Here is a 57,671-nt window from a genome sequence, read left to right as displayed (position 1 = left end):
CGTCAGCCGCCCGTCATCCAGTATCTGCAAAAAGACATTGAACACATCGGGATGCGCTTTTTCGATTTCGTCAAAGAGCACCACGCTGTACGGACGGCGGCGCACTGCTTCAGTCAGCTGCCCGCCTTCGTCATAGCCCACGTAGCCGGGCGGCGCTCCGATTAAGCGGCTCACCGAATGCTTTTCCATATATTCGCTCATGTCGATACGGGTAAGCGCCCGGTCATCGTTAAAGAGGAAGTCCGCAAGGGTGCGCGCCAGTTCGGTTTTCCCCACACCGGTAGGTCCGATGCAGAGGAAGCTGCCGAGCGGGCGGTTCGGGTCGGAAAGTCCTGCACGATTCCGTCTGATGGCATCGGCAACTGCCTGCACCGCCTGATCCTGTCCGACAACCCGCTTTTGCAGCACCGATTCAAGGTCGAGGTACTTCTGCTGTTCGCTTGCAAGCATCTTTGCAACCGGAATACCCGTCCACATCGAAACAATCTTCGCAATATCCTCTTCTGACACCTCTTCGCGGAGAAGCTGCCCGCTGCTGCCGGCCTTTTTTGCAAGCTCTGCGGTAACCGCGGAAATCTTTTTTTCCAGCTCCGGTATGCGTCCGTATTTGAGCTCGGCAGCTTTGTTCAAATTGCCGTCGCGTGTAAACTGCGTTTCTTCGCGGCGCAACTGCTCAAGCTCTTCCTTATATTTCCGCGACTCGTTGATGCGGGTCTTTTCGTTTTGCCACTGCGCCTGCATCACGTTCCGCTTTTCGGTTAAGTCGGACAGCTCCTGCTCCAGCTTTTCCAACCGCTCTTTTGAAGCGGCATCAGTTTCTTTGGAAAGCGACACCTTTTCGATATTCATCTGGAGGATTTTGCGCTCCACCTGATCAAGCTCAACCGGCTGGCTTTCAATTTCCATTTTGAGCCTGCTCGCCGCCTCGTCTACGAGGTCGATTGCCTTATCGGGCAAAAAGCGGTTGGTGATATAGCGGTTGGAAAGCACCGCCGCCGCGATGAGCGCCTCATCCTTAATGCGCACGCCGTGGTGTATCTCGTACTTTTCTTGCAAGCCGCGCAGAATGGCAATTGTGTCCTCTACGTTCGGTTCGGGGCAGTACACTTGCTGGAAGCGGCGCTCAAGGGCGCTGTCTTTTTCAATATACTTGCGGTACTCATCCAAGGTGGTAGCGCCGATCGCCCGCAGCTCACCGCGCGCCAATGCAGGCTTTAACAAGTTGGAAGCATCCATCGCCCCTTCGCTTGCACCGGCGCCGACAAGAGTATGCAGCTCATCGATAAAGAGGATGATACTGCCCTCGGCTTTTTGCACCTCGGAGATAACCGCTTTAAGGCGCTCCTCAAATTCGCCGCGGAACTTAGCACCGGCAACCAAAGCGCCGAGGTCAAGCGATAAGAGCTTTTTTCCGCGCAGGCTATCCGGCACGTCCCCGGACACAATCCGGCGGGCAAGTCCTTCTACGATAGCGGTTTTACCGACACCCGGCTCACCGATCAATACGGGGTTGTTTTTGGTGCGGCGCGACAGTACCTGCATCACCCGCCGGATTTCTTCATCGCGTCCGATAACGGGATCGATTTTTTCTTCCCGGGCAAGTTCGGTTAAATCGCGGCAGTATTTTTCGAGGCTGTTGAACGTCGCTTCGGGGTCTTCGCTCGTAACCCGCTGATTTCCCCGCACATCCTTTAAGGCTCTCAACGCCGCATCGTAGGTAATGCCATGCGAGCGGAGCAGTTCGCCTACCTCGTCATCGCTTTTTGTAAGCGCAAGGAGGAGATGCTCCGTGGAAACATACTCGTCCTTGAGCGAAGCGGCGAGCTTTTCCGCCTGAGCGCAGAGTTTTGTTAAAACCGGCGACATATAGACTTGTGCAGAGTCTCCGGTTACCCGCGGTTTTTTATCCAAAATAACATCGAGCGCATCAAGGATCTGATCCGTTGATGCACCGATCTTCTCAATGAGCGGCGGTACAATCCCCTCCTCTTGATCCAAGAGTTTATATAAGAGATGAACCGGCTCAACCTGACTGTGATTGTCCTGTTCTGCAAGCGAGGCTGCATCCTGCAATGCCTCACGTGCTTTAACGGTGTATTTGTCTATGTTCATACAATAAATGTACGCACAAAATGAAAAAACGGCAATAAAATTTTTTTAGAGAAAAATCCTGACACAAAGCGTCGAAATATTAAATTAAACCTGTTCGGAAAGTTCCGTTTCTGAATAGGTTACCTTGAAATGCGATGTTCTAAATCGTGCGAAGAAATAGCGCCTAAATCTGTACAGGTATTATTTGCTGATTTACTTCAAGATTTAAAACAAACAGGAGTAATGCAGCCGTCTTGGCCGAATTTTAGTAAACTTTCAGATAATACTTATCATTGTCATTTAACGTATTCATACATTGCATGCTGGACATGTGAAAATAACTCTATAAATATTGAGGTATATTATGCAGGTAGTAGAGAAAGTACACCCTATTAATGTGAGTATAAAAGGAATCGGCTCCCGTCTCGTTAAGGATTTGGTTATGCAGCACTATCCGCAAGCGCAGGTGGTTGATATCGAAGAAAGTGATAATGGGCTTGAAAAATGGGAAGATACGGAATTATATAAAAAACTAAAATCAGAAATAACCCCGGGCGATAAACTTACAGCTTATAGAACCCGTGCGGGGCTTTCTATCACCGAACTAGCACGGCTTACGGGTGTGAGTTATACGGATATTTCGGCGATGGAAGCCAATCGGCGTGTTATCGGTTTAAAGATAGCTAAAAAATTAGCCGAGGTTCTGAATTGTCGCTATACAGCCTTATTAGACATGTAAGCTTACAATATGCTGTTAGCGGTCAACATTACTTCCGTAATGATAACATGCAACAGTTAAATCAACATATCCTGACACAGAATATCGGGATATATTTGTCCTTATAAGATGGTTGAAGTCGGCTTATCCTACGGTGTAAAACGGATCCGCTGCCAAAAGCTGTTATACAGCTCTAAGTTTGCACCGAGGTCTTTTTTGAGAATGCAGTCTTTAAGGTCGTCGAGTGCGTAGTGCGGCCGCTTTTTTTGGTAGTATCCTGCCTCTGTGTGGATGGAAGGCGGAAAGCCGAAGGTATCTAAAAATTCTGCATAAACGGTAGGCTCAAGCATAAAATTGATAAAGGCATGTGCAAGTTCAGGATGAGGCGCCCCTTTTGGAATACAAAAGCTGTCGATGTACAAGCCTGAATGAACGCCTTGCGGAATAAAGAAATCGACATACTGCGTTTGATCTTCTTGTAACTCCGCAAAAATCGATTCCGCATATCCTTGTACCGCTAAAAAGTCCCCCGACGCAAAAGATTTTGCAAAACCGTCCGCATCAAACTTTACGAGATTCGGCTTCCAGTTATTTTGGACTAACTGATATGCCTGTTCCAACTCATCGGGATTGGTGCTGTTCGGCTCGTAACCTAAAGAACCTAATGCAGCGCCGAGCACTTCCCTCATATCATCCATCATCGTCATTCTGTTTTTTAAATCTGCCTGTTCAAAGATATTCCAGCCGCGCTCATAGTCGGGCACCTCTTTGGTGTTTACCGCAATACCGGCAGCGCCCATGTAATACGGTACTGAAAATTCCATTTTAGGGTCATAGTCAATTCGATGGAGTACATCCGAACGTAAATAGCGGATGTTCGGGATTTTTGAAACATCGATAGGATCAAGCATATTAAGTTTTATCATGATAGAAACATAGTCTGCTGATGGGATAACAAGGTCGTAGCCTTTTGAACCTGCCATGAGTTTGGCAAACATATCTTCGTTTGACGCAAAATCATCGTAGACAACTTTGGCATTGTATTTTTTTTCGAAGGTTTTGATAACGGAATCGGGCGTGTAGTATGTCCAATTATAGAGATAGAGAACCGCTTCTCGTGTATCGCGGCAAGCAGTAAAAACAATAAGCCAAGAGAGTGTTACTACGATGGATAAAAAAATAGAGCCTATTCTTTTAAAACGATGATCCATAGTTTACCTCGCAATGATATTGCATATATAAAACCACATCTATCCAAGATAAAATAAAAAATATTAAAAGTCTGCAATTCGCGGTATAGTTAGGGAAGCGCTGATTAAAGCGAGGAGCGCATTTAAGCAGTGCTTTCCTAAGTTAGTGTAACACAAAGTTGGGATAATTACTATCCTTGATTGACAACATCCTTGATTGACATATCTCAATTTTATGCTCCGGTTAAATCAACCCAATCGGACAAATACTGCAGGGCAAACTCGCTTCTGCGTGGAACCACCGCCGTCCGTGGCAAGTTCAAAAATTGACTTCCTTGTCAATTTTTGAACGCGAGTTTTTGCTGCACAAAAACGTCGCTACTGCTGGGAACCACGGACATCCTCGCTCAAAAATGTACGTCCTTGTACATTTTTGAGCTGCCGGTTTGCTTGCAAACTGGTTACTGTTTGGAACCACGGACATCCCTGTCCGTGATGATACGTTGAGGATTTATTGCAGTAGCGGCACGGATGCCGCTGGTTATATCAGAAGCGATGTTTCGCGGTTACGCGAAACTCGTAGCCAAAACTATACACGGATGTATAGTTTTGGCGTAGATGCGTCGTATATTTTCAAAAGGCACATAATTGACAGGCTTATCTTTATATGATATACCTTTTGCGCACATCTTGTTTTTTAACCTTTTTAAGACGGAAGGAGTATATAATGTCTGGACACAGTAAATGGGCTACAATTAAACACGCAAAAGGAGCAGCTGACGCAAAACGCGGTCAGATGTTTACAAAGTTTATTAAAGAAATTTCTATAGCTGCACGTATGGGCGGCGGGGATCCGAACGGTAACCCCCGGTTAAGAACTGCAATATTAAAAGCACGCGCGGCTAACATGCCGAAAGATAATATTGAAAGAGCTATTAAGAAAGGCACCGGCGAATTGGGCGGTGCAAGTTACGAAGAACTGTTGTATGAAGGCTATGCGCCGGGCGGAGTTGCGGTATTGGTAGAAGTGCTGACCGACAATAAAAACCGGGCGGCAGCCAATGTGCGAAACCTCTTTTCTAAAAACGGCGGTAACCTCGGTGCAACCGGTTCGGTAGCTTATATGTTTAACCGCAAAGGAGTTATAGAGTATGATGCCGAAGTCGTCAGCGAAGAAAAGCTGATGGAAGAGGCATTAGAAGCCGGTGCGGAAGATATTCAGGCCGAAGGCGGCATTATCACCGTAACAACCGACCCCAACGACTTTGCTTCCGTGCTTGAAGCATTACAGGAAAAAGGCTTTGAATCCGTTTCTGCAGAAGTTTCCATGGTTCCCGCAACGTATATGAGTTTGGAAGCGGAAACAATCCGTAAAGTGTTAAAAATGGTCGACCGTCTCGAAGAAGATGACGACGTCCAGAACGTATACACAAACCTCGACATTCCTGATGATTTTGAACCAGAGGAATAACGGTATATTTTGTCATTTTTAATATCATAAACGCCATACTATCGTTGTTTCCAGCGGTTGTTATGGCGTTTTTGTTTTATAGGGATTACAGGATAAACGCGGCACTCTTCGTAATATATCAGAGACGTAATTCAAAATTATGGGTTACATACCGCCGAATCTTTAACCGTCCTGGTTTCCATATCAAAGCAGTTGCCGTAGGGGATGTGATATATCCTGTCAATTCCACACAAATAATGCGATCAGGTCTATATTTTTTCTGCGAAACGGTGTATACTACGTTCAGGAAAATAGGTAAAGTGAGATTACCTAAAAAGATAACGAATGAATCGGGACTTTTATTTTTATAGAGGACTTTTTTATAGGAGGCTGAATATGAAAAGATTATGTGTAAGCTTTGTAAGCATTCTTTTTGCCGCGCTGTGCCTTGTGTTTACGGCATGTAACGGTATGACCGCCGGAAATGAGACCGGTACTGTGAGAATTGTTATCGGGAGTGGGGATGCCCGTGCTGTTGATCCTGCCAATGGGCTACCCCGTTTTGACAATACTAATACGAAAATAACCGTTACCGATGCGCATAGTGGTACACGACTGGCACAAGGGACAACATCTGTTACGCTTCATGTTGCCATCGGAAAGATAATTAAAGTAGAGGCTGCCGTCAAAACGGCAGCAGGGGAATGGAGCGGTTCGGTAGTACATACCGTTACAGCCGGAAACAATGATGTTGCCGTAAGGCTTTCAAAAACGCCAAAGAGCGTGGGGAAGATCCTTTTCAGTGTTGTAGCCGATAATCCTGCAAATCCCGAAATTACTTTGAAGCTTGGAGCTAAAGAACTTCTTACAAATGTTAACATCGGTGGCAATTATATATTACCGGTAACGGCACGGGACGGTATTGGACGGATATATGTGCTGTATGATAAGGGCGGTTCAAGGTATCTTAGCCGCTTTGATGCCGAAGGTAAGAAAGATAACGGCTTTGAGACTGCTATCACAGCTCTGTTGCCGCTTGCCGGTACTCCTACTTCTCCGGCTATGATAACTATGGCAGTTGATCCTAAAACAAATACTATTTTTTTAATCAATAGAGCTAAACAAGCCTATGCGCTAAAAGAAACCGGGCATAATACTTTTACCCGTTCTAATGCGTATAATCTCACCGGTTCGTCTATCAGCACCGTTGACGACATAACCGTAGCTGCTGCATATAACAATATTCTGTTTTTAACGGCGGCAAGTCCATCTCACGGAAATAAGCTCATCGCCTATGAGGCGGCGTTGTCCGGTTCTGCCTTAACGCTTACAGAAAAGGTTGTAAAGACGCTTCCTAGCCTTCGTCCATCCAGCGCCGCCTTCAATAATAACACTGCGTGTACCGGCCTCTTTGCCGACCAAAACCGCGTGTACTGCCTGCTTAAAGAACAAAGATTGGATCATGGGAAGTATGCACTTGGGCAGCTCGTCCGTTATACCTATTCCGGCGGTGCGCTTAACGATGAAACCAAGGTGGGGCTTAATCCCAAAGCCGACAATCTGAATTTAGGCCTTGCTTTCGACGGCAATTATTTTTCCAATCCGATTGGTTTTATCGGCTATGACGAAGAAAAGATCTACATTGCAGACGATGGACTGGATATTCAGTATGTAAACGAAAACTGGCATATCAAGAGCAACAAAAACCGCATCGCTGCATTTAAACGGAACACAAATGCGATAACCTTCGAAGACACGGCGGCAACGTGGTATGAGCAAAAACCTGAGTACAAATACCCCGATACGAAGATACTGCTGTGGAAGAATGATGGGGGTAATATAACCTATTGGACAAGTACATCCGGAACAGATCCTTTTTCCCCGGATAACACGCTGTTTGCAGCTTCTGCGTTCGCAAACCCTACTGATATCTTCTGCTATGACCAAGAGGGGAATCTCTACATATTGTGGAAAGATACTTCGAATGATTACAAGGTTAGACGCTTTGAGCTGAAAAACGGCGTTTCTTATGACGGCACTGCAGGAGTAGATTCTCCCGTGATAGGCATTGTACCGCGGATACCTAAATATATTGCGGTAGATGTTTCCGATGGGCAGAATTGTTTGTATTACGCAAGTGACGATGGCGGTTGGCAGGTATCTAAGTTAATATGGAATGACAATTTTTCTGGGTTGGGAACTGAGACAAACGTGATCACAAGTATAACCGGAAAGATGACCGCGCTTGCTGCAAACAAGGACGGGGTGTTTGTTGCTACGAAACAAACAGGACTGACCAATCGCTATACGCTTAAGGTAACAAAGTACAAGAAGGATAGCCCTGACACTTCGGATGTAACGATTGTTTCTTCCGCCATTGCCGAAGATTCGCATAGTTATCCTGACTCTTACAACGAGTATAATGAAGCTATTTATGACTTACGGATAGTCGACGGTGTGCTGTATGCTGTTACGTCAAAGATAGAAAAAGGGATGAAAGATAATAGCGGGTATCGACTTGATAGCTTTAAAAAACGGCAGTGTGCTGTATAAAGTTGGCCAAACGGCAAATACATTTACAGGCAGCTATGATAAAGAATTTAAAAAGGAGTTCATAGATCCCCCGACTGGTGCTCCGCCCGGAACTAAGGGTACCGGCTATGGATTCTACCGCTTTATCGCCGTTAAGCCGAAAAAGCTCGTTATTGCTTCGGACAGTGCTTGGGGTAAAGACGGAATTACTGCATTCCATGTTAAAGCTAACAATAACAAAGTTTTTGAATATGACTTAGACAAAAACTTGCTGGAAGAAAAGGATGCTGGCGGGATATTCTCTAAACAATTGCAAAGAGAGCCTTCATCCTCCGGTTTTAACTGGGAATAACCCGTACGATGAGTTTTATTCAACGCTGCGCAGTGCGCTTCGGGCGTGCAGCGCAGCACAAGCCGCTCGTCAGCCTCTGCGTTCCGGTGTACGGGACGGAGGGGCTGGTCGGGCGGTTTTTAGACACAGTGTTACAGCAGGCGGATGCGCCGTTTTTTGAAACTATTATTGTCAATGACGGCAGCCCCGGCACAAAAGAGCTTGAGCGTATCATTAAAGCGTACGCCAAGCGGTTTAAGGAGCAGGGGCTGCCGTTCGTGTTTTTGGAACACGGGAAGAACCTTGGGCTGGCGGAAGCGCGCCGGACGGCAGTGAATGCTGCATCGGGGGAATACATCGCCTTTGCCGATTCAGACGATGAGCTGCCTTCCGATGCGCTTCACATCCTGTACGATGCCGCCTGTGCGTCCGGCGCGGATATTGTGCACGGAAAGGCAGCGGTATTCGGTACGGAAGGGGAACCGGAAGCGCGTGTTGCCGTCTTTGCACGAAGATCTCAAAACGTATACGAGGGTGTTTTACATGGCGATGCAATTATGCACGGATTTCTGATAGAACACCTCTATTCGGACTTTTTGTGGGGCAAACTTTTTAAAACGAAGCTTGTTCAAAAGGCCTACGCAGAAATCCCCTTTACCTATTGTACCATGGCGGAGGACGTCCTTACCTACTTTTTTATTGCCTTATATGCCGGTACGTACGTAGGCATACCCGATACTGTCTATAACTATCGCATCAATACCGGCGTTACTTCCCGCAAAGCAATCACCGATCTTGCCGAATGGGAAAAAGTGTGTTCCGCCGCCTCGGTCTTTACTATTATTCTTTCGTATTTGGATGAACACCCTGCGCTCGGCACTAAGATACGCGAATCGCTCAAAGCCCTTGGGCGCACCTACCGCACCGATAACCTCAAGCAGCTGGAAGTTTGCGTGGTTCCTTCATTACAAGAAGAGGCACGGGCAATGCTGAATGAGTGGTGGGGAATTATTGATTAAGAATTGTGAATTATAAATGTCAAACTTTTTAGATGCGTTAGCATTTCCCGCCTCTTATCATATACCGACTTTTTTGCTATAGTTTTACCTATGCCTCAAGATTTTGTTCATTTACACGTGCACTCCGACTATTCGCTGTTGGACGGCGCTTCTTCCATAAAACAACTGGTAACAACCGCTAAGAATCTCGGACAAACAGCCCTCGCGCTGACCGACCACGGCAATATGTTTGCCGCCTTGCGTTTTTTCCGTGAATGTAAGGCGCAGGGGATAAAGCCGGTTATCGGCTGCGAAGTATATGTTGCGAACGGCAGCCGGTTCGCAAAGCCGGAGAATACCAATACCGGTGTCCGCAAATACTTTCACCTTATCCTGCTTGCCGAAACCGAAACCGGCTACCGGAATTTGATGGTGCTGTGTTCCAAAGGCTACACCGAGGGTATGTACTATAAACCGCGCATTGATGAGGAGCTGCTGACACAGTATTCGGAGGGGCTTATCTGCCTTTCAGCCTGTCTTGCGGGGGAATTACCGTCGCTGCTGTTGCAGGGTAAAAAGGCCGAGGCCGAAGCGCATGTCAGGCGGTATCGCAGCATATTCGGCATCGACAATTACTTTATCGAGCTGCAAAAGCATGGTATCGCCGACGAGGAGAAGGTTGCGCCGATGCTGATTGAGATGGCACGCAAGATAGGTGTGCCGATGGTGGTAACGAACGATGCTCACTATGCGGAGCAAAAAGATGCGGTTGCGCAGGATATCCTCCTCTGTATCGGCACAAAAAAGAACCGCTCCGACACCAACCGCATGAAGTTTGAAACCGATCAATTCTATCTTAAATCGGCAGAGGAGATGGAAAAGCTCTTTCCCGGTTATCCCGAAATGTTGTCCAATACCTGCCGCATCGCGGATCGCTGTAACTTTGAAATTCCGCAGCCGGGGCCGCTCCTTCCCGTGTATCAGATACCGGAAGATTTTGCAACAAAAGAAGAGTACATCACTCACCTCGTACACGAGGGATTAAAGAAACGCTACAATCCCGTTACCGAAGAGATGACCCAACGCGCCGACTATGAACTGAGCGTTATTATGAAGATGGACTTTGTCGGGTATTTCCTCATTGTATGGGATTTTATCAACTGGGCGAAGGAACACGGCATTCCGGTCGGGCCGGGGCGCGGCTCCGGGGCGGGTTCCATTGTTGCCTACGCGATGCGGATCACCGACATCGACCCGCTCAAATACAAGCTGCTGTTTGAACGCTTCCTTAATCCCGAACGTATTTCCATGCCGGACTTTGACGTTGACTTTTGCTTCGAACGGCGGCAGGAGGTTATCGACTATGTCCGCAGAAAATACGGTGATGAGAGCGTCGGTCAGATTATCACGTTCGGAACATTGAAGCCGAAAGCCGCAATCAAGGATGTCGGGCGGGTGTTGGAAATTCCGCTCGGCGAGGTAAATGCCATCACCAAAATGATGCCCTCCGATCCCAAGCTCACGTTTGAAAAGGCCTTTGCGGATGTTCCTGAACTCGCCGAAATGCGCTCCGACTCGCGGTACACGGAGCTTTTTTCCATTGCGGAAAAGCTTGAAGACCTCAACCGGAACACGAGCCTCCATGCGGCGGGTATCGTTATCGGTAAAACGAAGCTGACCGATTATGTACCGCTGTACAAGGATTCCAAGACAGGCAAGACCGCCTCTCAGTTTACGATGGATTTAATAGAGGACTGCGGTTTGGTAAAGATGGACTTTCTCGGGCTCAAGACGCTGACGCTGATTAAGCACACGGAAGACCTTATCAAAAAACGGGGAGGGAAGTACGCGAATTTCTCCATTGCTCAGATCGACGAGCAGGATGCGGCGACGTTTAAAATGCTCGGCGAAGGAAAGTCCGCCGCGGTCTTTCAGTTTGAAAGTCAGGGTATGCAGAATATTCTGAAACGTGCAAAGCCCGATAAAATAGAAGACCTCATCGCGTTAAACGCCCTCTACCGTCCCGGGCCGATGGCCTACATCGATCAGTTTATCGAATCGAAATTCGATGCGTCGAAAATTCAATATCCCGACCCTTGCCTCGAAGACATATTGTCGGAAACCTATGGCGTTATCGTCTATCAGGAACAGGTTATGCAGGTTGCGCAGCGTATCGGCGGCTACAGCCTCGGTCAAGCGGACTTGCTGCGGCGCGCAATGGGAAAGAAGAAAAAAGAGGTTATGGAAAAGGAGAAAACGCGGTTTATCGAAGGCGCCGTAAAGAACAATTTTAAGGAAAAAGACGCCGACCGTATTTTTGAAATTCTGATTCCCTTTGCCGGTTACGGATTTAACAAGAGCCACGCCGCCGCTTATTCGGTACTGGCGTATCAAACCGCCTATCTCAAGGCAAATTTCCCTGCGGAATTTATGGCAGCCAACCTCACCAACGAGATTACCTCGACGGATAAGCTGCCGGAGTATATCAGTGAAGCGAACAAGATGGGGCTTGCGCTCCATGCGCCCGATATCAATACCTCGGAAGAATATTTTTCGGTCTATGAAGGAGATATCGTATTCGGGCTGCTCGGTATTAAGGGGGTAGGGGAGCAGGCTGCCCGCGATATTGTCGCTGAACGTACTGCGCACGGCCCCTACAAATCGTTTATCGATTTTCTCGACCGGCTGGATTTACACACCGTGAATAAAAAGAACTTGGAAGTGCTCATCAAGACGGGATGCTTCGATAAGCTCGGCCAAAACCGTTCCGAGCTGTTGGATAATCTTGAAGCGGCAATGGCGTTCAGCGCGCAGAAAAAAGCGGGCTCGGCAGTCGGTCAAACCAGCCTCTTTGAGGACACCGGCATTAAAGAGTTTTCCGATTTTACCTTTAGACCGGTCAACGATTTGCCTCAAAAGGAAAAGCTCCGTATCGAAAAAGAGCTGATGGGCTTTTATATTTCCGGCCATCCCCTCGATGAGTACAAAAAGGCGATTGACCGCAGCGCTACCTTGGAGCTGATTAATTTCCGGCGTGCGCAGAAAGAAAAGCTGTATACCATCGTCGGGATGATTACCGGCATTCGCCCCTATCAGACTAAAAACGGCAAATGGATGGGCTTCGGCACCTTTGAAGACCGTACCGGTACCATCGATTTAACCTTCTTTTCCAAGGCGTGGGAAGAAAACCGCGCCAATGCGCTGCCTGAAACCGTGTGCGGCCTTATCGGGAAAGTGGACTGCTCGCGTGATACGCCGTCGTTCCTCGTTGAATCGATGGTCAGCATTGACGAGCTGAAAGAGCGTTCGATTAAAGAGGTTCATCTTGAGCTTGATCCGCTCATCGAAACCGATTTACAGTTTCAGCCGCTCAAGGATTTCCTCTTCGGCGCGCAAGGCACTTGCGATATTTTTATCCATATTACCGATAACGATACCGTCTATCAGGTGAAGGGCTCTTCGCAGCTGAAAGTATCCTCTTCCGATGAATTTATCGAACAGCTGGGGAAGCAGCCGGGGGTTCTTCAGGTCTGGAAAGAATGAGTCCTTTTGAAAATATACGACGCATCTACTGCGTCATACGGTAAAAAAGTGTCCTCAACGTATCAAAGATACGCCTGCGGTACTTTTTTACCGTATTCCTTGTATCTGCATCGTCTATTTCAAAAGGCTAACGGCAAATGGTATTTCAGAACGGACAAGGATGTCCGTGGTTCCATGCAGAAGCAAGTTTTTTGCCAAAAAAACTTGTCGTTGAAAAGCGTACACGGAAGTACGCTTTTCAACAGCCTGCGGGTGTTATTCGCTCTGCGCCTTGTATCCGGTACCACTATTTTCAAAAGCGCTGGAAAGGCAACGCAGATGCCCGCATATTTGCAAAAGAGGAGGTAATCAATATTGTTAATAGCCGAATATAATTATGAAGAGGATATTGCAGTACAACGTGCAGAAGAACGTGAAATAGACTTTGCTGAAGGTATAGAACAAGGCATAGAACAGGGGGGGGCATAAAAAAGTTGTTGGAAGTGCAAAAATTTTAAAGCAGATCCATTCTGATATCGCAATGATTATGCAAGTAACCGGTTTAAGCGCTGAAGAGATAGCAACGCTATAGAGGTACCTTGCTCTATTTTTCGGATAAAGTTGTTTTATCAATTTGTGATGTTTAAGGCAACCGTTTGACTTCCGGTGCGGTTGCCTTTTATCTGTTAGAATTCTTCGATGGTTCCGTTGGCGTTGCTTAAAAAGACGCGCGGAGGTTTTTGGGTAAAAAATCCGTTTTCAATAATGCCCGGTATGGCATTCAGCTCGCTTTCCAATTTTGCCGGATTGATTTTTGTATTGGGCGGCCATTTGATATCCATGATGAAGTTTCCGTTATCGGTGATAACCGGCCCCTTTTTCCGGATGCCATCACGGATAATCATCGAAACATCGTAGCCTTCAAGTTTTTTCATAATGCTGAGCCGTGCTTCCGGTACAATTTCGATGGGGAGCGGAAAATGGACTCCTAACGTTTTGACGCTTTTTGTTTCATCCCCGATAACGACAAACAGTTCGCTGTTATAGGCGATAATTTTCTCACGCAACAAAGCCGCCCCTCCGCCTTTAATCAGATTTTTTTTGGAATCAATCTCATCCGCTCCATCAATCGTAAGATCCAACGAGCCGTTGATGCGTCCCGAACTGAGGGAAAAAATAGGAATGTTGAATTCCTCGCACGCTATTGATGTCTGAAAACTGGTAGGAACGGCAGCGATGTTTTTTAGCTTCCCTTTTGCAATATACTCAGCCAAGTGTTTTACGGCAGGCATCGCGGTAGAGCCGGTTCCAAGGCCGATTTTCATCCCCGAATGGATGAGCCCCTCGGAAATCAGTTTGTCAATAGCAGCGTGTGCAACCAATACTTTTTGATCTTCAATACTTATCGTATTACTCATAGGAACCTCCTGTAAATAATTCAAATTGTTTATATGCTTGGTACCGAAGCATATTGTATCCGTTACAAATATCGCAGCCGGCAGCTTCGGCACGTTTTAAGAGCGCTGTTTTTTCGGGAGTATAGATAACGTCGAATACCTTTTCGGCGCCCGAAAAACTGTAAAATTCAAGCGGATCTTCATCCTCATGCATACCGACAGAGGTCGCCTGTATAATCACATCGGAATATTTTTTGAGTATACGGATAGAGGCCAAGTCCAAGACCGCCCATCGGAAGTTATATTGTTCTGCCAGCTGTTTTGCCTTTTCCGCAGAACGACCGAAAACGCAGGCTTTCCCATGCAGCAGATGTACGGCATTGGCAATTGCATGCGCCGCTCCGCCGGTACCGATAATAGCGACATGTTTAAACCTTAGGCTCTGAACGTTCAAAAATTCTTGCAAAGCTCGCGAAAAACCGTCGATATCGGTATTGAAGCCTCGCCGTTTGCCTCCGTCAAATAGTACCGTATTCACAGCCCCGCACGCAGTTGACGCGGGGCCGATCGAATCCAAAAAAGGAATAATATCGAATTTAAACGGATGAGTAACCGAAAGACCTGCTATTCCGGTACAATCGGCAAATGCAATAACTTCTTTGCTGTCCGCAGCCGAAATCGGGATATAGACGGCGTTGATATTCTTTCGTTCAAAACCTTTATTGTGAATAGCAGGACTGAGGCTTCTTGTCGTATCCATACCGGCAACCCCGTATATGCTCGTTTTATCATTTATTGTGCGAAAGCGATATAGCTCGTTGAGCGTAATAGGATCGATGAATTCTTGTTCTAAATGGTGTGGTATAATATATTCCCGCGGCATGGTATATACAATTGAAGAATGCAGTTTCGCCGCTAAAATACGAGAAGGAATACCGTACTTGCCCATCGCAATTAATATATTTTGTCCGTTAAGTTGCTGTGCTTGTTTGAAAAGCGCCGTTACATCCGCAAGGCTATCGGCCTTATATGCAATTTTTACAATTTCTTCGTCCGTCCGCCGGATTTCCTGTATTTTAGCAGCGATGTCTTTAATCGGCGCTTTGATACTGTGAACACTGCGGATAATGCCGATGTTAAAGGCTTGCGCCGCCTCTTCCAAACTCGGCGCCTGCACATCGGATTCGAGGTCGAGATATGCAAAATTATTAAGCGGCTCGGTATCCGCAAAGGCAAGCCCGCGGGCAAACAGTGTGATACGGGAGCCTTCCCCGCCTTTGAATGCTCCGCCGTCCAGAAATCTGCGTATGGTTAAGATAGCCGGTATATGCGCAATTTTCGGAAACATACGGATGTGCAGCAACTCTTGCGGGTCAAGAAAGTCTGCCCGCAGCTCAACAATATCGATCCACGGACGGTACCGTTCAATGAGTTGAATATTTTTATCAATTGTATTTTCCGTCAATACAAGGCATATTTTAGGCGCCATATCGATAGTATAGCATAGAATATTGAAAAAGTATAAGGCGTCGCATGCTCTCTTTATCTTACGACGACACGAATGCGTATGGAGCGGAAAAAATCCATTCGAGATAGCAACTTGACAGATATATTTTAATAACAGATAATCAACGGAGCTTACGAATCCCTTTTTATGCAACTTTCGCGCCAATTTTGCCTTATGCTTTGCGTCGGCAAAGCCTCAAACGCGGGTTAAGCAAATGTCAGGGAAACACCGATTAATTCGAATGCGAATTAATCAGCACTTCTTGAGATTGACCTGTCTGAAGGCAGACCGGAACGGAACCGCTCTCCGTGGAGGTTCTGATGCGATTGTCCCTGTTGAAGGAGAATACGTTGAAAAAGTTTGAAGAACGCTTAGCCCGTCTTGAAGAAATCAGCGAAAAAATCAAGAGCGCCGATCTTCCGTTGGAAGAGGCTCTTGCCGCTTTTGAAGAAGGAATAAAACTCGCTAAAACTTTGGAAAAAAGATATTGATAAAATAGAAAGCAAGGTGCAGATATTGATGAATCAGCCGGTACCGCCACAGGATAAGCCTGAGTTGGAACTGTTTTCAACTGATGACATATAGCAATGGATACCCTATCTCAATCACCTGAATTATCCCAAGCTTCCTCGCACACCGATACTGCGGCGGTTCAGTCAGCCAATTCTACCGTGGCCGTGTACAGACCGGTAAAGGCGCTTGATCCGGAAACCGCACGGAAGATTGCCGCCGGAGAAGTTATCGACCGCCCTGCAGCCGTTATCCGTGAGCTTTTAGACAATGCAATCGATGCCGGCGCTTCAAAGGTGCAGGTGGAAATTTCAGGCGGCGGTATCGAGCGCATCCGGGTTATGGATAACGGATGCGGAATGAGCCGCGAAGACCTCGCTATCTGCACGGATACCCACACGACAAGCAAGATTTCCACAGCGGAAGACTTGCTCTCCCTGCGCAGCCTCGGTTTCCGCGGTGAAGCGCTTTCTTCTATTAAAGCAGTCAGCAATTTGGAGATCACCTCAACGCGGAGCGGCCCTGCCGCATGGAAGCTGCAACTGGGAAAAATCCTTCCGGCGCGTTTAAACGCCGGTACGGTGGTGCAAGTAGAAAACCTCTTTGAAAATTTCCCCGCCCGCAAGCAGTTTCTAAAGCGGGCGGCTGCCGAAACGGCACTGTGCAGGACGGTTTTTCTCGACAAAGCCCTGCCGCATTACCACACCGAAATGCGCTTTATCACAGACGGAATGCTCCGTTTTCTCCTTGCTCCTGCGAAGTCGTTGCGGGAACGATGCCTTGCGGCGTTTTCGTTTAAAGAACCCGAAGCGCTCTTTTTTGAAATCGAAGGAGGCGGTGAGCATTTTTCGTTCCGTATTGTGCTCGGCAGTCCGGATGTCGTTCGCAGCGACAAACGCGCCATCATGGTGTTTGTCAACGGTAGAAGGATTACCGAGTTCGGGCTTACGCAGGCAATCGAGTATGGCAGCGAAGGCTATTTTCCCAATGGGGGACATCCCGTTGCGTTTTTATTTTTAACGGTAGCCCCATCGCGTGTAGACTTTAACATTCACCCCGCAAAAAAAGAAGCACGCTTTCAAGATTACGGCGCCATCCACCACGCCGTCAGCAGCGCCGTCGGCTCCTTCTATCGACAGCATACCGTTGCAAGTCTCTTAAAAGAGAAGTATGATCCAAGCCTTACCCGCCCGCTAAATTTTCAGCACGGTTCTCCGACAGAAGCATATCCACAGCCGCCGCACTCCGACACGACAACTGGCCTGTATGGATACGGTAAAAGCGGTAACCCAGCCGCCGACACCGCAGCCGATGACTATGCTCGATATGAAAAGGCGTACGGAAACGATACCGGTGCACTGTCTGCCGGATACGGCCGCACGTTATCCGGCACCCAAGTGGGCTACGATGACGCACAGGGCGGATACGGTAGCGCATTCCGCCAAATAGCGGCGACAGCGGCGGTTAGCTATTCGGCAAGCGGGCATATTATTCCGCCGCCTGCGGCTACAGGTACGGCAGCGTATTTACAGCCGCCGCCGGATCTTCCTCCGGCAGATTTTAAGCTGCTCGGACAGGTTGCCGGTACCTTTATCGCGGTAGAAAAAAACGATGCGCTGTATTTAATCGACCAACATGCCGCCCACGAGCGGATTATCTTTGAGCAGCTGCGGCACAATACCGGCGGTGTACAGGAGCTGTTAATCCCCTACCGGATTATTACTTCATCGGAAGAAGACGATGCGTTTATCAAAAAACATCAGGAGCTGCTGTGTAAGGCAGGGTTTGCCCTCTCCGATGAAGGTGCAGGCGTATGGCAGGTAACCGCCGTACCGGCACGGTGGACAGGTACGGAGCGTGATCTTATCCGCGACATCACCGGTGTCCGTAAAAATGCCGGTGATATCCTCTATCAGGTTTTAGCCTCAGCAGCTTGCCGCGCTGCCTGTAAGGATCACGCCATCCTCGATCCCGTAACACAGCAGCGCATTGCGGCGCAAGCCTTTGAACTTCCCGAACCGATCTGCCCGCACGGCCGCCCAATCTGGATTGTGCTTACCCGCGAGGAACTCTTTAAACGGGTTAAGCGGACCTAGAGACGAAATTCCATGGCAACTGCATCAAAAATATTTTTAGTGGTTGCCTTCTTTATTACCATTATAAGGAAAGCATTATGAGCGAAGCAATTTTTTTAGGCCGCGGCGAAGCTGCCGTTGAACTTTTACCGATGAGGGCGAATAGACACGGACTTATTACGGGGGCTACCGGTACGGGAAAGACCGTTACGCTCAAAGTAATTGCGGAAGCATTCAGCGATTTAGGTGTGCCGGTGTTTTTACCGGATGTGAAAGGCGACCTGTGCGGTTTTGCCGAAAAAGGCGAATCGAGCGTTAAACTGCAAGAACGGCTCAGTCTCTTGCATATTTCAAACTTTGAATTTAAAAGTTATCCCGTGCGGATGTGGAGTATCTTACAAGAAACGGGACACCCCATACGCACTACGATTTCCGAAATGGGGCCGTTGTTACTCTCTCGCCTGTTAGACCTTAACGAAGTGCAAACCGGCGTACTGAATATCGCGTTCAGGGTCGCCGATGAGGACGGGCTATTGCTTTTGGATTTAAAGGATCTTAAAGCGATGCTCCATTATATCAGTGAAAATAAGCAGGATTTAAAATTAAAATACGGTAATATCTCCGACACATCGATAGGAGCAATTCAGCGGAATCTTTTAACGCTCGAAAATGAAGGAGCGGATAATTTTTTCGGCGAACCGGCTTTAGACCTCACTGATTTTTTTAAGCAAACATTCGAGGGACGCGGATATATCAATATATTAAATGCCGTCAAACTGTACCAAAAGCCCATGCTGTATTCAACCTTTTTGTTATGGTTCTTATCCGAGCTTTACGAGAATCTCCCGGAAATCGGCGATGCTGAAAAACCGAAAATCGTTTTTTTCTTTGATGAGGCTCACTTATTGTTTGATAACGGATCAAAGATATTGCTTCAAAAGATTGAACAAATTATGCGTTTAATCCGGTCGAAGGGCGTTGCAGTCTTTTTCGTTACCCAAAATCCCGCCGATATTCCCGAAGCTATCCTTGGCCAGCTGGGAAATAAGATTCAGCATGCGTTGAGGGCGTTTACCCCTAAGGACGCAAAAGCCATACGCCTTGCAGCCGAGACCTTCCGCGTCAATCCTGCGTTCGACACCGCTCAAGTCATCACACAGCTTAAAACCGGAGAAGCCCTTGTTTCCGTTTTGCAGCAGGACGGCAGCCCTTCTATAACGCAGCGGACAATGATTGCTCCTCCTCACAGTAAAATAGGTGTAATTGATAGCGCTAAAATCACAGCGTTGGTGGAAGAATCTCCCTTGTTATACAAATACAAGGATCCTGTAGACCGTGAATCCGCCTACGAGATTCTTACCAAGCAATTTACCGAACAGGCTGAAGCTGTAGCACGACAAGCCGAAGAAAAACAGCTCGCAAAAGAAACCGCAGCAAAGGCAAAAGAAGAAGCGGCGCTTATACGAGCCGAAAACGCCAAAGCAAGGGCGGAAGCGGCAAAGTTAAGGCTGGAAGAAGCTGCGAAACGGAAAAATCAAAGCACCACAGACCGGTTGGGGAGAATTTTGGTTGACAGCATCACCCGCTCAGTCGGACGGGAAATTACCCGCGGTGTCTTCGGCTCTATTAAAAAAATGCTCCGTTAACACCACCGCCGTCCATGGTTGTTTTGAACAAAAACTCGAAGCTAACAAATGTACACGGAAGTACATTTGTTAGCGATGGCATCCATGGCGAGAAACGTGAATATTGTACGTCCTTGTACACGAGGTTTAGAAATGAACATGGATGTTTATTTCTAAACAATGCTTTAGACGGTATGCATATTTTCAAAAAAGTATCTGATGCTTTTCATACCTTGAACAGTTGGTGGTAAAGTGATAATATCTTAACATAAAGTTATTAGAGAAAGTTGATATACATAAAAATATTAGCATTTCTCTATGAGCAGGCGTTTGCCGGCTACGCATCCTACAAGTGAAGTACCCCATAATAACAGCGGATTTTTTACCAACTATTCACTGCTAACACGGACGGCCTCCACGGCATTCAATGTAATGCAGTAGTTTGATGCAATCTTAAATTTGTCTAAAGGAGATACTTGACAAAATGAATGAAAAAAGTATAATCCCCGATACGTACGTACGGAAATCATCATTGCAAGACGGGAAGTATCTTATGAATACCGGAAAACGAATCTTCCCGCTTAGATATAAGCTTGTTTTATTTTTTGGGTTATTGATTTTAGCGGCGGGCGTTACGCTGGGAACTTTGGCAATAAGGACAGCACGTAAAGCCGTTATAGAAAAAATTGAAGTCCATCTTACCGACAAGGCGACAGACGTTGCAGAGATTGTCGACGGAAGAGCCTCTTCCTTTGTACAATTTGTAGAGGGACTTGCCCGTATGCCGTTTTTACGTGATAACAGTCTTTCATTGCAGGAAAAGGCGCGAATGATAACAATAGAAGCGGAACGGAATACAAAAATAGATTACTTCGGCGTGTGCGATCTCGAAGGTAATCGGTATGACGCGCATAGAGCCCTCACGTTTGTAAGTGACAGAGAATGGTTTCGGGCCGCTGCTAAGGGGAAAAACTATATTACGGAACCATTCCTTTCGCAAATAACGAATAATATGCAAATACTCTTTGCTGTTCCGGTCTATGACGACATGGATACCATCATCGGTGTTCTGAGTGCGGCGGCGCCGGCAAAATTGCTTTCCCAAGAAATAGAGGATATTATCGTTGGAAAAACAGGCGAGTGTTACATACTCGGATTAACCGGTACTACCATAGCGAATAAGAATTATGAGCGAGTAACCGGCAAACAAAATGCGATAGAAATGGCAAGAACAGACTCATCGCTTACTTCGTTAGCAACTTTTACCCGGCATGCACTTGACACCCAAAAAAGCGAAGTGGGCTATTATGAGTATAACGGCGTCACTAATATAGCCTCTTATGCAACCATACCGTCGACCGGTTGGACTGTTATTATAAAAGCTCCGGTGGATGAATTTATGAGAACCGTAAATGCGCTTCGCAGAGGCATTATGCTTACCGGTATTATTATTTTAGTATTATCGCTTGTCATTGTGTATATTATCGCCTATAAAATGATGCAGCCTGTTCAGGCTGTTGTCGCTGCATTGCGGGATATTGCTCACGGTGGAGGAGATTTAACGGTTCGCCTGCCGGTTATTGGAAATGATGAAATAACGAATTTGTCCGCATACTTCAATGAAACAATCGAGAAGATTGGATTATCGATACGTGCCGTCGGCGTAAATAGCCAATCGATGGAAGAAGTCGGAAATGAGCTTGCTTCCAACATGGTAGAAACCGCGAGCGCCATCAACGAAATAAGCGCCAATATCGAAGGTGTAAAACAACAGGCAATGACACAGGCTGCAAGCGTAACCGAAACGGCAGCCACTATCGAAGAGATCGTTCGAACGATTAAGCAGCTTAATGGCAGTATCGAAATGCAGGCGGAAAGTGTTGCACAATCATCTTCTTCTATAGAACAGATGGTTGCAAATATCGCTTCAATTACCAAGACGCTTGAAAGTACCGACGGCGTTATTAAAAAGTTGGCTTCCGCAACCGGAGACGGCAAAGAGACCGTTGTGACTGCCAATACCGTAACGCAGAAAATTGCAGAGGAATCAGGTGGTTTGCTGGAAGCGTCGAGCGTTATTCAGCATATCGCTTCGCAGACAAACTTACTTGCAATGAACGCTGCAATAGAAGCCGCACACGCAGGGGAAGCCGGTAAGGGGTTTGCAGTTGTTGCCGACGAAATCCGAAAGCTGGCGGAAGATTCCGCAACGCAAGGCAAGGCAATAACTGCAACACTGAAAATATTAAGTGGGGAAATCGAAACGCTTTCGGATTCTTCCAGAACCGCTGAAGAAAAATTCAGTACCATCTTTAACTTATCGGAACAGGTAAAATCGATGAGCGACCGTTTAACCGAAGCCATGCGTGAACAAGAAAACGGTAGCAAGGAAGTGCTTACTGCAATTAAAAATATCAATATGGTAACGGTTGAAGTAAGCGAGGGGTCTACCGAAATGCTCAAAGGGGGCGAAGGCGTTGCGGAAGAAATGCAGAAGCTCAACGATCTTACCCGTGTCATTACCGACAGTATGAATGAAATGGCAGCGGGAGCGGTTCAAATCAATAATGCCGTGCAGGAAGTAAATGAAATTACACAAAAAAATAAACACAATATTGAAAGCTTAGTATCCGAAGTTAATAAATTTAAGGTTTAACCGGTTTCTTTGCAAGATTGCGAAAAATAAGTCGTCATTATTCTTTGACCCCTTATTTTTTTCTAACAGATAGGCAAACGCATCAGGCACCATCTTCAACTGTTATACGTCCATAGCAGTTCTGGGTGAACAGCCTCATTTTTCTGCGGGGATATTCAAGGAAGTGTCTGATGCGGTTACCCGGAAGAATTTTCAGGCAATACCTTGACGAGAGATAGAAATTCGCATAAGCTATTGAAGTGGAGGTTTGTCCGTGTTGAAGCTAAAAGCTCCCTTAATCATTGCCGGTGCAACATGCGTGTTATCTATGCTTATCGGACTGATAAGTGGGGTACGGTTCTTACATATTTTAGGAAGGGGGCTTATTGCCGGTGTAGGAGCCGGAGGCTTTGTGTTTTGCGCACGGATTCTCTTGGAGCGATTCATCCCCGATCTTTTTACCTCGCCGGCGTCATCGGATATCGCTGAAACGGCGAATAGTTCTTCCGGGGCAAATATTAATATTACCCTTGATGACGAGTTAGGCGCCGCAGCGCCGGTAACGGCAGGCGATAACGCGGAGACTTCTGTACCGCCGAATGCTGCAGAAATGCAGACAGAGCCGCAAAGTACGGAATCAGTTCCTGCGGACTCTACTTCGGATATCTCCGATAGCGGTGATGCTCGGAAAAACACCGAATCTTTGGATGCTTCTCCCTTTTCTTTTGACGACAGTCCTCAAGACGATAGCGACTTATCGGATTTACCCGATGCGGGTTCATTTATGGATGATGATAGTTTTGCTGAAACTGAAAATATTGATGACAGTATGCAAATGGATACCAGCGGTTTTTCGATGACCGGCATTCAAACTGACGGCAACGATAGTAAGGTAATGGCTCAGGCAATTAGAACCGTTTTAGCAACTGAGGATTAGAGGGTGGGTGTTGATAGAGTATGGGAAATGTCAGTTTAGATACGAGACCGGAAGACGAGCTTTGGCTTGAATATAAACATACGCAAGACCCGCATCTTCGTGAGTTTTTTATTATAAAATATGCACCTCTTGTAAAATACGTTGCCGGTAAAGTTGCCGTCGGTATGCCGAATAATGTTGAGTTTGATGATTTAGTCGGCTACGGTGTATTCGGTCTTCTGGATGCTATCGATAAATATGATCCCGAAAAAAATGTAAAATTCAATACTTATGCAGTAACACGCATCCGCGGCGCTATCTTCGATGAATTACGTTCAATTGATTGGGTTCCCCGTTCGGTACGCCAGCAATCCCGTGAAATTGAAGAAGTTATAGCGGATTTGGAAGCCCGGTTAGGGCACGCTGCAACCGACTCGGAGATTGCCGAAGCGCTCAGTATGAGTGTGGAAGAATTTCATCAGATTTTATTAAAGATTTCAGGCACCAGTATTATTTCCCTTACGGATTTACGGTTTGGATCGGACGATTCCGAGCAGACGCCGGTTGTCGATAGTATTGAAGCGCCTGCTTCGCTTAATCCTGATGTCATTGTAGAGCGGGAAGAAATGAAACGAATTATCGTGGACGCAATTAATGAACTTCCCGATAGAGAAAAAAAAGTATTAATTATGTATTACTATGAGGATATGACATTACGGGAAATTGGAAAAGTATTAGAGGTAACCGAATCGCGAGTATCTCAGATTCATACCAGTGCAAATCTAAAACTTAAAGCAAAATTGAGCAATATTCGTAAGGGTATCCGTTAGGAGCGTTGCTATGATACATTTTGAACAAATTCGGGAGCAGATGAAGGAACAGCATGAAAAGGATTCCTCCCGTTTTTTTGTCGAAGTTACAGGGCAAACCCTCGAAGAAGCGATCGACAATGCTGCTGTTGAGCTTGGTTTACGCCGCTCCCTTATCGACTATGAAATTTTACAAAAAGGGGCTTCAGGTTTTTTTGTCTTAAATCCCAAAGAATGGAAAATCCGCGCTTACGAAGCACACAAAGTACATAAGCCTACTGTCCACGCAGAAACCGTAGCAGGTCTCAGTGCGGAAGAAGTGCCGGAAGAAAATATGAATAGAGACGGAGCAGCGTATGTATTCTGTGCTCCCGACGGTGTATTCTTGAAAGTTACACCGCCCAGCGGTAACGGCAGAAAAGTCGCGCTTGCCGATGTCGTAGAACGAATACGCGATAGAAATGTGGCTATTCCGCCGGATGAAATTTTAAAACCGATCGTTCAGGCGTGCGCTGATGAATATGTTAGAATAGGACATTATGAATACCAGCCCGGCAACGACGCGCTGATGTCTGTCGAAATCAGTGAAGATGAGATGAAGGCATATCTTTTCGTGTCCCCTCCGATGCCCGGCGGCGCCGATGTGTCGGCAGATATGATTATCACCTTCTTATCAAATAATCGAGTTGTTTCAGGTGTTAATGAAAAAAGAGTTAAGCAATTCCAAGACAGCCCCGTATATCGTGAAAATTATCTGATCGCAGAAGGAACCCCGCCGCAAAAAGGCGCCGATGCTAAGATACTTTTCAATTTTGAAACCGATAATTCACAGCTGCGCCTCAAAGAAAACAAGAGCGGGCAGATTGACTTTAAAGAACTCAACCTTATTCAAAATGTCATTGAAGGGCAGCCGCTCGCACAAAAGGTTCCTGCCGAGGAAGGCAAAAGCGGAAGAACCGTTACCGGAAAATACCTTCCTGCTGCATCCGGTAAAGATATCGCTATTCCATTGGGAAAAAATACCCGATTGGCTGAGGATAATCTGACGATTGTTGCCGAAACGAAAGGACAAGTCCTGCTGATAAAGAACAAGATCAATGTCGAGCCGATTATGACGATCGAAGGCAATGTGTCAATTAAGACCGGCAATATTATGTTCCTCGGCACCGTATATGTTAAGGGCAATGTTGACGACGGCTTCTCTATTAAGGCTGCGGGTAATATCGAAGTAAAAGGCACTGTCGGGAAGGCATCGTTGGATGCGGAAGGCGATATCGTCGTCAGTCAAGGTATTGCCGGAAAAGAAGGCGGGCATATCCGTGCAGGTAAATCGATATGGTCAAAATTTATTCAAAATATCGAATTGGTAGAAGCAGGCGATATGGTTATCGTATCTGACGGTATTTTAAATTCAAAAATTGTCGCTAACCATAAAGTTATCTGCCGCGGAAAACGTGCAGACATTATTGGTAGTCAAGTAATCGCATGCGAAGGGGTATATGCCCGAAATCTCGGTAGTCCTGCAGGCGGTTCCGATACGGTTATCAGCGTCGGGTTTGATCCGCGCAGTAAAGAGCGATTGATTATATTAGAGAAGAACTTGCTTGCCTCCGAAAAAGCGCTCACTGCGTTGAAACTGGATTTAAAATCGCTTGAAGGTCAAAAAAAGATTCTTAAAGAACTTTCCGAAGAAAAAGAAGCATTACTTAAAAAGAAAAAAGAGCTGCGCTATATTAACGAAACGGAAATTAAAGAACTGCGGAACGAGATAGAACGGATACGGGATTATCTTGCTGCGCTTAAAACGGAAGGACGTGTTTCTGTTTCCGGAAATATTTATACGGGTGTACGAATCGTTATTAAAGATATTATCGAAGATGTGCGGGTTGATTGCAAAGCAACAACATTCTTTTTGCAAAACGGTCTCGTGCGGTATGGCCCTTATGAAGACTATACCAATGATGACGACGTAAAGAGGACACCCAGTGGGTATTCAACCGATTGATCTGCAGATACTTTATACTCAGCTTGATAAGGTCGGAAAGATCCAAGGAGACGCACGGCAGACATTTGCTGCAGAATTCGAAAACAGTCAGCAAGCCAATAAGGAAGATGCTGCACGGCGTCAACAAACGGTACAGAAGACCGAAGCCACAGGGGCCGAAAAAACAGCGATAAATAAAGACGGTTCAAACGGTTCTTCCGGAGGAACATTCAACGATACCCCTCAAAAGCAAAAACACGACTCGCCCCTTACAAACGAAAAATCATATTATATTCAAGACCCATCGCTTGGAAAAAAAATCGATATTTCAGGATAATTCCTATGCTTATTGCTGCCCTCATACTGCTCTGTATTAATATTATTTTAATGATTGTTTTTTATCGGAAGACATCGCATAACTTTTCGCAAAATGCATACCGTGATCGCATTCGGGAAGAAGTAAACCGGCTTATTATCGACATTGAACACGAATCGGATCATGCGGTAACGGTACTTGAAAATAAGATTCAACAGATAGAAAAGCTGCTTTCCGACACGGATAAACATATCGCGCTCGTCGAGCAGGAGCATGAAAAATGGAGGATGCAAAAAGAATTTCTCGGGGCATATCGAACTTCACCGCAAGAAGATGAGGCATCGGCAGCCGATACAAAAAAAAATACCGTGATGATCTATAAAAAACCTATCGGCATTCCCGAAACTACGGCAAAAGTCTCTCCTCTTTTGAATCCCCGGGAACAAGTTGTCGAACTGGCACGACAAGGATTTTCGATCGACTTTATCGCCGAAAAAGTCGATCTCCCCCTTGGTGAAATTGCACTTATTCTCTCCATAGGAGGGTAAGTGAGGTATTGAAATAGAGCTCAAGGCTATGGGGCAAAACAATTATGGGAGTAATGATGATTACCAATGCGCTTTTTTCGGATCTTTATGAGCTGACAATGGCTCAAGGTTATTTTAAACGCCAAAACAATCGGCCGTGTGTCTTTGATATGTTTTTTAGGCGCAATCCCTTTAAAGGAGGATACGCAGTTCTTGCGGGACTTGAGCCGCTGCTCGAAGCAATTCAAGCCTTTCATTTTGATGAATCCGATATAGCCTACCTTGCGACCTTGCACCTTTTTGACGATGACTTTCTCAGCTATCTCAAGGATTTCCGCTTTTCAGGTTCGGTATGGGCGATGGATGAAGGAAGTCTTATATTTCCCAGCGAGCCGGTACTCCGCATTGAAGCGCCGATTATCGAAGCATTGCTTCTCGAAGGGCTTATCCTTAATACTATCAACTTTCAAAGTTTGATTGCGACAAAGACCGCCCGCATCTGGCTTGCGTCGGGAAAATCCTCCATTATGGAATTCGGCTTGCGGCGCGCACAGGGGGCGGACGGCGCAATGAGCGCTACCCGTGCGGCTATTATCGGTGGGGCGGCGGGTACCAGCAATACGCTCGGCGGAAAGCTTTACGGTGTGCCGGTGATGGGTACCATGGCTCACGCATGGGTGATGTCTTTCCCAACCGAAGAAGAGGCGTTTGAACAATACGCTTCCATCTATCCCGATAAATCGGTATTTCTCATCGACACCTACAATACGCTCGGTTCCGGTATCGAGGCGGCGATAAAAGTTGGGAAAAAACTGCAAACGCAAGGGAAAAACTTCGGCGTCAGACTCGATTCGGGTGATATGCAGTATTTGAGTACCGAAGTACGGAAACGGCTTGATGCCGCCGGATTACCCGAAGCTAAAATCTCCATTTCCAACGAACTAACCGAAGAAATTATCGAATCGCTCATTTTGAACAAAGCGCCGATTGACTCTTGGGGGGTCGGCACTCACATGGTAACCGGCGGGCAAGAGTCTTCGTTTACCGGTGTCTACAAACTTGCCGCGCGTCAATCCGGCGACGGAACATGGCTGCCGGTGATGAAGGTGTCTGATAATCCTGCAAAGATTACCAATCCGGGCATTAAACAAGTGTGGCGGCTCTACGACAACGACGGATTTTTTAAGGCTGATATTATCGGTTTATATGATGAAACGCTCGACGCCGAAGCAATGAACACTTACTATCACCCGTTGAACGACTACCAAAGCTTTTCGTTTAAGGCGGCAAAGGCAGAACAATTACTCCACTTAAAAATTACCGATGGCGTATACACCGGTAAAAAGGAAACACTGCAAGAGATGCACCAGCGGGCAAACCGGCAACTGGAATGTTTACACCCGACTTCCCGCCGTCTGCTCAACCCGCACATCTACAAGGTGTCGCTTACAAAGACGCTCTTTGCGATGAAGCAGAAACTGCTGCATTCCCTGCGCTAGTGTGTCAAAAACACGGAAATCAATTTTTGAAAAAAAAGGACAATCAACCGACACTTAAGAGTGATATAGAGGACTATAGAAATCTCAGTGCAAAGGAAATGCTTCATTATGCCCGTCAGGAATGGTCGTAGGTAAAAATTGATTTCCGTGAGAAACACTTGACATACGCATTAAAAGTACGTATTGTCATAGTTATGACTGCAAAAGAAGTATTAAAGCTCTTAAATCAAAACGGCTGGTATGTTTACGAAACAAAAGGGTCTCATTTCCAGCTTAAACATTCGGAAAGGCAAGGAAAAGTAACCATTCCTATGTACAGCGGAGATTTAAAGCCATGTACTTTGAATAGTATTTTAAAGCAAGCAGGATTAAAATAGGAGACCATATATGCGTAAAATGACTTATTTAGCGGTTTTTGAACCGGCTGGAAACGGCGCTTATAGCGTCTATTTTCCGAATGTTTTAGGTTGTGTAAGTTACGGAAAAAACTTTCAAGAGGCGCAAGCAATGGCGCAAGAAGCGCTCGAATTGCATATATACGGTATGGAAAAAAGACGGTGATACGTTGCCTATTGAAAATTTTTCTGATATACAAACAAATGCCGGTGATATAGTGTATGCCATTACCATTTATCCTGATTTTGTGAAAAATCAAATGGATAACCGGCGCGTTAAAACAAATTGTACTATTCCGTATACGCTAAAACGGAAAGCAGAAATGCAAGGTATAAATTTTTCTCAAGTATTGGAAACTTCGCTAAAAACAATGCTGCAATGAAATATTGATTATTTACAGCAGGAAATGTTGTCAATAAAGGGTTGACATATTCGTGTTTTGCCCTTACTATATAAAAAGCAGTGTATAAGGGAGTTGGCTGTCAGCCGATCTTATACAACTAAAAAATTAAATATTCCACAACTGGAAGGAGATTTAATCTATGAAAAAAACACTTTTTGTACTGTTTACCGCAGCGATGTTGTTTGTAACGTTTGCGTGTAAACACGCTAATCCCGCACAGTATACGGGCGGGGGAGCCAAGCAGGATATGGCTGCACCGGATACGGTTACCATCCCGATTAACGTTATCAAGGCTTCTGACTTTTTGACCCGTTCGGTTCGTGAAAAGATCGTGTATAAGGTAAAGCAGAATGCATCAGCGAGCGGTAAGGTTATCGAAGGTACTGAGGAAGCAAAGACTAACTATGTCGACTGGGATTTCAGCGTTGGAAGAACGGAAAAAGAAGCATTAAGCGAAACGTTGATTGTAGGTCATGCGACTAAAAATGGACTTACGCCCGACACATTAGATGATGTAAAAATTAACTACACCAAAATAAAGCAGTGGTTCGGCAGAGATATTCAGGTCGGCGACCAATTCTGGCTCGGCTTCCGCTGCAGCAATCAAGACGGTGTGGAACTTGCCCGCATGGCTCACCATGTTAAAGTAGGAAACCCCACAACGCTCGATAAGGTAGCGCTCAAGTACGGTTTTAAAGGCTGGTATTTGGAAGCGCAATTGAATGGTAACTATCCGACGGCAACAGCCGATTTCTATCTTGGCGCCGATGCACAAGCGAAAAAAATTAACGGCGACAAGCCGATAAACGGTCATGTTGTTACTAGTGGCGGTAGCTCGATTACCTATTTCCTCTGCAAGGTGGATGATAAAGACATTGTCGTCGACCAGCCTTATCACGTTAAAGCGCACTATAAAGATGTGGAATTTGGCGGCGATGAAGGAATAACATCTTTTGTGGGTGAAGACGTTGTCTATGCAAAAGATGCAGTCGATGCATGGAACTTTGTGTTGAAAGGCGCATCTAACAAGGAATATGCGCTTTCTTCGGTAGCTGGACGCGATAAAATTGCCATTAACACCGCAGATCCGACTTTGACGTGGGCTCCGATGAAAGACGCAGCCATGTTGTATCTGGATAAAGGGGCTGGCTCCGTTCTTGAGCGTGAAAACTATGCCATACTTGTATCGGAGAAGGAGAATCTTGAGGACGCAAACGAACTGACTTACAAAGTAGAACATGTGGCCGCTGTTCCGCCTGCTCCGGAGTATTATAAAGCGGAATTGAAGGGATTGCAGTTTGGCAAGGTGTACTATGCAAAGGTTATCTATTCCTATGACACCAAGAAAGCCAACTCCAAGGTGCGCGAGAAGCACGAGTCGCCGGTAGTCAGCTTTACTACCGATGACGGTCTTAAGAGCGTTAAGTATACTTTCGATTCAGGATTAAAAATAAACGGCACTATGGTTTCCGGTACTCCTGCTTCCGGATTCCCCACCGACAACCCTGCAAGCCTTTCAACAACCGGTGCGCTCGATGTTACAAACGGTAACAGCGCCCCCGCCTTACAGCTGGATGACACTAAAACGCTTAGTTCCAAGGTAGGAAAGCCGTATGCAGAGGGCGAGCTTGTTTTCGATATGCAGCTGCCTGCCGATATTAACACTGTTATCAGTGGTATGGCCACGAAATTTGTCGATAAAGATGATAACCCCTTAGGTGTGGCTGTTAATGATAAGGTACTGATGTCTGTTACGGCGGAAGGTACGGAAATTGCTCTCGTAATTGTGCCGACGGTTGTAAAGTCTAATCAATCTGGTGTTGTTGCTGGTAACTGGACAATTACGCCCGCTTCGATAAGACTGCGCGCTACTGCAGGCGATAAGGCTGCCTATTCGGGTACGCCTGTTGTTGACACGGACGTAAAAACTGCTGGCTCACTGACCGGTCAGCCGTACGCTACTGTATCTGGTTATGTCTATAACACAACTATGAAGAGTGCGTGGTTGGATTATCGGGCAGCTAAATTTAGCTTTACAAAGGCGAAAGTTAGAGGTGATTTCGGTTCCGTGAACGCCGAAACGGATGTAAAAGATGCGCTTCCCATGCCTAAATTTAACGGCTATCGCAGCTTTACCGTACTGTCAAACCAAGACGGTTTCCATATCGATAATGTAATGTACACCGTTAAGGATGCTGCCTTTAAACGGCATGTACGCTAAGCGTTTCCGTTCAATCCGGCGGCTGCGGAATAAACCTTCATCGGTTTTAACGCATCCCGGATTGTAGAACTCTTGCAAGACCTTAGGAAGCAGTTGCTTCCTAAGGTCTTTTTTTTGTCTTTTCTTTATGTGTGCTTAGTGTTTAGTGTTTAGTGTTTAACACGGCGTTGAATAAGCGGCTTTTTTTGTCAATTGAAAAAATATGCGCTATAAGTCATATAATTAAATATGTGGAACGTTAATGTAAAGCAGAATGCTATTCCCGATTGGATTACAACTTTTCGATTTCAAGCTTGGAAATGCCCGTCAGCTTTGCAATCATGCTCATGTCAAAAGCTTCATTCTTCATCAGTCTTGCTGTTTCGAGCGCTTTTTGGTGGGAGCCGTCCGCAAAGCCGCGCTCAATACTTTGTTCAATACCTTGAGCAAAGGCTATTTCATGTTCTTCCGCTCGTTGCACTGCGATATCTGTCTCATAATCATATTCGGCGAGTAACATGTTCAATACCTCCTTTGATTTTCTTTTGGAAATATACGACGCATCTACGGTGTCATACGGCAAAAAAGTGTCCTCAACGTTTCAGAAGCGGCACGGATGCCGCTGGTTCCAATCAGTAACGTGTTTGCATTGCAAACACGTAGGTCGAAAATGTACATGGATGTACATTTTTGACCGTGCCTGCGGTACTTTTTTGCCTAATTCCTTGTATCTGCATCGTCTATTTCCAAAAGCGGTGGCTATGCAGAACCGCCACGGATGGCGGTGATTCCATGCAGAAGTGAGTTTTTCATCTGAAAAACTCATCGTCCAATACGGTATATGGACGTACCGTATTGGACAGTGAATCTTTGTACTTTCTGTTCGCCGTACTCATGGCTGTTTCTCCTCGGGGACTATTGTAGCATGGATATGAGGATTTTGAAAGGTTACATAGTCGTTCCGGGCGGTACATTACGCATTGATACCTCATTACGCATTGGAAAGCTGCCGATACTATCGAGAAACGGAGGTTTGAGATATGAAATACTTACGATGTTATGTATATTTTTGCATATTGTGCATCAGTGTGATGTCATGCACAAGTACCCCGACTACCGGAGCGCTTTACTTTCCTATCACCGTATTAGCCGGTGTTGCCGATTTAACGGTTTCAACGGCAGGAGATACTCAAACGGATACTCATGATAAAACCGAAGCCTTTGCAAGAAATGCAAGAATACTGAATCGGGATCTAAATCTTGATGAAACAGAGCCGTATATTCAAAGAGAATCTCCGTCTGAATACGATCATCTTTCAAACATTCAGTTACAACCGCGGAAGAATAGTGCGCAAACGGTGAATCAGCAAAAAAATGATATGGAGCCTGTTTCTTCGATTAGATTGCAAAAAGGCGAGTCATTTACGATGCCGATACCGGTGCAGAAGAAAGTAACGGTCGTTGTTGAAAATAAGGATAGCAATGAACTAAGGTTTATGTGTACCGGTAAACAGTTCGTCTTGCAGCAGGGTGAAATGGTGATGCTGCATTTTCGGTAAACGATAAACGCCGCTTGCCATCACAGTAGCTGCAAACATCAGCAATACGGCTTATCTCTGCACGAAAAGCCGAAGTTGATGAGGATGCAGAATATTATGAAAACTATGACGCTCGATGAAGTTAAAAATCTTCCGCCGCTTACGGAAGAACGGCTAAACGAAATCAAAAATTTTCAAAATACTGATTTTTCGGACTGCCCAAAGCAGACAAAAGAGGAGCTTAAACAATTTCGTCCTTATTATGAGCTTCATACAACATTACAAAAACGTAAAAACCACACTGTACAGGTTAGTATTGATAGTGACATAATAGAAGCGTTACAGATTGAAACTCAAGAGTACCAACCACGCATAAATGCTATCTTACGGAAAGCTGTTTTTGGATAAACCATAAGGAACAAGGCACGAATAATCGACCTTTGTTGATTACAGCTAAAGGTCTCTCTAAAATCAGCTTTAGCTTAGAAAATGGGTATACTGATAGCAAAAATCGCTGAGGGTACCCCCTCTTTAAAACCTGCCCATCTATGCTATAATACAACAAGAGAGGAAACAGCTATGACTACGGCAAACAGAAAATATAAAGATTCGGTTTTTGTCGATCTTTTTGCAGAAGACGAAAAGGCTAAAGAAAACTTTTTATCGCTATATAACGCTTTGCACGGAACAAATCTGCAAATGTCTTGTCCTGTAGAAAACATAAGGCTCGATAATGTTATGTATATGAACATAATCAACGATGTTTCCTGCCTTGTCGACAATAAGATTATCGTTCTTGCAGAACATCAATCCACCATAAACGAAAACATGCCTTTGCGTTTTTTAGAATACATAGCAAGGCTCTATGAAAAACTTCAAGCTCCGACCGATAGATATTTAAGAAAGCTGTCTAAAATACCTACGCCGGAATTCTACGTTTTCTATAACGGCAAGGAAGATTACCCTGAAACTACAGTTCTAAAGTTATCTGATGCGTTTATAACAAAACCAGAAAAAGTGCCGCTGGAGCTTGAGGTAAAGGTATATAACATAAATAAGGACAAAGGAGCAGAAGTATTGAGCCGCTGTAAACCGCTTGAAGAATACAGTCTCTTTGTTGAAGAGGTAAGAAAACAAACGCAACTTGATCCTGAAAATGGCTTTACCAATGCGGTAAAGATATGTATAGAAAAAGGAATCTTAAAAGAATACTTACAGAGAAAATCACGGGAGGTAATAAATATGTTAGTAGCCGAATATGATTACGATACAGACATCGCAGTACAGAGAGAAGAAAGTCTAAGAATTGGAATACAACAAGGAATACAACAGGGTATTGAACAGGGTATTAAGCGAGGCTTTTCCGATGGAGTAATAAAAACAGCTTTAGCTTTTAAGAAAATGGGTATACCGATAGCAAAAATTGCTGAGGGTACAGGGCTTACTCAAGCGGAAATAGAAAAATTATAAACTTGTTACTAGCCGAATATGATTATGAAACCGATATAGCCGTACAACGAGCAGAAGAACGGGAAATAGCCTTTGCCACAGGCATTGAACAAGGTATATCTCAGGGAGCCTATCAAACCAAACTTGAAACGGCTAAGGCTTTTAAGCAGTTTGGTTTTGATATTGATAAAATAGCTGAAGGAACAGGCCTTTCCGTTGAAGAAATAAAGGCTCTATAAAAATCAACTTTTTGCAAATAGGCGGAGCAGATGCAAGGAGTTAGGCAAAAAAGTACCGCAGGTCTGTTGAACAGCGTACATCCCTGTCCGTTCTGCAGATGCTAAGAGATGACATGTTTTTAATTGCCGGTAAATGTGCTATGCTTATTTTGAGCGGCTCCAATAAAGCCGTTCAAAAATGCTGCCCGCCGAATATGGTTATAAAACCGATAGAACCGAAGCAAGATGTTTTAATCCATTCCCTACCGGCTTTGCAGGGCATCTTCTCTTTTAGGAAATGCCCTGCACCCAACTAACCGTGAGCCTTGCCGTTGCCAAGTAAAGCAAGGGATGTAGCCTGAGGTCGTTGTTGAAAATAAGGGGAGTCATGAACTAAGGTTTATATGTACCGGTAAACAGTTCGTCTTGCAGCAGGGGGAAATGGTGATGCTGCATTTTCGATAAATGATAAACGCCGCTTGTCATCACAGTAGCTGCAAACGCCACCAAGCTCGCAGAGTTTAATGAAACGGTAAAGTGTGCTATACTGCTATGGGATGGATAGATAAGGAGCGTTCTATGAACGATATAATGATGCGGCAATACAATATGCTTTCAAAGGAGCTGCAGCAGGAAGTGCAGCATTATATTGAATATTTATTTGTAAAAATGAAAAAAACGAATAGACAACATATTGTAACAATACCCCAGCAAGAAAAAAATAGAGCTTATGATGCCCTGATACAGTATGCTGGTTGCCTACCGCCGGATATTGATTATAAACAAGAAGCTATAGAATTTGCGGTTACGAAATATGAAAGTCTTACTTGATACAAATATTTTGGTTGATTTTCTGGCAAAGCGTCCTGTTTTTTTTAATAATGCACAAACTATCATTAAGAAATGTAAAGATAACGAAATAACAGGAATTGTAGCAGTTCATACTATTTCAACGTTTATTTTCAGCCGCTCAAATAGCGCGGCTGAAAAACACGTCGAGTTTGCTTGCTGCAAACTCGCTGATTGTACGTACGCTATCGCGTACCAATTCAGCATCCTCCAAAATTGATATTTTGTTCGGCTGCTGAATTTTAAGGAACGTTATTTTATATCTTAAAGAAGTATATTCCGGCAGAGAATGTACGAGAAATTTTTTGCAATTTATTCGAAATCATTGGAATCGGTAGTGCAAATAAAGAGAGCATTTTAAATGCTTTAAAGAATAAAATATTTCCTGATTTTGAAGATGGTTTGCAATATCAATGTGCATTAGAAGAATCGGTAGATTGCATTATTACACGCAATAAAAAAGATTTTTTTGGGTCAAAAATACCCGTGTATACGCCGGATGAATTTTTAGCATAAAGCTTTGGGTAGGTTAACTAAAAAAGCCTGTTCTTCCGCAAAGGAAAAACAGGCTTTGTGCATCACAAAGGTTCTCTAAAAAACAATCAGTTTTCTAGCAATGTAAAATTCGGTGCGCGCTAAGCATAAGCTCAACACGCCCCTTAAAAAATTACAGGCTGCCTTTTGCCGCTTTAACCGCTTCGGTCAGCATCGGAAGTACCTTGAACAGGTCTCCTGCAATACCGTAGTCGGCTACACCGAAGATCGGCGCATCGGGGTTCTTGTTGACCGCGATGATGTACTCGGAATCCTGCATACCGGCAAGGTGCTGAATTGCTCCGGAAATACCGACTGCCACATAGATGTGCGGATGTACGGTTTTACCGGTCTGTCCAACCTGATGGTTTGCATCCATCCAGCCGGAGTCAACAACGGCACGGGAAGCTCCGACAACGCCGCCGAGCGCCTGAGCCAAATCCTCAGCCAGTTTGATACCTGCTTTGGGGTCTTTACCGATACCGCGGCCGACGGAAACAACCACATTTGCTCCGATCAAGTCTACGATATTCTTTGCGGTTTTCTTGATTTCGAGGATATCAACGCTGATATCGGCTTTGGAAAGCTCAACTGCCGGTTTTTCAATTACGGTCTTTGCCGCTTTTGCCGAATCAAAGTCCTGCTTCTTCATAACGCCGGGACGCACGGTTGCAATCTGCGGGCGGAAGCGGGGACACACAATCGTTGCCATCAAGTGACCGCCGAACGCCGGACGGGTCATCTTTAAGTTGGTGTTTACCTTAAAGGGTGTCTTTTCGACATCCATCGTCGAGCTGGTGCGGAGAAATTCCTTGTATTTTTCCGTATCGACGTCGAGGTGCGTGGTGTCGGCGGTCAATCCGGTATGGAGCCGTGCGGCACAGCGGGGACCTAAGTCGCGTCCGATGGTTGTTGCACCGATTAAGAAAACTTCCGGTTTTTTGTCCTGTACCAATGCGGTAATCACTTTTGTATACGCATCGGTTGTATAATCGGCAAGAAGATCGTGTTCGCAGTAGTACACCTTATCGGCGCCGTAGCCGCCGAGATTCTTTAATGCATCTTCTTTAATACCTTTTCCAAGTACAACGCCGCAGAGTTCGCCCTTTAATTCATCGGCGAGCTTCCGGCCTTCGCTCAATAATTCAAACGAGGTGTTGAGGATTTCTCCGTTGCGCTGTTCACAAAATACCCACACGCCTTTGAAGGCTTCAGTGTCTTTGCTATCGTAAGCCATTTGTACATTCTCCTCCTTCATTAAATGATATGTTTTTCTGCCAGCATACCGACGAGCTTTTCACAAGCGGCTTTGTCGGCGCCTTCCATCATCGTACCGGCGCCTTTCTGCGGCGGGGTAAAGGACTTGTATACGTTTGTCGGAGAACCTTCCAAACCGATCGTGTCTTTATCGATGAGCGGGTCGTCCTTCAAGGTTTCGTAATTGTATACCTCATACGGCTTTGAGTAGCATTCCATAATACCGCTGACGCTCATATAGCGCGGTTCGTTCAGCTCTTTAATACAGGTGATAAGACAGGGCGTCTTTACCTTGAGCATCATGTAGCCGTCTTCGAGCATACGCTTTACCGTCAGTGTGTTGCCTTCTTTTTTAATATCAGCTGCGTAGGTGATCTGCGGGAGATTCAGTTTTTCAGCGATCTGCGGACCTACCTGTGCGGTGTCTCCGTCGATTGCCTGACGGCCGCAGAATACAACATCTTCCGGCCCGACACCGACGCGGCGTACAGCTGCTGCCAAAATCTGGCTGGTAGCATACGTGTCACTTCCGCCGAACTCACGGCTGGAAACCAGTACCGCCTTGTCAACGCCGCGCGCCAACAGCTCACGGAGCATGCTTTCTGCAGGGGGCGGCCCCATCGAAATAGCGACAACTTCACAGCCGGTTTGATCTTTTAGCTGCAGCGCCGCTTCAATCGCGTTTAAGTCATCGGGGTTGGTGATGGTCATCATCGAAGCGCGGTCAAGCTGCCCGTTTTCTTTGACGGCAACTTTTCCGGATGTATCGGGAACTTGTTTTACACAAACAATAGCTTTCATCTGTTCTTGTCCTCCTTAATTGACGCCGAGGTTTGCGGCAATAACCATGCGCTGTACTTCGCTCGTGCCTTCGTAAATTTCCGTAATCTTTGCGTCGCGCATCATCCGCTCAATCGGGTAGTCGCGGGTATAGCCGTATCCGCCGAAGAGCTGTAAACAGCGGCGGGTTACATCGCTTGCGACCTCAGCTGCAACGAGCTTCGCCATTGCCGCTTCCGCAGAATACCGGATATTGGGATTTTCGTTGGCTGCCTGTTTCTTGCATGCTGCCGCATAGACAAGATACTGAGCGCCTTGTGTTCGGGCTGCCATATCTGCGAGCTGGAACTGAGTGTTCTGCTGCTGGCTGATGCGCTTTCCGAACTGGACACGTTCTTTTGTGTATTTGATGGTTTCTTCAATAGCGCCTTCCGCAATACCGAGCGCCTGTGCTGCAATACCGATACGTCCGCCGTCAAGGGTTGCCATAGCGATAATAAAGCCGCGTCCCTGTACGCCGAGGAGATTTTCTTTCGGTACAATGCAGTCTTCAAAGACCAATTCGCAGGTTGAAGAACCGCGGATACCCATCTTCTTTTCATGCTTACCGACGGAGAAACCGGGGAAGCCGCGTTCTACGATAAACGCGCTGATCTCTTTCATAGAGCGGCCTTTTTTATCCTTTACCGTGCCGGTTACTGCAATAACGATAAAGACGTCGGCATAGCCCGCATTGGTGATAAAGATCTTGCTGCCGTTTAATACCCAGTGATCGCCGTCGAGTACTGCAGTGGTCTGCTGTCCTTGAGCATCGGTACCGGCGCCCGGTTCGGTTAATCCGAATGCACCGATTTTCTTACCGGAAGCTAAATCGGGTACATACTTCATCTTCTGCGCTTCCGTTCCGAAGTGCATAATCGGATCGATACAAAGTGACGTATGGGCGGAAATGATAACACCGGTCGTTCCGCATACCTTGCTCATTTCTTCTACGCACATAGCATAGGTTAAAACGTCAGCTCCTTGTCCGCCGTACTGTTTCGGAACGGGAATACCGAAGAATCCCAGCTTTGCCATCTTTTTGACATTCTCTTCAGGAAATTTTTCCTCTTCGTCGACTTCGGCAGCGAGCGGTTTTACTTCGTTTTGCGCAAAATCGCGAAACAGCTGCTGCGCCATGAGCTGTTCTCTGCTCAACGTAAAATCCATGTTGAATCTCCTTCGCTTATTGAATTTTATTAAAAATCTCTACTTTATATAGAGGCTTTTTCATAGTATAATAGCGGCGTACATTTTTAGCTGCAAGCAAGTAATAGTAGTATTTTTATAGATAGATTATATCAGCAAACCGCCGAAATGGATAGAGGAAGAATCTGATTTATCATACTTTTTTTCTCTTGAGCCTTTGCGTCGGGGGAGAATGATTATATGACAAGAATAGCCATAGCCGCGCTGGTGCGGGATACTTCGGCCTTTTTTGCGTCGAATGTAACGAAATCATACGAGTTTCGAGCGGAACAGCTTCGTAAGCTGGGAGCCGCCGTTCACGCATATCAGCAGCGAATAAGTGATGCGCTCTATAAGGATTTACACAAGGCGCCGATGGAAACCTATCTTACGGAAATCGGTATGGTGCAGGAAGAAGTCCGCTTCTTATCGAAACACTTGAAAAAATTGATGAAGCCGAAACGGGTACGCACGCCGCTCAGTCATTTTTTAGCGTCGAGTACGATTTATTACGAACCGTACGGCACCGTGCTGATTATGTCGCCGTGGAACTATCCCGTCAATTTAACGCTGACACCGCTTGCCGGTGCGATTGCTGCAGGAAACTGCGCGGTGATAAAGCCGTCGAATTATACTCCCGAAACCTCAAAAGTAATCGCCGATTTGATTGCGGAAACCTTTGATCCGAGCTTTGTTACGGTTGTAACCGGCGGACGAGAAGAGAATGCCGGGCTTTTGGAGCAAAAGTTCGATTACATCTTCTTTACCGGCGGTACGGTAGTCGGTAAGCTTGTTATGGAAGCAGCTGCGCGGAACCTGACGCCGGTAACGCTCGAACTCGGCGGCAAGTCCCCCTGTATCGTCGATAAAACCGCCGATATGAAAGCGGCGGCGCGACGTATCCTTTTCGGTAAGATACTGAACGGCGGACAAACCTGCGTCGCTCCCGACTATGTGTTAATTCACACTGCGGTAAAAGAAGCGTTTATCGAACAGTGTAAGGCAGTTCTCCGTGAATTTTTTCCGACGGACGCGTATGTCTCATGCAATATGACGCGGATTGTCAACGACAAACATTTTGAACGGCTCTCACATTTAATGGAAGGAGAAATGGCTGTTATCGGCGGGGAAAAGGATGCGCACGGGCGTTTTATACCGCTGACGATACTGGACAATATCAGCTTTGAATCGCCGGTTATGCAGGAAGAAATTTTCGGCCCTATCTTACCGCTCATCTCATTTAGCGATGTGCAGTGGGCTGTCGACCAAATCCGTGCCCGCCCGAAGCCGCTTGCCCTCTATCTCTTTACCAAGGATGCCGCCGTAGAGCGGAAGATCCTGTCGGAAGTATCGTTCGGCGGCGGGTGCATCAACGACACAATCGTGCATCTTGCGACACCGTACATGCCCTTCGGCGGCGTCGGGACAAGCGGCATGGGGAATTACCACGGAAAACAAAGCTTTTACACTTTCAGCCACGAAAAGAGCGTAATGAAAAAATCCCTGCTGGTAGACTTACCGATGCGCTATCATCCTTATAGCGAGAAAAATTTCAACCTCGTTAAAAAGTTTATGTAGGTGCATACCGGACGGTGTATCCGGCTGTGCCCCGCAAGCTGTCTTGCGTGATTTTGCCTAAACCGGTATATTTCCAGATATTCCGGTTGCTGATATTTTACGAGGTTTATATGGATGCACTCTTACATGATTTTTTAATGAATTCATCGGTTGTAATATCGTTGATTGTGCTTGTTGCAAGCTTGTTTACGCTGAGTAAGGGTGCGGATTGGCTGGTAGACAGCGCGGTTGCCCTTTCGCTTAAATGGGGAATGCCCAAGATGGTGATCGGTGCGACGATTGTCAGTCTCGGCACGACCCTGCCCGAAGCGTCGGTGTCTACATTAGCGGCAATTAAAGGAAATGCGGAGCTTGCGCTTGGGAATGCTATCGGCTCGATTATTGCGGATACGGCTCTCATTATCGGGCTTGCCGCGATGCTTGGTACGGTGCCGGTCGATAAACGGCTCATCCATCGGCAGGGTACCGTGCAGTTTTCGGCAGCGCTGCTGTTGACGCTTGTTTCGCTCCCGTTCTTTTCCCCGGGCAGGGAAGGAAAAATCTATCAGTGGATGGGCTGGATTTTTGTCGTGCTGCTCGCGTGTTATATGTATATATCGTTCCGTTGGGCGAAAGAATCTATGGAAGAGAGCGAACAGGATACGGCAGAAGAAAATCAAAAGCCGTTGTGGCTGCTGCTTGTGTGGCTGGCTGTCGGAATTGCAACGGTTGTGCTGTCATCTAAAATACTGATTCCTACGGTAGAAGTTTCCGCTATAAAGATCGGTATTCCGCAGAGTATTATCGCGGCGACGTTGGTTGCATTCGGTACGAGCGTGCCCGAATTGGTAACTGCAATTACCGCTGTTCGGAAAGGACACGGAGAACTCGCGGCGGGCAACATCATCGGAGCGGATATCTTGAACGTCCTCTTTGTATTGGGTGTAGCGGCTGCGGTGACTCCCGCCGGTATCCGTGTGCCGGTAGATTTTTATTATCTGCAATTCCCGACCATGCTGCTGGTGCTCGGCATCTTCCGTTTTTGTTCAACACGTCAGCGCAGCGTCATAACACGGCTGCAAGGCGCGGTTCTTTTTATCTTTTATGCCGCATACATTGTTCTCAATTTTACATTAAGACATATCACAGGTTAAGGGCGGCAAGGCTGCCATGAATATCATTTTATTACGAGAGGAAGAACTTTCAGACGGGAATTTTTCTTTTGCCAAAACTGATGAACGCTTTTTACATATCAAAAAAGTGCTGAAGCTCGGTGTGGGTTCAGTATTCAAGGCGGGTATCATTGACGGGGAAAAAGGAACGGCGGAGATCACTTCCCTTTCCGATGAGCTGTTGACTGCACGGTTTACCGTAGCGGATAAGCAAGCTCCTGATGGGGTTGATGGAGCCTTTCCGGATCTAGCGTTGCCGCCCATCAGACTGATACTCGGGTTTCCGCGTCCCATTCAGCTGCGCCGTATTTTGCGTGATGTCGCAGGGCTTGGAATTGAGGCACTGTATCTGACCGGTACCGAGCTGGGGGAAAAATCCTATCTACAGGCCGATATCGCTGCGGAAACGGAGATAGAGCGGCTGCTGATTGACGGATGCAGTCAGGCAGGGGATACTCATATCCCGAACGTGTATCGAGCCTATAGTGTACGGCATTTTTTCGACCGGTATGAGGATGATATCCGTCCGGATCATCTGCGGGCGGTGCTCGATGTTCCTTTTCAAATTGAGCAAGGTTCTCAAGGTTCTATTGAACAAAATCGCATGAAACAAGGCCGTATTGGGCAAGACCGTATTGAACAAGCGCATAGTGAACAAGGCGACACACTCTGCATTCCTGTGATGTATCCGCTGCCTCAGCTGCAGTGGGACGGAAAACAAACGCTGTGGCTTGCTGTCGGGAATGAGCGGGGCTGGAGTCTGAATGAACGGCTGTTGTTTGCAAAAAAAGCAATTCACTGCCTATACTATGGGACGGAGAATTTTGCGTACGGAAACCGCCGTTACTTCCGCTGTTGCAGTGTGTCTTGCATTATCCGGCGCATGGGATATGAGAGGAGTGCAATGAATCAGGATCAGGTAAAAGAGATATTATTGCAGATTGAAGAGTCGGAACTTGAATTTTCGGTAACGTTTACCGGCAAGGCGAGCAAGAAAGTCAACGGGCTTTATAAAAGCGATACGCATGAGATTTTGCTGCACAATAAAAACTTTTCCGTCGATAACGAACTGCTGTACACCGCTATTCACGAATATACGCATCATCGGCTCTGCGAGCTGGACGGCACCCGTTCCGGCCGTGTGCATACGCAGCGGTTTTGGAGCTATTTTCACCGGCTGCTGCAAAAGGCGGAGGAGAAGGGGCTGTATAAAATCGCTATGGAAGAATCGCCTGAACTGCTCGAACTGACGGATACAATCAGGACGACCATCATGGCGGAGGACGGCAAGCTGATGAAGGAACTCGGTAGGCTTTTAAGCAAGGCGCGGGTGCTCTGTAAGCAAGCCGGTGTCCGCTACGAAGATTATATCGACCGTGTGCTGTGCCTGCCGCGCGCCTCCGCTGCGACGATTGAGAAAATACATGCGTTCGATGTAAAGCCGGAACTCGGCTATGAAGCGATGAAGGTGGTTGCGAATATTGCAAATCCCGATAAACGCGCCGCAGCAGAGGATCTTTTTTTACAAAAGCACAGTCCTGCGTTTGTGCGCGACAGCGTGAAAAGTAAACCGCAGGATGAAGACCCGCGGCGTAAGTTGGAAAATGAAAAGCGCCGAATTGAGCGCACGATTGTCAGCCTGCAAGCGCGGCTCAGCGAGTTGGAAGACACGCTTGCAAAGATGCCCGTAACGCCGTTTATCTTTTGTTTTTTCTTTTTGCTGCGGCTGATTTCTCCTCTCGCTGCGGATAATACCGGAGTCGGGCAAATGCAAATACCTGCGATACCGGACATCCCTGAAGTTACTATCGGCGGAGGGATCACTCGGCCGCCTGCGCCTCCCGTTATTCAGCCTCCGACGTTTTTGCAACAAAAACGCACCCCATCGTCCGCAGCAGGGGCGAAGGGGAAACAGACAGGTAACGCCGCTGCCGCTTCCGGTAATTCCGGTAAAAGCGATGTAAAAAAATCAACGGCGCTGAACGGACTCAACGCTAAAACGCTGGCGGCATTAAGCCAGAACAGCGGCAACCTGACGTTGCTCAATAATTTGCTCGGCACTGATGCGGGATTAGGCGGCAATGCAGGTTTGGGCAATGTAACCGGTTTGCAAACCGATACGGGCGGAGCCGTTTTAACAAAGATTTTAACCGAACTGGAAAAACTGCAAGCGCAAACCGCTCAAGCTGCTCAAAAAGAGAATACGCAAACCGGTCAAGTTGTACAGAAAGCAACTGCATCAACCGGAAATACCGTTGTAGGAACCAATGGAAACAATGCTGCCGACACAAGCGGCGGTACGAGTACCGATACCGTCAATGCTGCAAGTACTGCCGGAAATACCGGCGCGGGCAATGCGGCAGAGGCTCACGCTGCGCTTGCACAAGGGGCTGCGGCGGAACTTATTCGGTTGCGGATAAACGGTAAGGAAATTAAAGACGATTTGGTTTATACATTTTGTTCCGCTCCCGCCGCAAACGGTTCGTTCTTGTACGGAGCAGACCGCCGCTTTACGGCTAACGGCGCCGAGCTGAATGAGACCGCTTATTTTCTATGCCGAAAGACGGAAGCTCAGCAGTACGAGATTACGATGGATTTACGCCAAGAACCGCTGAATGCAAATTCTTTTCTGTATAAACTCTATCAACTCAGCCCCGTATCGGTGGAGCAAACTTCGGATATCATCTTTTGGCATTATAAGGCTTCCGACCTTGAAGTGGAGTTGATATTTAGAATTAAGGACGGGAAGGCGTAACAAGCCGTACTGCATATAAGCAGGCAATGCCGAGTACTGCCGCTGCGGGAAGTATGAAGCCGCCGCCCAGCGAAATAAAAAAGTTATAAAGCCCGTGGAGAACAACCGCTGCGAGAAAGACGAACGCAGCTTTCCGCTTTGTTTTTGTGTATGCCATTGATGCATAAAAACAGCCGAGCGTCCCGTGTAATACGGCGGCGGTAACAAGCCGGAGAGACTGCACGTTGGAATACCGCAAACTATACGAGATATTTTCAAAACCGCTAAAGACAAAGCCGAAGAATACGCCAAGCAGCATACTTTGTGTAATGCCGAATCTTTTTTTTAAAACTATAGCTGCCGTTAAACCGAATACCGCTGCTTTTACACCTTCTTCTATCCAGGCTGTCGTAATAAAGCTGTTAAACAGGAGCCTCACCGCTTCCGATTGTTTTGCAATACCGGCATCTAAAAAAGTATGAACACTATGCTGGAGCGCAAGCACCGGAAGCAGTGACGCTGCCGCTGCAAAGAATACGGCGGCAAGCGTATAAACGGGAATGTGTTTTTTTATTGCAATACAGACCGCTGCCGATGCCGGTAAAAATGCCGTTATCAGTAGCCCGATAATACTCATGCTGTACGAACCGCTAGCATATCTTTCCGCCCGAAACTTTTATGTCGGAACCGTGTTCGACGATGGCTTCAAGTGCGTGGGTAATGCCGCTGACAATTGTTTCCAAGCTCATCGAGGGGGTAAGCGCCGGTTTCCCGATTACCTGTTCGGGCAGGAACGGAATATGGATAAAGCCGCTTTTCATCGGTTTCCCCGCCGCCGTTCTGGCTGCCGCAAGGTGCGCGACACCGTAACAAACATGGTTGCAAATAAAAGTACCCGCCGTATTGGAAATTGAAGCGGGAATTTTATGCGCTTTTATGTTTTCAACGATAGCTTTTATCGGAACGGTAACGAAATATGCAGCGGGGCCGCCTTTTACCACCGGTTCATCGATCGGTTGATTCCCTTCGTTATCGGGGATGCGGCAATCGTCGATGTTGATACCGATTCTTTCTACAAAGGCGAAGATTGACATCAAGATGATGTGCACGATGATCAAGGCAACCGACATAAAGGCTTGCGTTTTAATAAGCGTGTATTTATTTTCGGTTTCCAAAATTGCTGCGGGAACGATGTTGAAGTTCGCCGCCATCGGCGTTAAAAGTGTGCCGCAGTATCCGCAGGTCATACCGAGTGCACCGACAACTGCCGAATTTCCGCCTTGCATAATAACAAAGGGAACGCCGACGCCGATGGTAATGACGGTAAAGGCGGCAAATGCGTTACCCATAATCATCGTAAAGATTACCATGCCGAGGCAGTATGCGATAACACCGAGAATGGGTACCCCTTGCGGTACAATACCGCTTGCAAACTGGCCGATGATTTTACCGATACCGGCAGTTGCAAATATCGCTCCTAAAACGCCGAGTAATTGCGGAAGTAAGCTTGAGGAGCCGACTTGCATCAGCATCTTTGAAGTATCGTTGACGGTATTTTTCAATGTCGGTTTTGCCAATAACACCGCAAAAATCAATGCAATAATGGAGGCTGCGCCGACAACCTGAGCGGTCGAAAAACCGAAGATGATTGCCTTACCGGCAGCATTGGTTCCAAGCGAAATATTAAAGCTTTTGACCTGCGCCAATAGCATTGCTACAACGCCGATTAAAACCGCCGGAATAAAAATCTTATTGCCGACCTTTTGCGAATTTTTTTCTACTTCTTCTTTTTCGGCAGTCGGGAGGTCTGCAACCTTTACTTGTTTTGTCAGTGTGAGGATACCCAACAAAATCAATAATCCGCCGATAATAGCTCCGCCGTTCGGAACGTTCAATACGATCACTTTGCCGAACATGAACAACAAGCCCAAGATACCCCAAAACAAAAACGTCCCGCTCAAATGCTTTTTCCCTTTTAAGGAGATGAATGCGGTGATAATGGAAACAAGACCGCAGAGGCCGTAGATAATTTCGTCGATAATCATGCTGTGAGAATGGATAAAACTAAACATCGCGCTTCCCCCCTTTTCTTAAATGCTTTTCGAACAACCAGCACTGGACAAGCGCGATGAGCACCATCGCAACACCCGCTAAAATGGAATACTTTGCAACATCGATATTGCTGATATCAAGCCCTTGTTCCTTCAAGGTGCCGGTAATTAACAGAACACCGGATGCAACGGGGAAGATGTTTTGCCCGAAGAAGTTTCCGTAGTTTTCGGAAGCGCCGGCAAGCCCTTTGATTTTTTCAATATCTTCGTCAGTCAGTTTGATACTCTTTCGGGCAGCTCCCTCAGCCATCGGCAAAATGAGCGGACGGATAAATTGAACATGACCGCCTAATCGAATCGAAAAAGCGGAGGCGATCGTTCTGATTACAATGTAGAGCCAAATAACCATACCGGCGCTTGCGCCCTTAATCTTTTTGATACATTCCGCAGCGCGTAGTTTTAAGCCGTACCGTTCCATAATGGCGATAACCGGGAACGAAATAAAAAATAAGCTCATATAACGGTTATTGACAAACCCCGTTCCAATTGCATTGAGCACTTCAACCAGTCCCATTTTTGCAATCAACCCGGTAACGAGACCGGAAATCAATACGACTGCGACAACGTCAAGTTTTAAAATAAAACCGACAATGATAATCGCAATGCCGATGAGAACAAAATAGTTCATATCATCTCCTTCTGATAAATAGTGATGAAAAAAGAACGGAGTTTTGAGAGATACATGATAACCGTAACTTTTTTAGAACACATTTTATCAGACTTACAGCCTGCTGTCTATTTAAAATTTTTTACATCGCAAATTAAATCTAAGGAAAAACTCTAAAAAACATACGCTTGACAAATGACTAAAATGTATATACCGTTAAGTATGGATGATGGGTTGTTTGAATGGGATAATGAAAAGGGGTTATATTATGATGCAGTCAATGACACTTTCAGAAGCTAAAAGTATGCTTACACAACAGCGGATAGAACAGTTAAAAACACTTGCTGAACAACCGATTGATACATCTGATATTCCGGAGCTAACACAAGAAGAGTTTTTTAAAATGTATCGTCCAATAAAAAAACCGCTTTCAATCCGTCTTGATTCGGACATTATTGTATGGCTTAAATCATACGGTAAGGGGTATCAGAGCCGAATAAATACCATTTTACGCAATGCAATGGCAGCGGAAAAACAAGCAGCACAGTGAAGATAATCCATTTGACACCGGTCAAACTTGTATTCAGCGAAGTACACGGACGTACTTCGCTGAACGAGCGACGCAGTAGATGCACTGTTGACCAGTGTACGTCCCTGTACCCTGGTCAACGACGAGATTTGTGTATACCACAAATCTCGCTGCTGCTTAATACCTCCGCCATCCTCGCCCAAAAATGAACATCCTTGTTCATTTTTGGGCTGCAAGTTTGCAATGCAAACTTGTTACTGTATGGAACCAGCGACATCCGTGTCGCTTCTGAGATACGTTGAGGATTAATTTGTGCGCAGTAACGAAAGAAATCCCCTTACAGCCATCGCTTTTGAAAATAGACGGCGCAGATACAAGGAGTTTAGCAAAAGCGAAGCGGAGGCGTACTTACTGTACGTTGAGCATTCGCTTTTGCGTAACGACGCAGTAGATGCGCCGTATATTTTCAAAAGACCGATTTGACTAAACGTGAAGGATAGCGTAAAATCATCCGCTATGTCCGCTTCATTAAAACCGCTTATCATTCAAGGCGACCGCTCCATATTGCTCGACGTTCATGCGCCGGAAGCAACGGATGCGCGTTTTGCACTTATCCCCTTTGCAGAACTTGAAAAATCTCCCGAACACTTGCATACCTACCGCTTAACCGGCTTGTCATTATGGAACGCCGCAAGCGCAGGCTTTACTGCCGAAAAAATTACGGAAACGCTCAAGCGGTTTTCCCGATTTGATATTCCCCCTGCCGTACTCGGTTGGGTGGAAGAAACGTTCAGTAGATACGGCAAGATCAAACTGACTCAGTGTGAAGATGATTCGTTTTTGTATTTAACGGCGGAAAACGACCGAATATATCAAGAATTAAAAGCTTCGCCTAAGCTTGCAAAATATCTGGTCGCGGCGGAAAAACCGCGTTCGTTTTTAATTGCGCTTTTGAACCGCGGTACGGTAAAACAGGCGCTGCTGAAAATGGGTTGGCCGGTGCGCGATGAGGTACCGTTGAAAGACGGAGCGCCGCTTGCGGTTGATTTACGTACGCAGACAAAAAAAGAAAAAGATTTTATCATCCGCGACTATCAGCGGGAAGCGGCGGAAGCATTCACCGGAGATAAGGGACCGGGAACGGGTTTCGGTACGATTGTGCTGCCGTGCGGCGCCGGTAAAACGATTGTCGGTATGCTGGTTATGTCGATGCTGAACACTGATACATTGATTCTAACCACCAACACCGCCGCGGTGCATCAGTGGAAGCGCGAGTTAATCGATAAAACCGAATTGGAACCCGATACCATCGGTATTTATTCAAGCGATACCAAAGAGATTAAGCCGGTTACCGTAGCAACCTATCAAATTTTAACATGGCGACCGGACACCGAATCGGAGTTCCCTCATTTTAAGCTGTTTCGCGAACGGAACTGGGGCTTGATTATCTATGACGAAGTACATCTACTTCCCGCTCCGGTGTTTCGCATTACCGCGGAGCTGCAAGTGATCAGGCGGCTCGGCTTAACGGCAACGCTGATCAGGGAGGACGGCTGCGAAGGTGATGTATTCAGTCTCGTCGGCCCTAAACGCTATGACGTGCCGTGGAAGGAGCTGGAAGAAAAGGGCTGGATTGCTCACGCCTATTGTACGGAAATACGCATCCCCTTGCCGGTCTCTAAAGAGATTGAGTATGCCGCCGCCCCCTTGCGCGAAAAACACCGGATTGCGAGTGAGAACGAAGCAAAAAACGAAATTGTCCGGCAGCTGCTTGCACGGCATACCGACGACCAAATTTTGATTATCGGGCAATACATTACGCAGCTGAAAAAAATAGCCGAAGAGGTACATGCGCCGCTCATCACCGGAAAAACGCCGAATGCCGAGAGGGAAGTGTTGTACGACTCATTCAGAGCGGGCGATATTTCCGTACTGGTGGTTTCCAAGGTAGCGAATTTCGCAATCGATTTACCGGATGCTTCCGTGGCAATCCAAATTTCCGGAACTTTCGGCAGCCGGCAGGAGGAAGCCCAGCGGCTCGGGCGTATTCTTCGGCCTAAAGAGCGGGATTCGTTTTTTTACACGCTGGTAACCCGCCATTCCGTCGAAGAAGAATGCGCCGATCACCGTCAAAAATTCCTTGCGGAACAGGGCTATGCCTACTCGCTCATCACCGATGCGGATTTCTTCACAGATACATGCATACGATAGTGCAATGGAATCACTAAACTTCCAATTATAATTGCTTCAATAAAAACCTCTTCATATTTTTCCCCTTGTGCCGATATTCTTTAGAGAGGTTCTTATGATTAGAGGTTGGTACACTGCAGCAAGCGGCATGAACGCTCAGCAAAAACAGCTGGACGTTATCGCTCAGAATTTAGCAAATGCCGATACGACAAGCTATAAACGGGACGTTGCGACCCATAAAAATTTCCCCGAATTACTGATACGGCGCTTAAATGATGACGGCGTTGTTAAAAATCCTTTCGGTTCGTCAGACATTGCGCCCATTATCGGAAAACTCGGTCTTGGGGTGGAGCTGAATGAAATCTTTACCGAGTTTGAGCAAGGTTCCTTAAAGCAGACCAATGCGGCCTCCGATCTCGCGCTTGAAGGCAAGGGCTTTTTCTGCGTGGAAACCCCGTACGGTGAACGGTATACCCGCAACGGGAACTTTACCGTCGGTGTTGAAGGCTATTTGATGACCAAAGAAGGCTATCCCGTCCTTGGAGAAAATGGTCGCATTTTTTTGCAGGACAAGGAATATCAGGTAAAACAAAACGGCGAGATCTATGCACGGCCGATGACCGAACCCGATTCGGATGCAACGCTTACCGATCGGCTTAAAATCGTTACGTTTGAAAATGACCGGTATCTGAAAAAGCACGGTTCCAGTTTTTATCTTGATACACCCGTGTCGGGACCTGCTATCGCTGCGGAGGGCGGCGACCGTCCTGTTGTAATGCAGGGCTTTGTCGAAGCTTCAAATATTAAGGTAGTCAATGAGATGGTACGCATGATCGAGGTTAACCGTGCGTATGAAGCAAATCAAAAGACAATTCAATCCGAAGATACAATGATGAGTAAACTTTGGAACGAGGTTGCGAAAGTAAAATAGCGTAGGAGAAGTAGGAGAATAAGATGGTAAGAAGTTTATGGACAGCCGCAACCGGCATGAACAGCCAGCAAGCAAATATTGATACCGTTGCAAACAACCTTGCAAACGTGAATACCAGCGGTTTTAAAAAACAGCGGGCGGAGTTTGAAGACCTGCTGTATCAGACCATTCGGGCGGCGGGAACACCTGCAACCGAAGATACGATTACACCCGTCGGCGTGGAGATGGGGCACGGTGCAAAGCTCGCCGCAACGCAGCGGAATTTTGAACAAGGTTCGTTGCAGAACACAGGTGTTTCTACCGATGTGGCTATTGCAGGAGAGGGTTTTTTCCGTGTGCTGCAATATGACGGCACCTATGCGTACACACGGGACGGTTCCTTTAAAATCGATGCCGACCGGCAGTTGGTAACCTCAAACGGACTCCGCTGTTTGCCGGAAATTATTTTCCCGGAAAACTATCTTCCGCACACAATCGCAATCAGTCAAGACGGCAGGGTGTCGGTGCGGGTAGGGGAGCAGGATGATCCGGTAGAAGTAGGTCAGATTGAGCTGTACCGCTTCCAGAATCCGGTCGGGCTTTCCGCTCAAGGAAGCAATTTGTTCCGGCAAACTCCGGCATCTGGTCAGGCCATCGCAGGGCGCCCCGGCTTTAACGGCTTCGGCAAAACCGAGCATAAATTTTTGGAAATGTCGAACGTCTCTACCGTCAGCGAAATGGTCAACATGATTGTCGCACAGCGTGCCTATGAATTTAACTCAAAAGCCATCCAAACCAGCGACAATATGCTCGGTACCGCAGTCGGCTTAAAGCGGTAATTGATTGAAGGAGCGGATTTGATGATTGAAGCGGTAAAGCAGAATACCTATACAGTGCAGCAGCAGTCGGTAGTGCGGGATACTTCTCATACAAAAGGATCTCGTCCGGCGAACAAACATGCTGCAAAAAACACGCAAAGCTTTTCTCAGTTGCTCGATTCCTTAAAGACCGAATCCGCCCGTTTTTCTACGGCGAAGGAATCCGCTCATTCAAACCTCTCGACACGGCTTCCGGGTGAGTATCTAAGCTCATTTGAAATCGTCAATCCTACCGATGCAGATCGTGCGGCTCAACCTAAGGGTATGGGCGCCGTTTCTGCGGCACAACACTCCGGTACAAAAGCCACTATCGATAAAACCTCCGAACTGTATCAGCAAGCTCTTGAGCTTGAATCCTACTTTGTCAAAATCATGCTCGATTCCATGCGGAGTACACTCGGCAAAAACAGCCTGACCGGAAAAGACAGCTTTGCCGGTAAAATGTACGACGATATGATGTACGAAGAGCTTTCCCGCACAATGACTAAAAATGCGGGACTCGGCCTTGCCGATCAAATATATTTACAGCTTAATCAACAAGGGTAAGAAAATCTTTTTAAAACCTAAATATCTGGTTAGTAGGGGTATTGCATGAAACAAAAGAAACGACCGCGACCTCAGCATATCAGTCTGTGTAGATAGTGTCGTTTTGCAAACGTATTTTATCACAACTCACATTTGCTTGTAAAAAGCATCTCCATATATTATAATAAATCAATGGAAAATTATAATAAATCCGCAAGCGGACAGGGCGATGAACTTTTTGTCTGCGGCGGATGCAATGCAAAAATCGGCGCAGGGGTTTTGAGCGCCTTACTGAAAACACTTCCTAAAACTTCACATGAAGGCTTATTGGTCGGCTTCGACAGCTCCGATGATGCGGCCGTTATTCAGCTGACACCCGATATAGCAGTCATTCAGACCCTTGATTTTTTCCCGCCGATGGTAACCGATCCTACCCTTTTCGGGCAGATTGCAGCAGCAAATGCTTTAAGCGATATATATGCGATGGGCGGTGAGCCGGTATGTGCAATGAACATTGTCTGCTATCCTGAGGAAGCGACCCGCGATAATGCATACGCGGCGCTGCAAAGCATTCTAACCGGCGGCGCGGAAAAGGTGAAAGAAGCAGGCGCTGCGCTGGTGGGCGGGCACTCCATCCATGACCCCAAAATAAAATACGGACTTTCCGTGATGGGAACGATACACCCTAAGCGCATTTGGCGGAACAACACCCCGCAGGCGGGAGATGTGTTATTTTTAACCAAAAAACTAGGAATCGGGATTATCACCACCGCGTACAGCGCAGGAGAAGTTCCCCGCTCCGCCTTTGACGAAGCAGCTGCCTCGATGACCTACCTCAATAAATACGCAGCCGAAATTCTTCGGAACTTCACCGTTCATGCTTGCACGGACGTAACCGGTTTCGGCTTGAGCGGACACCTTTCGGAAATGACCGGCACGGATTTTACCGCCCGCCTTGACGCAAACCGTATTCCCTATATCGAGGCAGCGTATCAGGCAGCCGGTGAATTTTTGCTTACCGCCGGCGGACAGCGGAACCGGAACTTTGCCCAAGGAAAAATTCAATTCGGCATAAAAGATTTTGCACTCGAAGAAATCATCTTTGACCCGCAAACCTCAGGCGGTTTACTCTTTGCCGTCAGCCCCGCCGAAGCGGAAAAAATCAGACCGGCCTTTGCCGAGGCAGGAATCAGTCTATTCCAAATCGGCGCCATCGAACCGCGTGCAGATTATCCGATTGTGGTGAGATAACTTTAAAGAAGCGGAACAGTTAGGAATCGTTGCACTAACGCCGCGGGAGTTTATAGATACATTAAATGGAGGTCAAAAATGAGCACATTGAGTATTAGAATCCCGGATTCATATCATACAATGATAAAAGAAGTTGCTAAAATTGATAACATCTCAATAAATCAATTTATTGCCGCTGCAATAGGAGAAAAATTATCGGCACTACAAACGGAACAGTATATTGAGCAACGGGCAAAAAAACGGATCGCGAGAAAAGTTTTTAGCTGTTTTACAAAAAGCTCCTAACAGCAAACCTGAAGAATGTGATGTATAAAACCTCGTGCGGATTATCCGATTGTGGTGAGATAATATATGGAGAGAAATGATGATTGAAGTAAATGCGATGGGCAAAGTGTGTCCCATTCCCGTCATTATGACGAAAAAAGTATTGAGCGAAAACACCGCAGGCGAAAACATCCTGATACGGGTGGATAACGAAATTGCGACCCAGAACCTGACCAAGATGGCTGGGCAGCTGAATATCAAGGCGAGCGTTACCAAGCTGAATGATGCGGAATACACCGTACTCTACGACTTTCAAGGCTGCGAGGCTTGTACTATTTTGAACGACACAAGCGTGCTGGAACAAGGCGTTGACGAATATGTTGTGGTGATCAATTCCGATAAGATGGGCACCGGTGATGAAGGCTTTGGCACAAAGCTGTTGGAGAACTTTGTGTATGCACTGACTGAACAGGATCGAATCCCTAAAATGGTAGTGATGTATAACTCCGGTATCCGCCTTGCAACCGAGAACGAAAAGACCGTCAAGGATTTAAAAACCTTACAGGACAAGGGAACGGAAGTGCTTGCATGCGGGCTGTGTTTGGATTTCTATGGCTTAAAAGAGAAACTGCAAGTCGGTTCGGCTACGAATATGTACCGTATTACGGAAATTATGCGTACCAATAAGGTCGTAAAGCCCTAAACCATGCAGAACGAAGTATTTTGCGTTATTTCATTTGATAGTGCTCATCAGGCAATCGCAGCGGAAATGGCAGTGACCGGTCTCTCCGGCGCCCGCCTGATCCCGCTCCCTCCGGAAATCTCGGAAGGTTGCGGAATGGCGCTGCGGGTCAACCGTGAAGATGCGGAAAAAGCGGTTGACTTATTAAAAACAAGCGGAGCTGCGTATCAGGATGTATATACCCTCACCGTCCACGGTGCAGACAGAACTGCTGTAAAGATGTCTGGGAAATAGTCGGAAGGGTAAGTAGTATGATTTATTTTGATAACAGTGCGACGACACTCCATAAGCCGGACAGTGTTGCAGATGCAGTGTATGACGCGATAGTCTCGCAGCAGTTTGCAAATCCGGGGCGTGCCGCGCATAAAACCGCCCATGCGGCACTCGCCTCTTTGTATAAAACCCGTGTTGCCGTTGCCCGTATCTTCCATATAACAGACCCGCTGCAAGTTGCCCTGTGCCAAAATGCAACGGCAGCCTTGAACCTTGTGCTCAAAAGTTTGTTCGGAGCAGGCGATCACCTCATTACCACTGCGCTTGAGCATAACTCGGTCTTGCGTCCGCTCTATCAGCTGGAAAGTCAGGGGGCGGAGCTTTCGATTATCGGCTTTGATCTTGAAACAGGCGCGCTTGACTATACGGCAATGGAAACGCAGATACGGAGCAATACCAAGGCGATTATTGTTACCGCCTGCTCCAATGTTATCGGCGCCGTTCCCGATATGCAGAGAATTTACGGCTTATGCAGAAAGAATGGGTTGACGCTGATTATCGATGCATCCCAAAGCGCCGGTACCATGCCGATGGATATTTCGCAATATGAACAAACTATTGTCTGCTTTACCGGGCATAAAGGGTTGTATGGTCCACAGGGTACCGGCGGCATCGTCGTGAACGGCGACTTTGCTTTTAAGCCGGTGTTTTCCGGCGGCAGCGGCATTCATTCTTTTGACAAAACACACCCTGCAACAATGCCTGATGTGTTTGAAGCCGGCACCATGAATGTGCCTTCCTTTGCCGGACTGACTGCAGGATGTGCATACATCGAAAATCTCGGACAAGAGAATGCCGCTGCGTATTTAGCAAAGCTGCGCGCATACTTTTTCAAACTCGCCGCAGACCTTCCGTTTATCACGCTCTATGCACCGAAAGTGCAGAATGCCGGTCCCGTTATCGGGCTGAACATTGGAACCGTGCCGTCTTCTGAAGTGAGCCGCCTCCTTGATGAACGGTACGGCATTGCAACCCGTCCGGGTGCCCACTGCGCTCCGCTTGTACACCGGAGCTATAAAACGGAAGCGCAAGGGATTGTCCGCTTCAGCTTTTCTACGTTTAATACGCCGGAAGAGATAGAGGCAGCTATTGATGCTCTTGGCGCCATCAGCGAGTCCTTTTGAAAATATACGACGCATCTGCGCCAAAACTATACATCCGTGTATAGTTTTGGCTACGAGTTTCGCGTCACCGCGAAACATCGCTTCTGCATAAAACTACCGCCATCCATGGCGGTACTGCGGTATGTTGATTTGGCAGGAGAGCAAACTCACCAGGCAGAGTAGATAAAAGCGCAGAATAATTGAGGCCGTGAGACCATTTGAACCATCTTCAACTGTTGTACATCCGTGTACAACAGTTGAAGGCGAGTTTTGTGCGTGCACAAAACATCGCTGCTGCATAAAACCACCGCCATCCGTGGCAGTTCTGGTTGAACGGCCTCAATTATTCTGCGGGGATGCTAAGAAATAGCCATGATGCGTTTGCACGGGGCTTGACTTTCTTTTGAAATTATGGAATACTCGTTCAGTCTTGCTAAGACATTTAAGCAATGGGCCATTAGCTCAGCTGGTAGAGCAACAGACTCTTAATCTGTGGGTCGCAGGTTCGAAGCCTGCATGGCTCAGATGAATAGGGGTTAAGTAGCCTAAAGGTTAGGACTTGACTTTCCTAGAAATCATCGGTATATTGTTTCGACTCACTTTGTGAGCGAGAGTGGTGGAATTGGCAGACACGCCAGACTTAGGATCTGGTGCCTCGGCGTGAGGGTTCAAGTCCCTCCTCTCGCAGGATTCCACACAGTCCATACCGAGCGATATATTTTGCGGGAATAGCTCAGTGGTAGAGCGCCACCTTGCCAAGGTGGATGTCGCGGGTTCAATCCCCGTTTCCCGCTCTTACAGAAGCGATTCGGTACATCCGAATCGCTTTTTTTTTAACCGGACGTTTCCGGTAAAGAATAAAGTTCTCTTGAGAGAAACCTTTTTAGGATCATAAGGATATGCCAATGAATTTTACGAAAGAATTTACCCCTATCGAAAAGTCTCGGATGAAACTTTCGATCACCGTTAAACAGGATGAGGTGCAAAACCGATATGCACTTTTAACGAAAAAATATGCGAAACAGCTCCAAATACCGGGCTTTCGTAAAGGCAAAGTACCGGTAAAAATCCTTGAACAAAAATTCGGCGAAACGCTGCGTGCCGAAACGTATGACGAAGTAATTCAGAATGTATTGGAAGAAGTGTTTGATGCTGCGGATAAATATTCACGGCCGTTGCCCTATTCGCAGCCTGAACTTGACGGTACACCCGATTTCAAACTCGACTCCGACTTGGTATTTACCGTTCTGTATGATGTGCTTCCCAAAGTAGAAATAACAAAGACGGAAGGCTTCACGGTATCCGTTCCCAAAGTGACCGTTACTGATGCCGATATCGAAAA

At 46.5% G+C, this 57,671-nt stretch carries 46 protein-coding genes, 3 tRNA genes and 4 pseudogenes (2 of these 53 running past the window's edge); 41 read left to right on the top strand and 12 right to left on the bottom strand.

Annotation, left to right across the window (positions count from 1 at the left end):
* Nucleotides 1-2,112 carry the 5' portion of an ATP-dependent chaperone ClpB gene (gene clpB, locus GWP40_RS12395; RefSeq protein WP_212565550.1) on the bottom strand. It extends 465 nt beyond the left edge of the window, so the window shows 2,112 of its 2,577 coding nt (coding positions 1-2,112); the start codon lies at nucleotides 2,110-2,112; its stop codon lies off the left edge, out of view.
* Between the two features lie 343 nt (nucleotides 2,113-2,455).
* Between clpB and GWP40_RS12390 the strand changes: the two genes are divergently transcribed.
* Entirely contained in the window at nucleotides 2,456-2,830 is a 375-nt protein-coding gene (locus GWP40_RS12390) for a helix-turn-helix domain-containing protein (RefSeq protein WP_212565549.1), read from the top strand.
* Between the two features lie 128 nt (nucleotides 2,831-2,958).
* Here the strand turns inward: GWP40_RS12390 and GWP40_RS12385 are convergent, their stop codons facing one another.
* Nucleotides 2,959-4,020 (bottom strand): extracellular solute-binding protein, encoded by a 1,062-nt coding sequence (locus GWP40_RS12385; protein ID WP_212565548.1) that lies wholly within the window; start codon nucleotides 4,018-4,020, stop codon nucleotides 2,959-2,961.
* Nucleotides 4,021-4,726: 706 nt separating this feature from the next.
* Here GWP40_RS12385 and GWP40_RS12380 point away from each other — a divergent pair.
* From GWP40_RS12380 to dnaE, 5 genes are all read left to right on the top strand, one after another.
* Entirely contained in the window at nucleotides 4,727-5,470 is a 744-nt protein-coding gene (locus GWP40_RS12380) for a YebC/PmpR family DNA-binding transcriptional regulator (protein WP_212565547.1), read from the top strand.
* A gap of 375 nt (nucleotides 5,471-5,845) precedes the next feature.
* On the top strand, nucleotides 5,846-8,002 hold the full coding sequence (locus GWP40_RS12375; RefSeq protein ID WP_230974482.1) for a glycoside hydrolase family protein: 2,157 nt from the start codon (nucleotides 5,846-5,848) through the stop codon (nucleotides 8,000-8,002).
* Entirely contained in the window at nucleotides 7,968-8,333 is a 366-nt protein-coding gene (locus GWP40_RS13195; RefSeq protein ID WP_230974481.1) for a hypothetical protein, read from the top strand. The genes GWP40_RS12375 and GWP40_RS13195 overlap by 35 nt, the downstream gene beginning before the upstream one ends.
* An 8-nt stretch (nucleotides 8,334-8,341) precedes the next feature.
* Nucleotides 8,342-9,331: a glycosyltransferase family 2 protein gene (locus tag GWP40_RS12370; protein ID WP_212565546.1), complete on the top strand. Its 990-nt coding sequence runs from the start codon at nucleotides 8,342-8,344 to the stop codon at nucleotides 9,329-9,331.
* Nucleotides 9,332-9,421: 90 nt separating this feature from the next.
* On the top strand, nucleotides 9,422-12,853 hold the full coding sequence (dnaE, locus tag GWP40_RS12365) for a DNA polymerase III subunit alpha (RefSeq protein ID WP_212565545.1): 3,432 nt from the start codon (nucleotides 9,422-9,424) through the stop codon (nucleotides 12,851-12,853).
* Nucleotides 12,854-13,518: 665 nt separating this feature from the next.
* Here dnaE and rpiA read toward each other — a convergent pair.
* Nucleotides 13,519-14,250: a ribose-5-phosphate isomerase RpiA gene (gene rpiA / locus GWP40_RS12355; RefSeq protein ID WP_212565544.1), complete on the bottom strand. Its 732-nt coding sequence runs from the start codon at nucleotides 14,248-14,250 to the stop codon at nucleotides 13,519-13,521.
* On the bottom strand, nucleotides 14,243-15,718 hold the full coding sequence (locus GWP40_RS12350) for a type I 3-dehydroquinate dehydratase (protein WP_212565543.1): 1,476 nt from the start codon (nucleotides 15,716-15,718) through the stop codon (nucleotides 14,243-14,245). The genes rpiA and GWP40_RS12350 overlap by 8 nt, the downstream gene beginning before the upstream one ends.
* A gap of 368 nt (nucleotides 15,719-16,086) precedes the next feature.
* Between GWP40_RS12350 and xseB the strand changes: the two are divergent.
* The 13 genes and pseudogenes from xseB to GWP40_RS12285 all read left to right on the top strand — a co-directional run bounded on the left by xseB (nucleotide 16,087) and on the right by GWP40_RS12285 (nucleotide 31,652).
* Nucleotides 16,087-16,321, top strand: a pseudogene (xseB, locus tag GWP40_RS12345) (exodeoxyribonuclease VII small subunit).
* Between the two features lie 2 nt (nucleotides 16,322-16,323).
* The gene (gene mutL, locus GWP40_RS12340; protein ID WP_212565542.1) at nucleotides 16,324-18,342 is read left to right on the top strand and encodes a DNA mismatch repair endonuclease MutL; all 2,019 of its coding nucleotides are present in this window, start codon (nucleotides 16,324-16,326) and stop codon (nucleotides 18,340-18,342) included.
* A 77-nt stretch (nucleotides 18,343-18,419) separates the two neighbouring features.
* A complete protein-coding gene (locus GWP40_RS12335; RefSeq protein ID WP_212565541.1) occupies nucleotides 18,420-19,967 on the top strand; it encodes a helicase HerA-like domain-containing protein in 1,548 nt (515 codons plus the stop codon).
* Between the two features lie 532 nt (nucleotides 19,968-20,499).
* The gene (locus tag GWP40_RS12330; RefSeq protein WP_212566624.1) at nucleotides 20,500-22,602 is read left to right on the top strand and encodes a methyl-accepting chemotaxis protein; all 2,103 of its coding nucleotides are present in this window, start codon (nucleotides 20,500-20,502) and stop codon (nucleotides 22,600-22,602) included.
* Between the two features lie 253 nt (nucleotides 22,603-22,855).
* Nucleotides 22,856-23,518, top strand: coding sequence for a hypothetical protein (locus GWP40_RS12325; RefSeq protein ID WP_212565540.1), 663 nt, complete (start codon nucleotides 22,856-22,858; stop codon nucleotides 23,516-23,518).
* Between the two features lie 20 nt (nucleotides 23,519-23,538).
* Entirely contained in the window at nucleotides 23,539-24,327 is a 789-nt protein-coding gene (whiG, locus tag GWP40_RS12320) for an RNA polymerase sigma factor WhiG (RefSeq protein ID WP_212565539.1), read from the top strand.
* A 10-nt stretch (nucleotides 24,328-24,337) separates the two neighbouring features.
* Complete coding sequence (locus GWP40_RS12315; RefSeq protein WP_212565538.1) at nucleotides 24,338-26,311, top strand: FapA family protein; 1,974 nt, start codon at nucleotides 24,338-24,340, stop codon at nucleotides 26,309-26,311.
* On the top strand, nucleotides 26,292-26,627 hold the full coding sequence (locus GWP40_RS12310; protein ID WP_212565537.1) for a hypothetical protein: 336 nt from the start codon (nucleotides 26,292-26,294) through the stop codon (nucleotides 26,625-26,627). Before GWP40_RS12315 ends, GWP40_RS12310 begins: the two co-directional genes overlap by 20 nt.
* 5 nt (nucleotides 26,628-26,632) lie before the next feature.
* The gene (locus GWP40_RS12305) at nucleotides 26,633-27,154 is read left to right on the top strand and encodes a hypothetical protein (protein WP_212565536.1); all 522 of its coding nucleotides are present in this window, start codon (nucleotides 26,633-26,635) and stop codon (nucleotides 27,152-27,154) included.
* A gap of 56 nt (nucleotides 27,155-27,210) precedes the next feature.
* A complete protein-coding gene (locus GWP40_RS12300) occupies nucleotides 27,211-28,632 on the top strand; it encodes a nicotinate phosphoribosyltransferase (RefSeq protein WP_212566623.1) in 1,422 nt (473 codons plus the stop codon).
* Nucleotides 28,633-28,790: 158 nt separating this feature from the next.
* Complete coding sequence (locus GWP40_RS12295; RefSeq protein WP_371922012.1) at nucleotides 28,791-29,009, top strand: type II toxin-antitoxin system HicA family toxin; 219 nt, start codon at nucleotides 28,791-28,793, stop codon at nucleotides 29,007-29,009.
* A gap of 10 nt (nucleotides 29,010-29,019) precedes the next feature.
* Nucleotides 29,020-29,193 (top strand): type II toxin-antitoxin system HicB family antitoxin, encoded by a 174-nt coding sequence (locus GWP40_RS13190; protein WP_230974480.1) that lies wholly within the window; start codon nucleotides 29,020-29,022, stop codon nucleotides 29,191-29,193.
* Nucleotides 29,194-29,570: 377 nt separating this feature from the next.
* Nucleotides 29,571-31,652 carry a hypothetical protein gene (locus GWP40_RS12285; protein ID WP_212565535.1) on the top strand — a complete coding sequence of 694 codons (2,082 nt, stop codon included), beginning with the start codon at nucleotides 29,571-29,573 and terminating at the stop codon, nucleotides 31,650-31,652.
* A gap of 271 nt (nucleotides 31,653-31,923) precedes the next feature.
* Here the strand turns inward: GWP40_RS12285 and GWP40_RS12280 are convergent.
* A pseudogene (locus tag GWP40_RS12280) lies at nucleotides 31,924-32,178 on the bottom strand (hypothetical protein); the annotation flags it as partial.
* A gap of 493 nt (nucleotides 32,179-32,671) precedes the next feature.
* On the opposite strand from GWP40_RS12280, the gene GWP40_RS12275 reads away from it, so the two are divergent.
* From GWP40_RS12275 to GWP40_RS12255, 5 genes are all read left to right on the top strand, one after another.
* Complete coding sequence (locus GWP40_RS12275) at nucleotides 32,672-33,190, top strand: hypothetical protein (RefSeq protein ID WP_212565533.1); 519 nt, start codon at nucleotides 32,672-32,674, stop codon at nucleotides 33,188-33,190.
* 96 nt (nucleotides 33,191-33,286) lie between these two features.
* The gene (locus GWP40_RS12270) at nucleotides 33,287-33,577 is read left to right on the top strand and encodes a BrnA antitoxin family protein (protein WP_212565532.1); all 291 of its coding nucleotides are present in this window, start codon (nucleotides 33,287-33,289) and stop codon (nucleotides 33,575-33,577) included.
* A 171-nt stretch (nucleotides 33,578-33,748) separates the two neighbouring features.
* Nucleotides 33,749-34,639 carry an Rpn family recombination-promoting nuclease/putative transposase gene (locus GWP40_RS12265; RefSeq protein ID WP_212565531.1) on the top strand — a complete coding sequence of 297 codons (891 nt, stop codon included), beginning with the start codon at nucleotides 33,749-33,751 and terminating at the stop codon, nucleotides 34,637-34,639.
* 2 nt (nucleotides 34,640-34,641) lie between these two features.
* Nucleotides 34,642-34,857, top strand: a complete 216-nt coding sequence (locus GWP40_RS12260) for a hypothetical protein (RefSeq protein WP_016522172.1) — start codon at nucleotides 34,642-34,644, stop codon at nucleotides 34,855-34,857.
* 558 nt (nucleotides 34,858-35,415) lie between these two features.
* On the top strand, nucleotides 35,416-35,667 hold the full coding sequence (locus GWP40_RS12255) for a hypothetical protein (protein ID WP_212565530.1): 252 nt from the start codon (nucleotides 35,416-35,418) through the stop codon (nucleotides 35,665-35,667).
* Between the two features lie 685 nt (nucleotides 35,668-36,352).
* On the opposite strand, the gene acrA is transcribed toward GWP40_RS12255, so the two are convergent.
* The 3 genes from acrA to GWP40_RS12240 are packed head-to-tail and all read right to left on the bottom strand — an operon-like array spanning nucleotide 36,353 to nucleotide 39,465.
* A complete protein-coding gene (acrA, locus tag GWP40_RS12250; protein ID WP_212565529.1) occupies nucleotides 36,353-37,456 on the bottom strand; it encodes an acryloyl-CoA reductase electron transfer subunit beta in 1,104 nt (367 codons plus the stop codon).
* 20 nt (nucleotides 37,457-37,476) lie between these two features.
* Nucleotides 37,477-38,277: an acryloyl-CoA reductase electron transfer subunit gamma gene (gene acrB / locus GWP40_RS12245; protein ID WP_016522167.1), complete on the bottom strand. Its 801-nt coding sequence runs from the start codon at nucleotides 38,275-38,277 to the stop codon at nucleotides 37,477-37,479.
* A 15-nt stretch (nucleotides 38,278-38,292) separates the two neighbouring features.
* On the bottom strand, nucleotides 38,293-39,465 hold the full coding sequence (locus GWP40_RS12240) for an acyl-CoA dehydrogenase (protein WP_212565528.1): 1,173 nt from the start codon (nucleotides 39,463-39,465) through the stop codon (nucleotides 38,293-38,295).
* Between the two features lie 219 nt (nucleotides 39,466-39,684).
* Here GWP40_RS12240 and GWP40_RS12235 point away from each other — a divergent pair, with 219 nt between their 5' ends.
* The 3 genes from GWP40_RS12235 to GWP40_RS12220 all read left to right on the top strand — a co-directional run bounded on the left by GWP40_RS12235 (nucleotide 39,685) and on the right by GWP40_RS12220 (nucleotide 44,967).
* Nucleotides 39,685-41,061, top strand: a complete 1,377-nt coding sequence (locus GWP40_RS12235; protein ID WP_212565527.1) for an aldehyde dehydrogenase — start codon at nucleotides 39,685-39,687, stop codon at nucleotides 41,059-41,061.
* A 110-nt stretch (nucleotides 41,062-41,171) separates the two neighbouring features.
* Nucleotides 41,172-42,194, top strand: coding sequence for a calcium/sodium antiporter (locus GWP40_RS12230; protein ID WP_212565526.1), 1,023 nt, complete (start codon nucleotides 41,172-41,174; stop codon nucleotides 42,192-42,194).
* Nucleotides 42,195-42,210: 16 nt separating this feature from the next.
* On the top strand, nucleotides 42,211-44,967 hold the full coding sequence (locus GWP40_RS12220; protein WP_230974479.1) for a 16S rRNA (uracil(1498)-N(3))-methyltransferase: 2,757 nt from the start codon (nucleotides 42,211-42,213) through the stop codon (nucleotides 44,965-44,967).
* Here the strand turns inward: GWP40_RS12220 and GWP40_RS12215 are convergent.
* The 4 genes and pseudogenes from GWP40_RS12215 to GWP40_RS12200 all read right to left on the bottom strand — a co-directional run bounded on the left by GWP40_RS12215 (nucleotide 44,948) and on the right by GWP40_RS12200 (nucleotide 47,685).
* The gene (locus GWP40_RS12215; protein ID WP_212565524.1) at nucleotides 44,948-45,583 is read right to left on the bottom strand and encodes a PrsW family glutamic-type intramembrane protease; all 636 of its coding nucleotides are present in this window, start codon (nucleotides 45,581-45,583) and stop codon (nucleotides 44,948-44,950) included. The two genes, GWP40_RS12220 and GWP40_RS12215, sit on opposite strands and share 20 nt — an antisense overlap.
* Before the next feature lie 13 nt (nucleotides 45,584-45,596).
* Nucleotides 45,597-46,022 (bottom strand): annotated as a pseudogene (locus GWP40_RS13500) (pyroglutamyl-peptidase I family protein); the annotation flags it as partial.
* A 12-nt stretch (nucleotides 46,023-46,034) separates the two neighbouring features.
* Nucleotides 46,035-46,991 (bottom strand): annotated as a pseudogene (locus tag GWP40_RS13495) (DUF979 domain-containing protein); the annotation flags it as partial.
* Nucleotides 46,992-47,010: 19 nt separating this feature from the next.
* Nucleotides 47,011-47,685 (bottom strand): DUF969 domain-containing protein, encoded by a 675-nt coding sequence (locus tag GWP40_RS12200; RefSeq protein WP_212565523.1) that lies wholly within the window; start codon nucleotides 47,683-47,685, stop codon nucleotides 47,011-47,013.
* Between the two features lie 259 nt (nucleotides 47,686-47,944).
* Between GWP40_RS12200 and GWP40_RS12195 the strand changes: the two genes are divergently transcribed.
* From GWP40_RS12195 to tig, 14 genes are all read left to right on the top strand, one after another.
* Entirely contained in the window at nucleotides 47,945-48,214 is a 270-nt protein-coding gene (locus GWP40_RS12195; RefSeq protein ID WP_212566621.1) for a BrnA antitoxin family protein, read from the top strand.
* 495 nt (nucleotides 48,215-48,709) lie between these two features.
* Nucleotides 48,710-50,404 carry a DNA repair helicase XPB gene (locus GWP40_RS12190; RefSeq protein WP_212565522.1) on the top strand — a complete coding sequence of 565 codons (1,695 nt, stop codon included), beginning with the start codon at nucleotides 48,710-48,712 and terminating at the stop codon, nucleotides 50,402-50,404.
* Nucleotides 50,405-50,498: 94 nt separating this feature from the next.
* Entirely contained in the window at nucleotides 50,499-51,314 is an 816-nt protein-coding gene (flgF, locus tag GWP40_RS12185) for a flagellar basal-body rod protein FlgF (RefSeq protein ID WP_212565521.1), read from the top strand.
* A 23-nt stretch (nucleotides 51,315-51,337) separates the two neighbouring features.
* Nucleotides 51,338-52,132, top strand: coding sequence for a flagellar basal-body rod protein FlgG (gene flgG, locus GWP40_RS12180; RefSeq protein ID WP_016524140.1), 795 nt, complete (start codon nucleotides 51,338-51,340; stop codon nucleotides 52,130-52,132).
* A gap of 21 nt (nucleotides 52,133-52,153) precedes the next feature.
* On the top strand, nucleotides 52,154-52,717 hold the full coding sequence (locus GWP40_RS12175; RefSeq protein WP_212565520.1) for a rod-binding protein: 564 nt from the start codon (nucleotides 52,154-52,156) through the stop codon (nucleotides 52,715-52,717).
* A gap of 171 nt (nucleotides 52,718-52,888) precedes the next feature.
* A complete protein-coding gene (gene selD, locus GWP40_RS12170) occupies nucleotides 52,889-53,947 on the top strand; it encodes a selenide, water dikinase SelD (protein WP_212565519.1) in 1,059 nt (352 codons plus the stop codon).
* 120 nt (nucleotides 53,948-54,067) lie between these two features.
* Nucleotides 54,068-54,232 carry a hypothetical protein gene (locus GWP40_RS12165; RefSeq protein ID WP_230974476.1) on the top strand — a complete coding sequence of 55 codons (165 nt, stop codon included), beginning with the start codon at nucleotides 54,068-54,070 and terminating at the stop codon, nucleotides 54,230-54,232.
* Nucleotides 54,233-54,308: 76 nt separating this feature from the next.
* A complete protein-coding gene (gene yedF / locus GWP40_RS12160; protein WP_230974475.1) occupies nucleotides 54,309-54,914 on the top strand; it encodes a sulfurtransferase-like selenium metabolism protein YedF in 606 nt (201 codons plus the stop codon).
* A gap of 3 nt (nucleotides 54,915-54,917) precedes the next feature.
* A complete protein-coding gene (locus GWP40_RS12155; RefSeq protein ID WP_212565518.1) occupies nucleotides 54,918-55,187 on the top strand; it encodes a putative Se/S carrier protein in 270 nt (89 codons plus the stop codon).
* Nucleotides 55,188-55,204: 17 nt separating this feature from the next.
* On the top strand, nucleotides 55,205-56,350 hold the full coding sequence (locus tag GWP40_RS12150; RefSeq protein WP_212565517.1) for an aminotransferase class V-fold PLP-dependent enzyme: 1,146 nt from the start codon (nucleotides 55,205-55,207) through the stop codon (nucleotides 56,348-56,350).
* Nucleotides 56,351-56,780: 430 nt separating this feature from the next.
* A tRNA-Lys gene (locus GWP40_RS12145) sits at nucleotides 56,781-56,853 on the top strand.
* Nucleotides 56,854-56,936: 83 nt separating this feature from the next.
* A tRNA-Leu gene (locus GWP40_RS12140) sits at nucleotides 56,937-57,016 on the top strand.
* Nucleotides 57,017-57,051: 35 nt separating this feature from the next.
* Nucleotides 57,052-57,123 (top strand) — tRNA-Gly (locus GWP40_RS12135).
* 111 nt (nucleotides 57,124-57,234) lie between these two features.
* Nucleotides 57,235-57,671 carry the beginning of a trigger factor gene (gene tig, locus GWP40_RS12130; RefSeq protein ID WP_212565516.1) on the top strand. The gene runs 955 nt beyond the window's last position, so the window shows 437 of its 1,392 coding nt (coding positions 1-437); its start codon is at nucleotides 57,235-57,237; its stop codon lies beyond the right edge, outside the window.

The organism is Treponema vincentii (assembly GCF_018336815.1).
GTDB lineage: Bacteria > Spirochaetota > Spirochaetia > Treponematales > Treponemataceae > Treponema.
The sequence above is the reverse complement of the archived record's forward strand: the minus strand, read 5'-3'. Positions and strand labels throughout refer to the sequence as shown.

Excerpts from the sequence above, each read along its gene's own strand:
- GWP40_RS12150 (WP_212565517.1), top strand. The coding sequence starts at position 55,205 with ATGATTTATTTTGATAACAGTGCGACGACACTCCATAAGCCGGACAGT.
- GWP40_RS12370 (WP_212565546.1), top strand. The coding sequence starts at position 8,342 with ATGAGTTTTATTCAACGCTGCGCAGTGCGCTTCGGGCGTGCAGCGCAG.
- GWP40_RS12315 (WP_212565538.1), top strand. The coding sequence starts at position 24,338 with ATGATACATTTTGAACAAATTCGGGAGCAGATGAAGGAACAGCATGAA.
- GWP40_RS12390 (WP_212565549.1), top strand. The coding sequence starts at position 2,456 with ATGCAGGTAGTAGAGAAAGTACACCCTATTAATGTGAGTATAAAAGGA.
- GWP40_RS12385 (WP_212565548.1), bottom strand. The coding sequence starts at position 4,020 with ATGGATCATCGTTTTAAAAGAATAGGCTCTATTTTTTTATCCATCGTA.
- GWP40_RS13190 (WP_230974480.1), top strand. The coding sequence starts at position 29,020 with ATGCGTAAAATGACTTATTTAGCGGTTTTTGAACCGGCTGGAAACGGC.
- GWP40_RS12335 (WP_212565541.1), top strand. The coding sequence starts at position 18,420 with ATGAGCGAAGCAATTTTTTTAGGCCGCGGCGAAGCTGCCGTTGAACTT.
- GWP40_RS12195 (WP_212566621.1), top strand. The coding sequence starts at position 47,945 with ATGACACTTTCAGAAGCTAAAAGTATGCTTACACAACAGCGGATAGAA.
- GWP40_RS12380 (WP_212565547.1), top strand. The coding sequence starts at position 4,727 with ATGTCTGGACACAGTAAATGGGCTACAATTAAACACGCAAAAGGAGCA.
- GWP40_RS12330 (WP_212566624.1), top strand. The coding sequence starts at position 20,500 with ATGAATACCGGAAAACGAATCTTCCCGCTTAGATATAAGCTTGTTTTA.
- GWP40_RS12200 (WP_212565523.1), bottom strand. The coding sequence starts at position 47,685 with ATGAACTATTTTGTTCTCATCGGCATTGCGATTATCATTGTCGGTTTT.
- GWP40_RS12165 (WP_230974476.1), top strand. The coding sequence starts at position 54,068 with ATGATAAAAGAAGTTGCTAAAATTGATAACATCTCAATAAATCAATTT.
- flgG (WP_016524140.1), top strand. The coding sequence starts at position 51,338 with ATGGTAAGAAGTTTATGGACAGCCGCAACCGGCATGAACAGCCAGCAA.
- GWP40_RS12240 (WP_212565528.1), bottom strand. The coding sequence starts at position 39,465 with ATGGATTTTACGTTGAGCAGAGAACAGCTCATGGCGCAGCAGCTGTTT.
- flgF (WP_212565521.1), top strand. The coding sequence starts at position 50,499 with ATGATTAGAGGTTGGTACACTGCAGCAAGCGGCATGAACGCTCAGCAA.
- GWP40_RS12270 (WP_212565532.1), top strand. The coding sequence starts at position 33,287 with ATGAAAACTATGACGCTCGATGAAGTTAAAAATCTTCCGCCGCTTACG.
- GWP40_RS12275 (WP_212565533.1), top strand. The coding sequence starts at position 32,672 with ATGAAATACTTACGATGTTATGTATATTTTTGCATATTGTGCATCAGT.
- yedF (WP_230974475.1), top strand. The coding sequence starts at position 54,309 with ATGATGATTGAAGTAAATGCGATGGGCAAAGTGTGTCCCATTCCCGTC.
- GWP40_RS12190 (WP_212565522.1), top strand. The coding sequence starts at position 48,710 with ATGTCCGCTTCATTAAAACCGCTTATCATTCAAGGCGACCGCTCCATA.
- GWP40_RS12265 (WP_212565531.1), top strand. The coding sequence starts at position 33,749 with ATGACTACGGCAAACAGAAAATATAAAGATTCGGTTTTTGTCGATCTT.
- selD (WP_212565519.1), top strand. The coding sequence starts at position 52,889 with ATGGAAAATTATAATAAATCCGCAAGCGGACAGGGCGATGAACTTTTT.
- GWP40_RS12230 (WP_212565526.1), top strand. The coding sequence starts at position 41,172 with ATGGATGCACTCTTACATGATTTTTTAATGAATTCATCGGTTGTAATA.
- acrB (WP_016522167.1), bottom strand. The coding sequence starts at position 38,277 with ATGAAAGCTATTGTTTGTGTAAAACAAGTTCCCGATACATCCGGAAAA.
- GWP40_RS12305 (WP_212565536.1), top strand. The coding sequence starts at position 26,633 with ATGCTTATTGCTGCCCTCATACTGCTCTGTATTAATATTATTTTAATG.
- rpiA (WP_212565544.1), bottom strand. The coding sequence starts at position 14,250 with ATGAGTAATACGATAAGTATTGAAGATCAAAAAGTATTGGTTGCACAC.
- acrA (WP_212565529.1), bottom strand. The coding sequence starts at position 37,456 with ATGGCTTACGATAGCAAAGACACTGAAGCCTTCAAAGGCGTGTGGGTA.
- GWP40_RS12235 (WP_212565527.1), top strand. The coding sequence starts at position 39,685 with ATGACAAGAATAGCCATAGCCGCGCTGGTGCGGGATACTTCGGCCTTT.
- mutL (WP_212565542.1), top strand. The coding sequence starts at position 16,324 with ATGGATACCCTATCTCAATCACCTGAATTATCCCAAGCTTCCTCGCAC.
- GWP40_RS12350 (WP_212565543.1), bottom strand. The coding sequence starts at position 15,718 with ATGGCGCCTAAAATATGCCTTGTATTGACGGAAAATACAATTGATAAA.
- GWP40_RS12375 (WP_230974482.1), top strand. The coding sequence starts at position 5,846 with ATGAAAAGATTATGTGTAAGCTTTGTAAGCATTCTTTTTGCCGCGCTG.
- GWP40_RS12215 (WP_212565524.1), bottom strand. The coding sequence starts at position 45,583 with ATGAGTATTATCGGGCTACTGATAACGGCATTTTTACCGGCATCGGCA.
- GWP40_RS12255 (WP_212565530.1), top strand. The coding sequence starts at position 35,416 with ATGAACGATATAATGATGCGGCAATACAATATGCTTTCAAAGGAGCTG.
- dnaE (WP_212565545.1), top strand. The coding sequence starts at position 9,422 with ATGCCTCAAGATTTTGTTCATTTACACGTGCACTCCGACTATTCGCTG.
- GWP40_RS12155 (WP_212565518.1), top strand. The coding sequence starts at position 54,918 with ATGCAGAACGAAGTATTTTGCGTTATTTCATTTGATAGTGCTCATCAG.
- GWP40_RS12175 (WP_212565520.1), top strand. The coding sequence starts at position 52,154 with ATGATTGAAGCGGTAAAGCAGAATACCTATACAGTGCAGCAGCAGTCG.
- GWP40_RS12220 (WP_230974479.1), top strand. The coding sequence starts at position 42,211 with ATGAATATCATTTTATTACGAGAGGAAGAACTTTCAGACGGGAATTTT.
- GWP40_RS12285 (WP_212565535.1), top strand. The coding sequence starts at position 29,571 with ATGAAAAAAACACTTTTTGTACTGTTTACCGCAGCGATGTTGTTTGTA.
- GWP40_RS12300 (WP_212566623.1), top strand. The coding sequence starts at position 27,211 with ATGATTACCAATGCGCTTTTTTCGGATCTTTATGAGCTGACAATGGCT.
- whiG (WP_212565539.1), top strand. The coding sequence starts at position 23,539 with ATGGGAAATGTCAGTTTAGATACGAGACCGGAAGACGAGCTTTGGCTT.